Origin of the sequence: Neoroseomonas lacus, from assembly GCF_014644535.1 — a bacterium.
Classification (GTDB): Bacteria; Pseudomonadota; Alphaproteobacteria; order Acetobacterales; family Acetobacteraceae; genus Neoroseomonas; species Neoroseomonas lacus.
This window is the reverse complement of record NZ_BMKW01000004.1, coordinates 1-53849: the sequence shown is the minus strand read 5'-3', so window position 1 is coordinate 53849 and position 53849 is coordinate 1. Positions and strand designations below refer to the sequence as shown.

At 69.9% G+C, this 53849-nt stretch carries 59 protein-coding genes and 2 pseudogenes (1 of these 61 running past the window's edge); 39 read left to right on the top strand and 22 right to left on the bottom strand.

Going from position 1 to position 53849, the window contains the following annotated elements; genetic code table 11:
* From IEY36_RS08940 to IEY36_RS08905, 8 genes are all read right to left on the bottom strand, one after another.
* On the bottom strand, positions 1-495 hold the 5' portion of the coding sequence (locus IEY36_RS08940; protein ID WP_188966710.1) for a peptidoglycan-binding domain-containing protein. The gene continues 72 nt to the left of window position 1, outside the view; the window shows 495 of its 567 coding nt (coding positions 1-495); its start codon is at positions 493-495; its stop codon lies off the left edge, out of view.
* Between the two features lie 67 nt (positions 496-562).
* Positions 563-835 carry a ubiquitin family protein gene (locus IEY36_RS08935; RefSeq protein WP_188966709.1) on the bottom strand — a complete coding sequence of 91 codons (273 nt, stop codon included), beginning with the start codon at positions 833-835 and terminating at the stop codon, positions 563-565.
* Positions 828-1913 carry a WD40/YVTN/BNR-like repeat-containing protein gene (locus IEY36_RS08930; protein WP_188966708.1) on the bottom strand — a complete coding sequence of 362 codons (1086 nt, stop codon included), beginning with the start codon at positions 1911-1913 and terminating at the stop codon, positions 828-830. The genes IEY36_RS08935 and IEY36_RS08930 overlap by 8 nt, the downstream gene beginning before the upstream one ends.
* Positions 1914-1926: 13 nt before the next feature.
* Entirely contained in the window at positions 1927-2370 is a 444-nt protein-coding gene (locus tag IEY36_RS08925) for an SRPBCC family protein (protein ID WP_188966707.1), read from the bottom strand.
* Complete coding sequence (locus IEY36_RS08920; RefSeq protein ID WP_188966706.1) at positions 2367-2699, bottom strand: ArsR/SmtB family transcription factor; 333 nt, start codon at positions 2697-2699, stop codon at positions 2367-2369. Before IEY36_RS08920 ends, IEY36_RS08925 begins: the two co-directional genes overlap by 4 nt.
* Before the next feature lie 335 nt (positions 2700-3034).
* The gene (gene ubiM / locus IEY36_RS08915; protein WP_188966705.1) at positions 3035-4228 is read right to left on the bottom strand and encodes a 5-demethoxyubiquinol-8 5-hydroxylase UbiM; all 1194 of its coding nucleotides are present in this window, start codon (positions 4226-4228) and stop codon (positions 3035-3037) included.
* A 59-nt stretch (positions 4229-4287) separates the two neighbouring features.
* Positions 4288-4983 (bottom strand): TVP38/TMEM64 family protein, encoded by a 696-nt coding sequence (locus IEY36_RS08910; RefSeq protein ID WP_188966704.1) that lies wholly within the window; start codon positions 4981-4983, stop codon positions 4288-4290.
* Complete coding sequence (locus tag IEY36_RS08905; protein WP_188966703.1) at positions 4980-5768, bottom strand: glycosyltransferase; 789 nt, start codon at positions 5766-5768, stop codon at positions 4980-4982. Before IEY36_RS08905 ends, IEY36_RS08910 begins: the two co-directional genes overlap by 4 nt.
* 79 nt (positions 5769-5847) lie before the next feature.
* Between IEY36_RS08905 and IEY36_RS08900 the strand changes: the two genes are divergently transcribed.
* From IEY36_RS08900 to IEY36_RS08880, 5 genes are all read left to right on the top strand, one after another.
* Positions 5848-6924: a COX15/CtaA family protein gene (locus tag IEY36_RS08900; RefSeq protein ID WP_188966702.1), complete on the top strand. Its 1077-nt coding sequence runs from the start codon at positions 5848-5850 to the stop codon at positions 6922-6924.
* Positions 6921-9929, top strand: coding sequence for a sensor histidine kinase (locus tag IEY36_RS08895; RefSeq protein ID WP_188966701.1), 3009 nt, complete (start codon positions 6921-6923; stop codon positions 9927-9929). Before IEY36_RS08900 ends, IEY36_RS08895 begins: the two co-directional genes overlap by 4 nt.
* Positions 9930-9985: 56 nt before the next feature.
* A complete protein-coding gene (gene tldD, locus IEY36_RS08890; protein ID WP_188966700.1) occupies positions 9986-11413 on the top strand; it encodes a metalloprotease TldD in 1428 nt (475 codons plus the stop codon).
* A 71-nt stretch (positions 11414-11484) separates the two neighbouring features.
* Entirely contained in the window at positions 11485-12063 is a 579-nt protein-coding gene (locus tag IEY36_RS08885) for a TetR/AcrR family transcriptional regulator (RefSeq protein WP_188966699.1), read from the top strand.
* Between the two features lie 314 nt (positions 12064-12377).
* Positions 12378-13346: an MBL fold metallo-hydrolase gene (locus IEY36_RS08880; RefSeq protein WP_188966698.1), complete on the top strand. Its 969-nt coding sequence runs from the start codon at positions 12378-12380 to the stop codon at positions 13344-13346.
* Between the two features lie 16 nt (positions 13347-13362).
* Here the strand turns inward: IEY36_RS08880 and IEY36_RS08875 are convergent, their stop codons facing one another.
* Positions 13363-14022, bottom strand: a complete 660-nt coding sequence (locus tag IEY36_RS08875; RefSeq protein WP_188966697.1) for a TetR/AcrR family transcriptional regulator — start codon at positions 14020-14022, stop codon at positions 13363-13365.
* Positions 14023-14097: 75 nt separating this feature from the next.
* Between IEY36_RS08875 and IEY36_RS08870 the strand changes: the two genes are divergently transcribed.
* Both IEY36_RS08870 and IEY36_RS08865 read left to right on the top strand, forming a co-directional pair.
* The gene (locus IEY36_RS08870) at positions 14098-14952 is read left to right on the top strand and encodes a TauD/TfdA dioxygenase family protein (protein WP_188966696.1); all 855 of its coding nucleotides are present in this window, start codon (positions 14098-14100) and stop codon (positions 14950-14952) included.
* Positions 14953-15039: 87 nt separating this feature from the next.
* Positions 15040-15315 carry a hypothetical protein gene (locus tag IEY36_RS08865; protein WP_188966695.1) on the top strand — a complete coding sequence of 92 codons (276 nt, stop codon included), beginning with the start codon at positions 15040-15042 and terminating at the stop codon, positions 15313-15315.
* A gap of 215 nt (positions 15316-15530) precedes the next feature.
* Here IEY36_RS08865 and IEY36_RS08860 read toward each other — a convergent pair whose 3' ends face one another.
* Together IEY36_RS08860 and IEY36_RS08855 are read right to left on the bottom strand one after the other, a co-directional pair.
* Positions 15531-16874 carry a glutamate--cysteine ligase gene (locus IEY36_RS08860; protein ID WP_188966694.1) on the bottom strand — a complete coding sequence of 448 codons (1344 nt, stop codon included), beginning with the start codon at positions 16872-16874 and terminating at the stop codon, positions 15531-15533.
* Positions 16875-16995: 121 nt separating this feature from the next.
* Positions 16996-17721 (bottom strand): 16S rRNA (uracil(1498)-N(3))-methyltransferase, encoded by a 726-nt coding sequence (locus IEY36_RS08855; RefSeq protein ID WP_188966693.1) that lies wholly within the window; start codon positions 17719-17721, stop codon positions 16996-16998.
* 29 nt (positions 17722-17750) lie between these two features.
* Between IEY36_RS08855 and ubiA the strand changes: the two genes are divergently transcribed.
* Genes ubiA through IEY36_RS08840 form a run of 3 tightly spaced genes read left to right on the top strand, consistent with a single transcriptional unit; the run spans position 17751 to position 19761 of the window.
* Positions 17751-18650, top strand: coding sequence for a 4-hydroxybenzoate octaprenyltransferase (ubiA, locus tag IEY36_RS08850; RefSeq protein ID WP_188966692.1), 900 nt, complete (start codon positions 17751-17753; stop codon positions 18648-18650).
* Positions 18647-19288, top strand: coding sequence for a class I SAM-dependent methyltransferase (locus IEY36_RS08845; protein WP_188966691.1), 642 nt, complete (start codon positions 18647-18649; stop codon positions 19286-19288). The genes ubiA and IEY36_RS08845 overlap by 4 nt, the downstream gene beginning before the upstream one ends.
* 47 nt (positions 19289-19335) lie before the next feature.
* Complete coding sequence (locus tag IEY36_RS08840) at positions 19336-19761, top strand: type IV secretion protein Rhs (protein ID WP_188966690.1); 426 nt, start codon at positions 19336-19338, stop codon at positions 19759-19761.
* A 42-nt stretch (positions 19762-19803) separates the two neighbouring features.
* Here the strand turns inward: IEY36_RS08840 and IEY36_RS08835 are convergent, their stop codons facing one another.
* The 3 genes and pseudogenes from IEY36_RS08835 to IEY36_RS08825 all read right to left on the bottom strand — a co-directional run.
* The gene (locus IEY36_RS08835; RefSeq protein WP_229681220.1) at positions 19804-21072 is read right to left on the bottom strand and encodes a c-type cytochrome; all 1269 of its coding nucleotides are present in this window, start codon (positions 21070-21072) and stop codon (positions 19804-19806) included.
* 218 nt (positions 21073-21290) lie between these two features.
* Positions 21291-22040: an SDR family NAD(P)-dependent oxidoreductase gene (locus tag IEY36_RS08830; protein WP_188966688.1), complete on the bottom strand. Its 750-nt coding sequence runs from the start codon at positions 22038-22040 to the stop codon at positions 21291-21293.
* Positions 22041-22309: 269 nt separating this feature from the next.
* Positions 22310-22525, bottom strand: a pseudogene (locus tag IEY36_RS08825) (IS3 family transposase); the annotation flags it as partial.
* A 4-nt stretch (positions 22526-22529) separates the two neighbouring features.
* Here IEY36_RS08825 and IEY36_RS08820 point away from each other — a divergent pair.
* The 7 genes and pseudogenes from IEY36_RS08820 to IEY36_RS08790 form a co-directional block, all read left to right on the top strand.
* Positions 22530-22661 (top strand): annotated as a pseudogene (locus tag IEY36_RS08820) (IS3 family transposase); the annotation flags it as partial.
* A gap of 238 nt (positions 22662-22899) precedes the next feature.
* Positions 22900-23355 (top strand): sulfur oxidation c-type cytochrome SoxX, encoded by a 456-nt coding sequence (soxX, locus tag IEY36_RS08815; RefSeq protein ID WP_229681219.1) that lies wholly within the window; start codon positions 22900-22902, stop codon positions 23353-23355.
* A gap of 17 nt (positions 23356-23372) precedes the next feature.
* Complete coding sequence (gene soxY / locus IEY36_RS08810; protein ID WP_188966687.1) at positions 23373-23834, top strand: thiosulfate oxidation carrier protein SoxY; 462 nt, start codon at positions 23373-23375, stop codon at positions 23832-23834.
* A 19-nt stretch (positions 23835-23853) separates the two neighbouring features.
* Positions 23854-24186 (top strand): thiosulfate oxidation carrier complex protein SoxZ, encoded by a 333-nt coding sequence (gene soxZ / locus IEY36_RS08805; RefSeq protein WP_188966686.1) that lies wholly within the window; start codon positions 23854-23856, stop codon positions 24184-24186.
* 10 nt (positions 24187-24196) lie between these two features.
* Entirely contained in the window at positions 24197-24994 is a 798-nt protein-coding gene (gene soxA, locus IEY36_RS08800) for a sulfur oxidation c-type cytochrome SoxA (protein ID WP_188966685.1), read from the top strand.
* Between the two features lie 28 nt (positions 24995-25022).
* Positions 25023-26684 carry a thiosulfohydrolase SoxB gene (gene soxB, locus IEY36_RS08795; RefSeq protein WP_188966684.1) on the top strand — a complete coding sequence of 554 codons (1662 nt, stop codon included), beginning with the start codon at positions 25023-25025 and terminating at the stop codon, positions 26682-26684.
* Between the two features lie 9 nt (positions 26685-26693).
* Positions 26694-27428, top strand: a complete 735-nt coding sequence (locus IEY36_RS08790) for a cytochrome c biogenesis CcdA family protein (RefSeq protein WP_188966683.1) — start codon at positions 26694-26696, stop codon at positions 27426-27428.
* Between the two features lie 8 nt (positions 27429-27436).
* Here the strand turns inward: IEY36_RS08790 and IEY36_RS08785 are convergent, their stop codons facing one another.
* Positions 27437-27994, bottom strand: coding sequence for a SoxW family protein (locus IEY36_RS08785; protein ID WP_188966682.1), 558 nt, complete (start codon positions 27992-27994; stop codon positions 27437-27439).
* Positions 27995-28056: 62 nt separating this feature from the next.
* Between IEY36_RS08785 and IEY36_RS08780 the strand changes: the two genes are divergently transcribed.
* Together IEY36_RS08780 and IEY36_RS08775 are read left to right on the top strand one after the other, a co-directional pair.
* The gene (locus IEY36_RS08780) at positions 28057-29598 is read left to right on the top strand and encodes a fused MFS/spermidine synthase (protein ID WP_188966681.1); all 1542 of its coding nucleotides are present in this window, start codon (positions 28057-28059) and stop codon (positions 29596-29598) included.
* Positions 29595-30041 (top strand): DsrE family protein, encoded by a 447-nt coding sequence (locus IEY36_RS08775; RefSeq protein ID WP_188966680.1) that lies wholly within the window; start codon positions 29595-29597, stop codon positions 30039-30041. The genes IEY36_RS08780 and IEY36_RS08775 overlap by 4 nt, the downstream gene beginning before the upstream one ends.
* Before the next feature lie 55 nt (positions 30042-30096).
* Here IEY36_RS08775 and IEY36_RS08770 read toward each other — a convergent pair whose 3' ends face one another.
* The 3 genes from IEY36_RS08770 to IEY36_RS08760 are packed head-to-tail and all read right to left on the bottom strand — an operon-like array spanning position 30097 to position 31366.
* On the bottom strand, positions 30097-30594 hold the full coding sequence (locus tag IEY36_RS08770; protein WP_188966679.1) for a GlcG/HbpS family heme-binding protein: 498 nt from the start codon (positions 30592-30594) through the stop codon (positions 30097-30099).
* Positions 30591-30974: a thioredoxin domain-containing protein gene (locus tag IEY36_RS08765; protein ID WP_229681218.1), complete on the bottom strand. Its 384-nt coding sequence runs from the start codon at positions 30972-30974 to the stop codon at positions 30591-30593. Before IEY36_RS08765 ends, IEY36_RS08770 begins: the two co-directional genes overlap by 4 nt.
* A 5-nt stretch (positions 30975-30979) precedes the next feature.
* Positions 30980-31366, bottom strand: a complete 387-nt coding sequence (locus tag IEY36_RS08760; RefSeq protein ID WP_188966678.1) for a c-type cytochrome — start codon at positions 31364-31366, stop codon at positions 30980-30982.
* Positions 31367-31485: 119 nt separating this feature from the next.
* Between IEY36_RS08760 and IEY36_RS08755 the strand changes: the two genes are divergently transcribed.
* The 5 genes from IEY36_RS08755 to IEY36_RS08735 all read left to right on the top strand — a co-directional run bounded on the left by IEY36_RS08755 (position 31486) and on the right by IEY36_RS08735 (position 35391).
* Positions 31486-31779, top strand: coding sequence for a c-type cytochrome (locus IEY36_RS08755; protein ID WP_188966677.1), 294 nt, complete (start codon positions 31486-31488; stop codon positions 31777-31779).
* 13 nt (positions 31780-31792) lie between these two features.
* Positions 31793-33079: an NAD(P)/FAD-dependent oxidoreductase gene (locus IEY36_RS08750; RefSeq protein ID WP_188966676.1), complete on the top strand. Its 1287-nt coding sequence runs from the start codon at positions 31793-31795 to the stop codon at positions 33077-33079.
* A 30-nt stretch (positions 33080-33109) separates the two neighbouring features.
* Entirely contained in the window at positions 33110-34390 is a 1281-nt protein-coding gene (gene soxC / locus IEY36_RS08745; RefSeq protein WP_188966675.1) for a sulfite dehydrogenase, read from the top strand.
* The gene (locus IEY36_RS08740) at positions 34371-35150 is read left to right on the top strand and encodes a c-type cytochrome (protein ID WP_188966674.1); all 780 of its coding nucleotides are present in this window, start codon (positions 34371-34373) and stop codon (positions 35148-35150) included. Before soxC ends, IEY36_RS08740 begins: the two co-directional genes overlap by 20 nt.
* A 79-nt stretch (positions 35151-35229) precedes the next feature.
* Positions 35230-35391, top strand: coding sequence for a hypothetical protein (locus IEY36_RS08735; protein WP_188966673.1), 162 nt, complete (start codon positions 35230-35232; stop codon positions 35389-35391).
* A 538-nt stretch (positions 35392-35929) separates the two neighbouring features.
* Here the strand turns inward: IEY36_RS08735 and IEY36_RS08730 are convergent.
* The 3 genes from IEY36_RS08730 to IEY36_RS08720 are packed head-to-tail and all read right to left on the bottom strand — an operon-like array spanning position 35930 to position 39068.
* Positions 35930-37480 (bottom strand): DHA2 family efflux MFS transporter permease subunit, encoded by a 1551-nt coding sequence (locus tag IEY36_RS08730; RefSeq protein WP_188966672.1) that lies wholly within the window; start codon positions 37478-37480, stop codon positions 35930-35932.
* 13 nt (positions 37481-37493) lie between these two features.
* Entirely contained in the window at positions 37494-38600 is a 1107-nt protein-coding gene (locus IEY36_RS08725; protein WP_188966671.1) for an HlyD family secretion protein, read from the bottom strand.
* A 12-nt stretch (positions 38601-38612) separates the two neighbouring features.
* The gene (locus tag IEY36_RS08720; protein ID WP_188966670.1) at positions 38613-39068 is read right to left on the bottom strand and encodes a MarR family winged helix-turn-helix transcriptional regulator; all 456 of its coding nucleotides are present in this window, start codon (positions 39066-39068) and stop codon (positions 38613-38615) included.
* Between the two features lie 126 nt (positions 39069-39194).
* Between IEY36_RS08720 and IEY36_RS08715 the strand changes: the two genes are divergently transcribed.
* The 15 genes from IEY36_RS08715 to IEY36_RS08645 all read left to right on the top strand — a co-directional run bounded on the left by IEY36_RS08715 (position 39195) and on the right by IEY36_RS08645 (position 52444).
* On the top strand, positions 39195-39521 hold the full coding sequence (locus IEY36_RS08715; RefSeq protein ID WP_188966669.1) for a hypothetical protein: 327 nt from the start codon (positions 39195-39197) through the stop codon (positions 39519-39521).
* A 93-nt stretch (positions 39522-39614) separates the two neighbouring features.
* Positions 39615-40952: a ferredoxin reductase family protein gene (locus tag IEY36_RS08710; RefSeq protein WP_229681217.1), complete on the top strand. Its 1338-nt coding sequence runs from the start codon at positions 39615-39617 to the stop codon at positions 40950-40952.
* An 82-nt stretch (positions 40953-41034) separates the two neighbouring features.
* Positions 41035-42045: a C-terminal binding protein gene (locus IEY36_RS08705; RefSeq protein WP_229681216.1), complete on the top strand. Its 1011-nt coding sequence runs from the start codon at positions 41035-41037 to the stop codon at positions 42043-42045.
* Positions 42046-42393: 348 nt separating this feature from the next.
* Positions 42394-43527 carry an acyl-CoA dehydrogenase family protein gene (locus IEY36_RS08700; protein ID WP_188966668.1) on the top strand — a complete coding sequence of 378 codons (1134 nt, stop codon included), beginning with the start codon at positions 42394-42396 and terminating at the stop codon, positions 43525-43527.
* 98 nt (positions 43528-43625) lie between these two features.
* Complete coding sequence (locus tag IEY36_RS08695; protein ID WP_188966667.1) at positions 43626-44258, top strand: TetR/AcrR family transcriptional regulator; 633 nt, start codon at positions 43626-43628, stop codon at positions 44256-44258.
* Positions 44255-44728 (top strand): VOC family protein, encoded by a 474-nt coding sequence (locus tag IEY36_RS08690; RefSeq protein WP_188966666.1) that lies wholly within the window; start codon positions 44255-44257, stop codon positions 44726-44728. Before IEY36_RS08695 ends, IEY36_RS08690 begins: the two co-directional genes overlap by 4 nt.
* Positions 44729-44751: 23 nt before the next feature.
* Positions 44752-45105, top strand: a complete 354-nt coding sequence (locus tag IEY36_RS08685; protein ID WP_188966665.1) for a DUF1428 domain-containing protein — start codon at positions 44752-44754, stop codon at positions 45103-45105.
* Positions 45106-45131: 26 nt separating this feature from the next.
* Positions 45132-45554 (top strand): VOC family protein, encoded by a 423-nt coding sequence (locus tag IEY36_RS08680; protein ID WP_188966664.1) that lies wholly within the window; start codon positions 45132-45134, stop codon positions 45552-45554.
* Entirely contained in the window at positions 45554-46012 is a 459-nt protein-coding gene (locus IEY36_RS08675) for an SRPBCC family protein (RefSeq protein WP_188966663.1), read from the top strand. The genes IEY36_RS08680 and IEY36_RS08675 overlap by 1 nt, the downstream gene beginning before the upstream one ends.
* Before the next feature lie 604 nt (positions 46013-46616).
* The gene (locus IEY36_RS08670; protein ID WP_188966662.1) at positions 46617-47918 is read left to right on the top strand and encodes a tyrosine-type recombinase/integrase; all 1302 of its coding nucleotides are present in this window, start codon (positions 46617-46619) and stop codon (positions 47916-47918) included.
* Entirely contained in the window at positions 47915-48571 is a 657-nt protein-coding gene (locus tag IEY36_RS08665; protein ID WP_188966661.1) for a hypothetical protein, read from the top strand. Before IEY36_RS08670 ends, IEY36_RS08665 begins: the two co-directional genes overlap by 4 nt.
* Positions 48572-48679: 108 nt before the next feature.
* Positions 48680-49003, top strand: coding sequence for a helix-turn-helix domain-containing protein (locus IEY36_RS08660; protein ID WP_188966660.1), 324 nt, complete (start codon positions 48680-48682; stop codon positions 49001-49003).
* Complete coding sequence (locus IEY36_RS08655; RefSeq protein ID WP_188966659.1) at positions 49000-49761, top strand: hypothetical protein; 762 nt, start codon at positions 49000-49002, stop codon at positions 49759-49761. The genes IEY36_RS08660 and IEY36_RS08655 overlap by 4 nt, the downstream gene beginning before the upstream one ends.
* A 98-nt stretch (positions 49762-49859) precedes the next feature.
* Positions 49860-51656: a hypothetical protein gene (locus tag IEY36_RS08650; protein ID WP_188966658.1), complete on the top strand. Its 1797-nt coding sequence runs from the start codon at positions 49860-49862 to the stop codon at positions 51654-51656.
* Positions 51657-51775: 119 nt separating this feature from the next.
* A complete protein-coding gene (locus IEY36_RS08645; RefSeq protein ID WP_188966657.1) occupies positions 51776-52444 on the top strand; it encodes a recombinase family protein in 669 nt (222 codons plus the stop codon).
* Positions 52445-52566: 122 nt separating this feature from the next.
* Here IEY36_RS08645 and IEY36_RS08640 read toward each other — a convergent pair.
* A protein-coding gene (locus IEY36_RS08640) for an IS3 family transposase (RefSeq protein ID WP_373290315.1) occupies positions 52567-53717 on the bottom strand; the annotation gives its coding sequence in 2 pieces (ribosomal slippage) (positions 52567-53465 and positions 53465-53717; 1152 coding nt in all).
* Positions 53718-53849: the final 132 nt, after the last annotated feature.

Sequence of the window (53849 nt, the reverse complement as noted above, 5' to 3'; positions counted from 1 at the left end):
GTTCGCCTCAAGCCCGCGGCCACGCTGGAAGCGTTCCAGCGCCGCCTGGGTGCCGGCGCCCCACAGCCCATCCGGTGCCGCCCGGTAGAAGCCGAGCGCACGCAGCCGGTTCTGCACGTTGCGCACCGCGACGGGACTGAGCGCGGTCGGCGCCGGCGCGGCGGCGGCCGGTTCCGGCATCGCCGGCGGCGGCAGCAGCCGCGGCAGTCCCACGCCCAGCGCCTGCGCGGTCGCCAGGTTCATCGACCCGGTCACCGCCATGCCCCGCGCCTGCTGGAAACGATCGAGCGCGGTCTGGCTCTCCGGCCCCCAGACGCCATCGGCAGCGCCCATATAGACGCCCGCCTCGCGCAGCCTTTCCTGCACCACCATGGCCGCCGAGGGCGACAGCGGCTGGACGAAGGACAGCGGCGCCGGCGCCTGGGCCCAGGCGGGCGCGGCGGCAATCACCGCGGTTATCAGGGCCAGGCCCAGCAGGCGGGACATTGGGGGCATCGGAATTCCTCCTCGATCGTCACCGCTGTCAACGTTTCGCTCCGGGTAAGGTTGCCCGCCGCCACGCTCAGCCGCCGCTGACGGCGGTCATCACCAGCATCTCGCCGCCGGGCCTGATGGGGGTATCCAGCCCGGCGCGCTCGCCCTCGACGAATATCTTGAGGTGCCGGCGGATCGCCGGCGACGAATCGCACAGCCGGTCGGCCATGCCGGGCCAGCGGCGCTCGAGTTCCGCGATCGCCTCCGCCACGGAGCCGGCGTTCACCGCCACCTGTCGCGGCGCGCCGGGAAACAGGCGCACCAGCGCGTCCGGCAGGAAGACGCAGGCCGGCTCAGCCATCGCGCACCAGCGCCTCGACGCTGAGGATGGTCGGCAGGTGCTCGGCGATGCAGGACCAGGCCTCGCCCTCATCCGCGCTGGCGAACAGCGCACCGCCGCTGGTGCCGAAATAGACGCCGGCCGGCTCCAGCGTGTCCGCCGCCATGGCCTGCCGCAGCACGCCGAAATAGGCACTGGCCTGCGGCAGCCCCTGGCGCAGCGCCTGCCAACTCGCCCCCGCATCGCGCGTGCGCCACACCGCGGCAGCGGCATCCGGCATGAAGCGCCCCGCCTGGTCGCCATTCAGCGGCAACAGGAACAGCGTGTCGGGGTCGCGCGGATGCGCCACGGCCGGAAAACCGAAGCTCGACGGCAGCCCCGCCTCGATGCTGGTCCAGCCCCGCCCGCCATCGTCGCTGCGGTACATGCCGCAATGGTTCTGCTGGTACAGCCGGTCGGGATTGCCCGCCCCCATCGCCAGCGCATGCACGCACTGGCCGTGTTCAGGGTAACGCTCGCCCTCGGGCGCGTAGTCCTGGCGCGTGCCGCGGTTGCGCGGTGCCCAGCTCGCGCCACCATCCTCGGTAGCAAACACGCCGGCCACCGAGATCGCCACCCACAGCCGATCCGGGTCGGTCGGGTGGGGCAGGATCCCATGCAGGATCATCCCGCCGCCGCCCGGCTGCCAGTCGGCGCGGCTGGGGTGTTCGGTCAGGGCGGTCACATGCGTCCAGTTGTCACCCCCGTCGTCGCTGCGGAACAGCCCTGCCGGCTCGACCCCCGCCCACAGCGTGCCGGTCGGTCCCAACGCCAGCGACCAGGCGGATTTGATCGGCGTCTCTCCGGCCGCATAGGCGAGGCCGGCGCTCGAATGCGTCCAGCTCGCCCCGCCATCGGTCGAGCGCCATACTGCCGGGCCGAACCATTCATTGCCGCCGGCCGCCCAGATCGTCCCGGTCTTCGGGTCGGCGATCACTTGGTTGATCGGCCAAGTCTCGCAGAAAGGCCCGCGCAGCGACCAGTCGCGCCGCGCCGCATCGCCCTCGAGGATGAAGGCGCCCTTCTTGGTCCCGACCAGCAGCATCATCCGTGTCGCCATGGTGCTTCCTCCGTCATGCGCCGTGCCCCTCGACCAGGGCTGCCAGCCGTTCGAGCGATTCCGTCCAGCCGCGCCGGTGCCGTCCCGCCGTATCGGCATCGGCGAAGCGGTCATGGGTGAGTGTCAGCTCGGTCCCTTCCGCCACCGCGCGCAGGCGGATGGTGACGCGGGATTCGCGCTCGGGCGCGCTGTGCCAGGCCCAGGTGAAGGCGAGCCCCTCGCCCGGCGTCACCTCGGTGTAGCGGCCGCCGACCTCGTGCCGCGCGCCGTTGTCCTCCCGCAGCACGACGCGGAAGCGGCCGCCGGCCCGGGCATCGACCTCCGCCGCCTCGACGCGCGTGTGGTGCGGGCCGAACCAACCGGCCAGCCCCTCGGCGCTGCTCCAGGCCTCGAAGACGCGCGCCGGCGGCGCACGCAGCCGGCGCACCAGGGTCAGGCTCGGGACGGTCGCGCTCATGGCGCGCGCTCCACCACGGCGGCGAGGCGGTCGAGGCTCTCCTCCCAGAAGCGGGTGTAGCGGCGCAGCCAGCCCATCGCGTCCTCCATCGGCGCCGCGACCAGGCGGCAGGCGACCGTCCGCCCGGTTTTGTGGCGGGCGATCAGCCCCGCCCCCTCCAGCACATCAAGGTGCTTGATCACCGCCGGCAGGGACATCGGCAGTGGCCGGGCCAGGTCGCCGATCGACAGGCTGTCATGCTCGGCCAGGCGCGCCAGCAGGGCGCGCCTAGTCGGGTCGGTCAGGGCGCCGAAGATTCGGTCGAGATCGGGTGGGTTACACTGAACCATTTGGTTAAGTGTTGGCGCATGGCGAGGGCACCGTCAAATCGAAATGTCGCGGGAAGCGGCAATGGCGGAAGCGGAGAGGGGCTTTGCCCCTCTCCGGACCTCACCCCACCAAAGGCCTAAGGGCCTTTGGAAACCTCAACTTGGTGTTGGGCAGGACGGGCATTCCTGAAAGGGCTGCGGCGGGCCCGGCGCCAGGTTTCGCCTCTGGGCACTGTGCGCCATGCACAGTCATCAACTCGGCGCTGCCGCCCAGCCCGACACCCAATTCCGGCGGTCCAGGGTGCCCGGCACCCTGGTGGGGTGAGGTTTGGAGAGGGGCAAAGCCCTTCTCCAACCTACCGCCCCGGCGCCACCTTCAACGCCTCCCGGCCCTTGCCACGCGCATCCATCAGCCCGGCCACGATCGCCCGGCGCACCGGCGCCAGCACCGCCCCCGCGCCGATCAACGCCGTCCGTGCCAACCGTGCCGGTCGCCGGTCATCCGAATACAGCCGCGCCACGGCATTGGTCGCAAGGAACAGCGGCAGCGTCGCCCGCCGATGCGCGGCGGCATACCGCGCCAACCCCGCCGCCGCACCGGGATCCGTCCCGCGACGGATCTCGCCGGCCAGGATTTCCGCCCCCGACAGCCCGAAATTGAAACCATGCGCGGTGACCGGATGCATCCCCACCGCCGCATCCCCCAGCAGCGCGAAACGCCGCCCGGCAAACCGATGCGCATAGGCCGCGACCAGCGGATAGGCGTGTCGTGTCCCGGCCAACTGCATCGGACCCAGCCGTGACTCGAAACGCCGCGTCACCTCCGCGCCGAATTCCTCGTCCGACGATGCCATCGCCGCCTCGGCCTCCGTCGGCGGCAGCGTCAGCACCACCGAGGACATCGCCCCGTTCAACGGCAACATCGCGATGGTCTGGCCATGGCCGAACCACTCGGTCGCGACCCCGCCATGCGGCGCCTCATGCGCCACGCGCGCGACGATCATGGTCCGCCCGAAATCGAGCATCGCCGCGCCGATCCCAGCCCGCCGCCGCGCCTCGGAAAACCGCGAATCCGCCGCGATGACCAGCCGCGCCGTCACCGCCTCCCCGCCATCGAGCGTCACCGTCGCGCCGTCGGCCGCCAAGGACAGCCCGGTCACCGCCCGCCCGGCCAGCAGCCGCGCCTCGGTGCCCGCCGCCGTCTCATACAGCGCGCGGCGGATCGCCTGGTTCGGCACCAGCCGCCCGAGGGGTTCCCCATCCCGCCCCGGCGCGAAGCGCAGCGCCAGCGGCGAGGCGCCATTGACCACCTTCGCCTCGCGCAGCGGCGCCGTCTCGGCCTCGGGGATGCGCGCCCAGGCACCCAGCTCGCGCAGGATGTCCTGCGAGCGATGCGTCAGCGCGATCTCGCGTCCGTCGAAGGCCGGCGCGGCGATCGCCGCTTCCGGCGCGCGTTCCAGCAATGTGATGCGCAGCCCGCTCTCGGCCAGCGCGCAGGCAAGGGCGAGGCCCGCCGGCCCGGCCCCGATGATGGCGACATCCGTATCCATGCCGTTTCGTCTCCCGCTCCGCCCGTGCCGTCCATGATCCTGCGCAAAGATGGCGCGCGTCAGCCGTCTTCTTCCAGCGCGCGCCCCGCCTGATGCTGACGCAGCAGCAGCAGCCCGATCACCGCCGAGACCACGAACAGCCCGACCCCCAGCCCGAGCTGCCAGGCGCCATCCACCCGGATGCCCTTGCCGAGCAGGGCGAACACCACCGTCTGCGGCAGATAGCCGATCGCCGAACCGGCCAGGAACGGCAGCAGGCTGACCCCCGCCATCCCCGCCAGCAGGTTCAGCGCGAGATTGTTGCCCACCGGCAGCAGCCGCAGCGCCAGGGTCGCATTGAACGGGCTGCCCGCCAGCACGTCCCGCAACGGCCGCAGCCGATGCCCGAAGCGCCCGGCCAGCCGCCGCTCCGCCCAGCCGCGCCCGACCGCCCGCGCCCACAGATACGACAATGCGCAGCCCACCACCTGCGCCGCCAGCGACAGCACCGTCCCCTGCACCACCCCCAGCGCATAGCCGCCGAGGAATGCCACCCCCTGGCGCGGCGCCCCGGCCGCTGTCGCCGCGGCGCCGATCGCGACGAACACTAGGTCCCCCAGCAGCCCCTGCCCGAGCACCCAGCGATCCACCCAGCTGGTGCCGGGCGCCAGTCCGACCTCGCGCAACAGCAGCCCGGCCACCAGCAGCCCAGCCGCCAGCAGCGCGAGCTTCACCAACGCCGTGCGGCGCCGGGCGGACGCCGCCGGCTCGCTCATGATGCCTGGTCGCTCTCGATCACCGGACGCCTGCCGCGCCGCTGCAGCCAGGCCATGCCGACCAGGTCGAACAGGCTGACCATCAGCCGGTCGAGCGTCCCGTAATTCGACACGCCGCGCACCCGGGGCCGGTGGTTCACCGGCTCGCTGACCACCGCGCCGCCCTGGCGCAGTGTCAGCGCCGGCAGGAAGCGGTGCATGTGATCGAAATGCGGCAGGTCGAGGAACAGGTCGCGCGGGAACACCTTCAACCCGCAGCCGGTATCGGGCGTCGCATCGCGCAGCAGGCGCGAGCGCACCGCATTGGCGATCCGGCTGGAATAGCGCTTCACCCCGCTGTCGCGCCGGTTCACCCGGTGGCCCGCGACCAGCGTCCGCCGGCCTGCCTCGGCCTCCGCCCCGGCACGCGCGAGCAGGCGGGGGATGTCGGCCGGGTCGTTCTGCCCATCGCCGTCCAGCGTCGCGATCCAGCGCCCGCGCGCCGCCTTCACCCCGGTGACGATGGCGGCCGACTGCCCGCAGGAGGAGCGATGGCGAATGGCCCGGACCGGTGCGCCGGCCTCGCACACCGCGCGCAGCGCCGCCGGCGTGTCGTCGGTCGAACCGTCATCGACATAGACGATCTCGTGCGCCACGGCGGCGAGCGCGGCCTCGATCTCGGCCACCAGGGGCGCGATGTTCGGCGCCTCGTTGCGGACGGGGATGACGACGGACAGGACGGGGGGCGCGCCGGCGTCCCCACCCGCCACGGCGGGTCCGGATGCGGCGCGGGGCTCGGGAACCATGGGCGGGCGGTAGCAGCCTCGCCCCGCCCCGGCAAGCAGCCCATGTTCACGCCGGCCAGACCTCGCCTATATCCGGCCCATGCCCTTCGATTCACCGACGACCAAGCATCACTCCACCGGCGACAGCCGGGCGGTTGCTCGCTGGCTCCTCCTCGTCGCCGCCCTGGTGTGGGTCATGGTCGCCCTCGGCGGTGCCACGCGGCTGACCGGCTCCGGCCTGTCGATCATGGAATGGGCGCCGCTGTCGGGCGCCCTGCCGCCGATTTCCGACGCCGAATGGCACCGGCTTTACGATCTGTACCGGACCATCCCGCAATATCAGCTGGTCAACCAGGGCTTCGGGCTGGAAGGGTTCAAGCAGATTTTCTGGCTGGAATGGATCCACCGCTTCTGGGGCCGGCTGATCGGCTTGGTCTATGTGGCCGGGCTTGCCTGGTTCTGGCTGCGCGGCCGCATCCCGGCGGGGTATCGCGGGCGGCTGCTGCTGCTGCTCGCCCTGGGCGGGCTGCAGGGCGCGGTCGGCTGGTTCATGGTCGCTTCGGGCTTCGAGGCCGATCGCACCGCCGTCTCCCCCTATCGCCTCGTGATTCATTTGAGCCTCGCCTTTCTACTATTCGGTGTGCTGGTGTGGACGGCGATGACGTTGCTGCGCCCGAAGCCGGATCCAACGCCGGTGCCGGCTTCGCTGCGCCATCTGGTGCATGCGGCCGCGGGCCTCGCGGTGCTGGCGATGGTGGCCGGCGGCTTTGTCGCGGGCATCCGCGCCGGGTTGGACTACAATACGTTTCCCTTGATGGAGGGCAGGCTCGTGCCGCGTGGCTATTGGGTGTTGGATCCGGCCTGGAGGAACTTCACCGCCAATATCCCGGCGGTGCAGTTCAACCATCGCCTCCTCGCGACCCTGACGCTGATCCTCGCGACAGCGGGCGCCGTACTGGCGTTCCGCACCCTGCCGCGCGGGCGGGTGCGCGGCGCGGTGATGGGCCTCGCCATCGCGGTGGCGCTGCAATACGCGCTGGGCATCGCCACGCTGCTGATGGTGGTGCCGGCCTGGCTCGGTACGCTGCACCAGGGCGTGGCCATGCTGGTGCTCGCCGGCGCGCTGCTCGCGCTGCATGCTCTGCGCCACCCCGCTGCGACGGCTGGAACCGGGTGACCCCGCAGGACGCCGCACTGCTGGCCGTCGAGGCCCTGCCCCACGCCATCATGGTGGTGGATTCGGGCAACCGTCTCGCCCTCGCCAACAGCGCGCTATGGGCGGAAGCCGGGACGCCGTCGTCCCGCTTCCCGCCCGGCACGCCGCTGCGCGACATGCTGCGGCTGCTCGCCTTCCGCGGCATGCTCGGCCCCGGCGACCCGGCCGCACTCGCCGAGCGGGCCCTCGCCGAGGACCGCAGCGTCTTCAATCTGCGCCATGTGCGCAGTGCCGACGGGGCCCGCCTGTCGGAAGTGGCGAGCCTGCCGCTGCAGGGCGGCGGATTCATCCTGTGTTCGGTCGACATCACGGCGCTCAATCGCGCCGAGGCCGCCGCGCGCGCCCGCGCGGCGCTGCTCGAACATGTGCTGCGCCGGCAGCACGGCGGCATAGCGCTGTTCGACGCCAGCCAACGGCTGGTGCTCCACAATCCCGCCTATCGCCGCCACAACGGCGCGTCCGCCGACATGCTGGCCGGCCGGCCGAGCCTGACGGAGATCATGGAGGCCTTGGACAAGGCCGGGGAATTCCCGACCAGCACCGATCGCGCCTATGCCCGGCGCGTGATCGAGGTCGATCGTCGCAAGCCGCTCAGCGGCCAGCGCGAACGCCTCGATGGCACGGTGGTGCGCTTCCACAGCACGCCCGAAGCCGATGGCGGCTTCCTCATCGAATCCGACGAGATCACCGATCTGCGCCGCGCCGAGGACGAGGCACGGCGGCGCGCCGCCATCCTCGATGGCGTGCTGCAGGCGCTGCCCCATGGCATCTGCGTCTGGGGCCCCGATCGCCGCGTCGCGCTGTTCAATGACGCCTATACGCGGCTGATGGAAGGCGCGCCGTTGCAGGTCGGCGACACACTCCACGACGTCATCGAGCGCCGCGCCAGGGCCGGCGAATACGGCCCCGGCGAGGCCGAGGACCTCTACCGGCAGGAGATGGCGCGCGACCTCTCCCGTCCGCAGGAACGCCGGCGGCTGCGCGCCAACGGCACCGCGCTCGACATCCGTACGGCGCCGTTGCCCGACGGCGGGCATATCTCCGTCGTCACCAACATCACCGCCCTGTGGGAGACCGAGAAGGAGGCACGCCGCCGGGCCGAATTGCTGGAGACGGCGCTCGGCGCTCTCCAGCACGGCATCGTCATCTGCGGGCCCGACCGCCGCATCGTCGCCGCCAACCAGCTCGCCCGCACGCTGGTCGGCCACGATCCGGACGAACCGCTGGTCGGGCGCCGGTTCGAGGAGGTGATCGAGCAGCTGCACGTCCGTGGCCGGCTGGGGCCCGAACCGGCGGCCTCCGACGTGGTGCGCATGGCTCTCGCGATCGACCGCGGCAAGCCGCATGTCTACCAGCGAACTACGTCCGGCGGCCGTGTCCTTGAAGTCGCCTCCGACCCGACGCCCGATGGCGGCTTCGTCATCACCCACACGGATATCACCGACCTGGTCGAGGCCAAGGACGAAGCCCGCCATCGCGCCGAGACGCTGGAACGGGCGATGGCCTCGATGCGCCACGGCCTGGTGATCTATGGCCCGGACCGCCGCGTGGTGGTGGCGAATGCGCTCTCGAACGTGCTGGCCGGCCATGAGGAGGGTTCGGTGAAGCCGGGCGTGCTGCTCGACGACCTAGTGCGGGACCTGCACGCCCGTGGGTCCTTCGGCCCCGAACCGGGCGCGACCGCGCTGCTCGACACCGCGCTGACGCTCGACCGCAGCAAGCCCTATCGCTCCGTCCGCGAAGTGGCGGGCGAGCGGGTGCTCGAGATTTCCTCCGACCCCACGCCCGATGGCGGCTTCATCGTTACCCATTTCGACATCACCGCCCGCGCCAGGGCCGAGCGCGAAGCACGCGCGCACGCCGCCATCCTGCGGGTCATGCTCGACAATACGCGCCACGGCATGGCGCTGTTCGATGCCGCGGGGAAGCTGCTCGCCGCCAATGCCCTGGCCGCCGACATGTGCGGCCTGCCCCCCGAGCTGATGCTGCCAGGCACCACCCTCGTCGAGATGCGGCGCGCGCAGACCGATCGCGGCGAATTCACCATCCCCGGCGAAGGACCACGCGCCGACAGCACGCAGTGGAACCGCCCCCTCATCGCCCCCGACCGCTATATCCGCCGCCGCCCCAATGGCCGGATCATTGAGGTCTCGACCGACGGCACGCCCGATGGTGGCTTCGTGCGCACCTATACCGACGTCACCGAGGACCGCCGCGTCCGCGATGAACTGGAGCGCGCCCGCGCCGCAGCCGAGGCGGCGAGCGAGGCGAAGTCACGCTTCCTCGCCACCATGAGCCATGAGCTGCGCACGCCGCTCTCGGCGGTGATCGGCTATGCCGAGGCGCTGCTCGCCAACCCCGACCCCGAGACCGTCGCGGACTATGCCGGCACGGTGCATGAGGCCGGCCGGCAATTGCTGTCGCTGATCGACGACATCCTGGACGTGGCGCGCGCCGGCAGCGCCGAGCCCGCCATCGCGTTGACCCCGATCGACCCCGCAACGCTGCTGGCCGGCCTTGGCGCGACCATGGGCGCCGAGGCCGAGGCAGCCGGCCTGACCTTCGAGGCGCAACCCTCGGCCAACCTGCCGCGCGCGACCTGCGACGAGCGCCGGCTGCGCCGCATCCTGCAGGTGCTGCTCGGCAATGCGGTGAAATTCACGCCGGCCGGCGGGCGGATACGGCTCGAGGCGACGGATGACGGCGCCGGCGGCCTGGTGTTTCGCGTCATCGACACCGGCATCGGTATGGCCGAGGCCGACATCCCGCGCGCCTTCGAGCCCTTCACCCAGCTCGAATCCTCTTTCGCGCGGCGCTATCCGGGCTCGGGGCTGGGGTTGCATTTGGCGCGGCTGCTCGCCGAGGCGATCGGCGCCTCCCTGTCGATCGACAGCGCGCCGGGGACTGGCACCACCGCGACACTTCGCTTGCCGCGGCGCATCACCATCTCTGCCGAACCGGTGTAAGAGACGGACCGAGCCGGCCCCGCAGGCCCCGACAGCACGGCGACCCAGGAGACGACATGACGGCCCTTGCCACCACCGACGCCCTGTTCTTCGGCCTGCTCGACCGTGCCGCCGCCGAGGCCCGCCTGCGCGAGGCGACCGAAGGCTGCGAGGATGGCGAGCTGTTCCTCGAATACCGTGAAAGCGAAGGCATCTCGATCGACGATGGCCGCATCCGCACGGCCTCCTACGACGCGACCCGCGGCTTCGGCCTGCGCGCCGTCTCTGGCGAGGCGGCCGGCTACGCCCATGCGGGCGAACTCTCCGACGCCGCCCTGGCCCGCGCCGCCGAGACGGTGAAGGCCGTCCGCCAGGGCCGCTCGGGGGTGATGGAGGCCGGGCCGCGGGCGACCAATGCCCGGCTTTATGTCGATGCCAACCCGCTGACGCAGATGGATTTCGCCGCCAAGACCGCGCTGCTGCAGGAAATCGACGCCTTCGCCCGCGCCCGCGACCCGCGGGTGGTCCAGGTCATGGCCTCGATCTTCGGCGAGTGGCAGGCGGTGCAGATCATCCGCCCCGATGGCCAGCGCGTGGCGGATCTGCGGCCGCTGGTGCGGGTGAACATCTCGGTGGTGGTGGAACAGGACGGTCGGCGCGAGACCGGGTCCTTCGGTACGGGCGGGCGGTTCGACTACGCCCGCATCCTGACCGAACAGACTTGGAAGGGCGGTGTCGAGGAGGCGCTGCGCCAGGCGCTGGTCAATCTCGACAGCGTCCCTGCCCCGGCGGGCGAGATGGAGGTGGTGCTCGGCCCTGGCTGGCCGGGGATCCTGCTGCATGAAGCCATCGGCCATGGGCTGGAGGGCGACTTCAACCGGAAGAAGACCTCGGCCTTCGCGGGGCTGCTGGGGCAGCGGATTGCGTCACCGGGCGTGACGGTGGTCGATGACGGCACCATCCCCGACCGGCGCGGCTCGCTGACCGTGGACGATGAGGGCACGCCGACCAACCGCACCGTGCTGATCGAGGACGGCATCCTGACCGGCTTCCTGCAGGACCGGCAGAACGCCCGGCTGATGGGCGTGGCACCCACCGGCAATGGCCGCCGGCAATCCTTTGCGCATATCCCGATGCCACGCATGACCAACACCGTCATGCTGGGTGGCGCGCATGATCCGGGCGAGGTGATCGCGTCCGTCAAGCGCGGCCTCTATGCGGTGAATTTCGGCGGCGGGCAGGTGGACATCACCTCGGGCAAATTCGTGTTCAGCGCCTCGGAGGCCTACCTCATCGAGAACGGGAAGATCGGCGCGCCGGTGAAGGGCGCGACACTGATCGGCAACGGCCCGGACGCGCTGACCAAGGTGACGATGGTCGCCAACGACATGGCGCTGGACCCCGGCATCGGCACCTGCGGCAAGCAGGGCCAGGGCGTGCCGGTAGGCGTCGGCCAGCCGACGCTGAAGATGGCCGGGTTGACGGTGGGCGGCACGGCGGTCTGAAGCAGCCGGGCGGCGCGACAGCGTCGCCCTGCCTCTTGAAAAATACAAGACGACCGGTCATGTTGTGTAACATGGCACGCCACAGCACCCATGACCGCCTTCTCGCCGCCGGCCGGCAGAGCATCCACGCCCATGGCTTCGCCGCCACCGGGGTGCAGGAGATCACCGCGGCGGCGGGCGTGCCCAAGGGGTCCTTCTACAATCACTTCCCCAGCAAGGCGGCCTTTGGTCTCGCCGCGCTCGACAGCTACTGGGCCGATGGCGCGGCGTTGCGGGCGCCCCTGCATGCCACCGGTGGACCGGCGATGGAGCGGCTGCGCGCGCATTTCCGGGCGGTCGCCGCCGCCGGCACGGCGCAGGGCCTCGAATGCGGCTGCCTGATCGGCAATTTCGCCATAGAGGCGCCCGCCGCCGGCCCGCAGATCGCCGCCCGCGTCGCCGAGATCCATCGCGACTGGACCGCTGCCCTGGCTGGCTGCATCGCCGAAGGCGCCGCCGCCGGGCAGATCCGCCGGGATCTCGCACCGGACGACTTGGCGCGGATGCTGCTCGCCGCTTGGCAGGGCTCGGTGCAGCGCGCCAAGGTCGAACCCCATGGCCTCGCCTTCGACGCCTTCTTTCGCGCCCTCGACCGGTTGCTCGCACCGTGACGGGCCTTCATTTGCTTGCGCATAAGACGACTGGTCATCTCTTGAATGTCCAGTCGCAGAGTGCAGCAAGCATTGGAGGGGCCTTGCCCCTCCAAACCACCCCACCAAAGGGCACTGCCCTTTGGAATGCCGTCTTTTGGTGCCGAGCGCCGATCGCAGCCCGGGCGCCAAGACCCGCCGCTGCGCGCACGGCGGAATGCCACTCGAGCCCGGCGCCAAACGAAGGTGTCCAGAGGCCCTTAGGCCTTTGGTGGGGTGGCCCGGAGGGGCGACGCCCCTTCGGTTCCGTCCCTCCCCCAACCGGAGTACCCGCCATGCCCCCCACCCTCCCGCGCCGCCTCTTGTTCGGTGGCCTCGCCGCTGCCCCGCTGGCCGCCACCACCCCTGTCCTGGCCCGCCCCACCCCGACGGCCCTGCCGGCCGTGGCGAGCCTGCGCATCGGCCGTGTCACCGTGCATTTCCTCTCCGACGGCCCCAACGAAACCCCCCTCGACTGGTGGCCAGGCGCGCCCCCGGCCGAGATCGCCCGCCGCGTCGCCGCCATCCAGAATGGCGACACCCGCTCGCTCTGGCTCAACATCACCGCCTGGCTGGTCGATGACGGCGAGCGCTTGGTGCTGATCGACACCGGCGCCGGCAACGACGTCTTCCCGCTGACCGGCCGGCTGCCGGCGACGTTGCGGGCGCTCGGCGTCGCCCCGCGCGACATCGACGTCGTCGCCATCACGCACACGCATTTCGATCATCTCTCGGGCCTGCTGGCCGATGGCCGGCCGGTCTTCCCCGAAGCCGAATTGCTGCTGCCGCGCGCCGATGCCGCACTGTTCACCGACCCCGGCCGCCGCGCCGCCGCGCCGGAATTCCTGCACAGCAGTTTCGACCTCACCATGGCGGCGGTGCGCGCCTATCGCCGCACCAACCGCGTCGATCCGGGCCAGGCGATCACGTCCTACATCACCTCGGTGGATCTGAACGGCCATACGCCGGGCCATACCGGCTTCCGCATCAGCGATGGCGGGCAGACGCTGTTGATCTCGGCCGATGTGCTGTTCTCGCCGGCGATCCATCCGGACCGCGACGACATCGGCATCGCCTTCGAGGTCGATCGCGAGGCCGCGCGCCGCATGCGCCGACGGCTGTTCGACCAGGCGGTGGAGGAACACGCGCTGCTCGCCTCCGCCCACATGCCCTTCCCCGGCCTCGGCCACATCGTGCAGGAGGGCGGCCGGCTGGCCTGGGTGCCGGCCTATTTCCCGCAATTCACCCCACCGCTCGCCGGCTGACGGGCGCGGCGCGGATTCACCCCCGCGCCGCCTCCGCCTCGATCAACCGCGCCATCGCCTCGGCGAGCAGGCGCGGCGTCGCCGCGTCATGGATGCCGAAGGGTCCGGGATCGACCAGCGTCATGTTGTTCAGCGTGCCGAACAGGATCTGGAACGCGAAGCGCACGCCATCCGCCGCCCCTGGCCCCGCCGCCGGGCCGAGCAGGCCGAGGATGATCGGCAGCACCCGCTCCACCTGTTCGCGCCCGAGTTCGCGCATCGGCGACCACGCCCCGACATCAGCCTGCGCCGCCCGCAGCGAGGCCCGGATGAAACCCTCATGCCGGCGCCGCCAGCGCACCGCATTGGCCGCCAGCCGGTCGAGGAACGCGCTCAGCGACAGCCCGGCATACCGCTCCGGCCGCAGGCGCGCCTCCATGTCGCGCAGCGATTCGGCGACGACGAGTTGCTGCACGGCATGCAGGAAGGCCTCCTTGCTCTCGAACCGTGCGTAGAAGGACCCCGTGGTGACGCCGGCGGCGGCACACAGATCGGCGATCGACAGCGCGTCGAAGCTGCGGTCGCGCAGCAGGTCGAGCCCCGCCTCGACCAGCGCCAACACCACCGCGCGGCTGCGTTCCTGCCGCGCCGGGAACACCCCCGGCAGGTCCAGCGCGTCGAGCAGCGCCGCATCCATGCATGATTCTCCCGCTTGACTAGAACTGTAATTCTAGTTTTTCTTATCGCCCAGGACAACAGGCAGGAAACCCCCATGCGCAGCAATTCCGTCAGCGTCGAGCCGGTGAGCGGCCCCGTCGGCGCCGAGATCCACGGCATCGACCTTGCCGCCGACCTGGCCGAGACCGATGTCGCGCTGATCCGCGCCGCGCTGTACGACCGCGGCGTGGTGTTCTTCCGCGACCAGACGATCACCCCCGACCAGCACATCGCCTTCGCCGAGCGCTTCGCGCCGGTCAACGTCAACCGCTTCTTCGCCCATGCCGAGGGTTATCCCTCGATCGCCGAGGTGCGCAAGGAACCGGGGCAGAAGAACAACATCGGCGGCGGCTGGCACACCGACCACAGCTACGACGTCGAACCCGCCATGGGCTCCATCCTGCTGGCGCGCGAAGTGCCGCCGGTCGGCGGGGACACGCTCTTCGCCTCGATGTACGCCGCCTATGACGCGCTGTCGGATGGGCTGAAGGCGACGCTCGAGGGGCTGCGCGCGGTGCATTCCAGCCGCCACGTCTTTGGCCCGCAGGCCAAGCGCTTCGCCGACCCCACCAACGACCTGAAGGACCGCCTGCGCAACGCCGAGCAGGCGGTGCAGGACGCCGTGCATCCGGTGGTGATCCGCCACCCCGGCAGCGGCCGCCGCGCGTTGTACGTCAACCCCGGCTTCACCCTGCGCTTCGAGGGCTGGACCGCGGAGGAAAGCCAGGCGCTGCTCGGCTACCTCTACCAGCATGCGGCGAAGCCGGAATTCCAGTGCCGCTTCCGCTGGCGCGAAGGCTCGGTGGCCTTCTGGGACAACCGCGCCACCTGGCATTACGCGGTGAACGACTATCATGGCGAACGGCGGCTGCTGCACCGGATCACGCTGGAAGGCAGTGCGCTGTCCTGATCGGCGACGCGGCGGAAGGCTGAAGCGGTTCATCGGCGGGCGATGCCGTCCGCGCCAGACTTCCCGGCGCATGCGCAGGAGGTTCCGATGATCCCCTTTCCGCCCGACGCCGCCCTTGATGAGCAGAAGCGCGAGGAGGTTCGTCGTCAGGCGGAAGGCGGCGGGGTCGGGGCGATGACCGATGGGGCGGACCTCGCCCTTGGCGTCGCGGAGGTCGCCACCAGCGGCGCGATCGACATCGTCGCCCAGGCGGCCGGCGTCGTCGTTGATGCGACGGGCGCCGTGCTCGGCGCGACGGCGGAGGTGGCGAAGGTGTCGCTCGACGTGATCGGCGGCATCCTGGGCGGGCTTACCGACCTCTGACGGCCGCTGGAGTGGAGCCCGTCCGCGTCGGCCCACCCAGGTCGCCCTGGACGATTTCTTTCGCGAGCATCGACCCCGGCCAGGTGCGCCCACCAGCCTGACCGGGATCAGCCCCGGTGTCCTTCGCCCGTCGCCGGATGCCCAACAGTGGGAGCGGACAGGCAGGCCGCCGAAGACAACGGTGCGCGACCGGCCCGGCGCGACCGAAGGCGGCGCTACACTGCCGCTTCGGCGAAGATCCGCGAGACATCCCCGCCCCACACCGTCGCATGGCGTTCCAGCCAGCGATCGGCCTGGGTCTGGCCGGTCGCGACGATGGCATCGAGCGGGTCGAGATACATTTCCTCCCCCAACCCGCGCGCCTTCAGCCCGCTACGGGCAATCGCCATCACGTCCCGCGCCACATCCTGCAATGACCGCCCGCCGATCGTCGCGGTCAGCGCCTGCGCCGGCACCGCGTTGCGCAATGCGCGCATTTCCTCGACCGACCAGCCCTTCGTCAGCGCCCGCGCCGCCTTCTGCGCCGCGTCGTCATACAGCAGCCCGACCCAGAAGGCCGGCAGACCATTGAGATAGGCCGGCGCGCCGGCATCGGCCCCGCGCATTTCCAGGAAGCGCTTCAGCCGCACATCGGTGAAGACGGTGGTGACGTGGTCGGCCCAGTCGCCCATCGTCGCGGTGTGGCCCTTGAGCTTCTCGGCGCGGCCGTCGAGGAAGGCGCGGAAGGACATCCCCGCCGCGTCGATCCACTGCCCGTCGCGCATGATGAAATACATCGGCACGTCGAGCACCCAGTCGGCGAAACGCTCGAAGCCGAAGCCGTCCTCGAAGGCAACGGCCGGGATGCCGGTGCGGTCGGGGTCGGTGTCAGTCCAGACCTTGCCGCGCAGCGTGCGGTAGCCATTCGGCTTGCCCTCGGTGAAGGGCGAATTGGCGAACAGCGCGGTGGCCAGCGGCTGCAGCGCGAGCGAGACGCGCAGCTTCTCGACCATGTCGGCCTCGTCGCCGAAATCGAGGTTCACCTGCACCGTGCAGGTGCGCAGCATCATGTCGAGGCCCATGGAGCCGACGCGCGGCATGTAATTGCGCATGATCTCGTAGCGGCCCTTGGGCATCCACGGCATCTGCTCGCGCGTCGCCAGCGGATGGAAGCCGAGCGGCGCGAAGCCGAGGCCGAGCGGGCCGGCCACCTCGCGCACTTCGCGCAAATGGTCGGCCAGTTCCGCCGCTGCTTCGTGCATCGTGGCGAGCGGCGCGCCGGACAATTCGAACTGGCCGCCCGGCTCAAGGCTCACCGAAGCCTCGCCGCGCTTCAGCCCGATTGGGTTGCCGCGGTCGAGGATCGGCTCCCACCCGAACGCCATCAGCCCTTCGAGCATGGCGCGGATGCCGCCCGGCTCGTAGGGCGGCGGGGAGAGGTTGTCGCGGCGGAAGCCGAATTTCTCGTGCTCCGTGCCGATCCGCCAATCGCCGCGCGGCTTGCTGCCGGCGGCGAACCACCCGGCAAGCTGACGCGCCGAACTGATCGGCGTGGGATCCGACTCACCAGGATTCGACATGCAGCCCTTCCGCGGTCGCCGCAGGACGCGGCGCGATCATCAAGACGCCGCAGGATGCGGCGCGTTCGTCAAGACGCCGCGGGATGCGGCGCGTTCAAGCAACGCCGCAGGACGCGACGCTTCAGGTGACAGTCCAATCCCCCGCCAATGCCTGGAGCACGGAGAGGCCTGCCACGACCGCCGTCTCCGCCCGCAGGATGCGGGGGCCAAGGGCGACGGCAGTAACAAAGGCACGACGGGTTGCGTCGTCAAGCTCACCCCCCTCGAAGCCACCTTCGGGACCCACCAGCCAGCCGCAAGGCAGCCGCAAACCGTGGGCGGCGTGGCCGATCGGCAACGCGTCGCGACGTTCCGCCGCCACCAGCAGCGGCGTGCCATCCCAGGAATCCAGCACCGCGTGTAACGGCCGTGCCAGCTGGATGACCGGGATCGACAGCCGTTCGCATTGCTCCGCCGCGCCGCGCGCGATCGCTGAGAGCCGGTCGAGATTGACGCGGTCGACCACGGAACGCCGCGTGGTCACCGGATGGATGGCGCTGACACCGAGCTCGGTCGCCTTCTCCACCACCCAATCGAAGGCGTCGCGCTTGAGCACAGCCACCACCAGGCGAAGGTCAGGTTCCGCCGCCGGCGCGCGTAGCCGCTCGCCGAGCGCGAAGGCGCAGCGATCCTTGCGCAACGTCGCGATGGTCGCGGCGAACTCCCCGTCGCGCACGTTGAACACCGTGACGGCGTCGCCCGGCCCGCGCCGCAGCACGGTGCCGAGGTGATGCGCCTGGGCTGGCGTGCCGTGAATCTCGGCCCCTTCGGACAGGGGCGCATCGAGGTAGCTTCGCGGGGTGGACATGCAGGGTCTCCGCGGCCTCTATACCGCGCGTGAACACCTATACCGATATCCGCGCCGGCGGCTGGGTCGCGCAACTGCCCGAAGGCTGGCGGCCCTATGCGCTGCTGATGCGCCTCGACCGCCCGATCGGGTCGTGGCTGCTGTTCCTGCCCGGGCTGTGGGCCTTCGCCATGGTCGCACCCTCCTGGGGGCGCGGGCTGTGGCTGACGGCGCTGTTCGGGCTCGGCGCGGTGCTGATGCGCGGCGCCGGCTGCGTGGTGAACGATCTGTGGGACCGCGACCTCGACCGCCAGGTGGAACGCACGGCGGGACGGCCGCTCGCCTCCGGCGCGGTGCGGCCGAAACAGGCGCTGGCGTTCCTCGTCGCGCTGCTGGTGGTCTCCTGCGGCATCCTGCTGATGCTGCCGCCGGTCGCCATCCTGCTCGGCGTGCTGTCGCTGCTGCCGATCGCGCTGTACCCGCTGGCCAAGCGCGTCACCGACTTCCCCCAGGCGATGCTCGGCCTGGTGTTCTCCTGGGCGGCGCCTATGGGCTACGCGGCGGCGACGGGCGCGCTCGAGGCCCCGGCCTTCGCGCTGTGGGCGGCGGGGTTCTGCTGGATACTCGGCTACGACACGATCTACGCGCATCAGGACCGCGAGGACGACGCGCTGGTCGGCATCCGCTCCACCGCGCTGCATTTCGGCGAGCGCACGCGGCCCTTCCTGGTCGGCTGCTATGGCGCCACCATTGCGCTGCTGGCGTTGGCCGGCGGGCTGGGCGGGCTGTCGGTGTGGTTCATCCCGGCGCTGCTGCTGCCGGCGGGGCTGCTGGCAAGACAGGTGGTGCGGCTCGACATCCATGACCCGGAACTGTGCCTGCGACTGTTCAAGGCCAATCGCGATGTCGGGCTGGCAGTGGCGCTTGCCTTCCTGATCGGCCGGCTGTGAACCCCGAGGACTTCGTCCGCGGCCACACCACCATCGCCCGCCCCGCCTTGGTGCCGGAAATCGCGCTGCATCTGGCGACCGAGATCACGCCGATCTGGCAGGCGACCGAGACCTGGCTGGCCGAGCGCAACATCGAGCCGCCGTTCTGGGCCTTCGCCTGGCCGGGTGGGCTGGCGACGGCGCGGCTGCTGCTCGATGAACCCGGCCGCGTCGCCGGCAAGCGGGTGCTGGATTTCGCCGCCGGGTGCGGCATCGCCGCGATCGCCGCGGCCATGGCCGGCGCGGCGAGCGTCGAGGCCGCCGAGATCGACCCGCTGGCGCTGGCCGCCGTGCGGGCGAACGCCGCGCTGAACGGCGTGACCATCGCCACCCCGGATGGCGACATCGTCGGCGCGCCCTGCCGCTGGGACGTCATCCTCGCCGGCGATGTCTGCTACGAGGCGCCGATGACCGCCCACATCCTGCCCTGGCTGCGCGCCATGGCGGCGGCCGGAGCCGAGGTGCTGCTGGCCGACCCGGGCCGCGCCTATCTGCCGCGCGAGGGGCTGGAACCCGTCGTCACGCACATCATCGCGACGACGCTGGAACTGGAAGACCGCGCCCAGCGCGAGGTAACCATCAACCGCCTGCTTCCGTGACGGTGCCGTACCGTGCCAAGATGGCGGTCCAAGAAGGGCTCGCCGCCATGCGCCCGACCATGATCCTGCCGCTGCTGTTGCTGTTCGCCGCCTCGCCCGCCCTGGCGCAGCGCCAGAACATCTATGACGCCCAGGGGCGTTACCAGGGCTATACTGAACGCAACGGGGACCGCACCACGCGCTACGACGCCGCGGGGCGCCGCACCGGATATTCCGAACGCCAGGCCGGCGGCACGGTGCGCCACTACGATGCGCAGGGCCGCATCGCCGGCAGTTCCGAACGCGGCGTCGCCGGCACCACCCGCCACTACGACGCGCAAGGCCGCATCACCGGCAGCACCGAGCGCGTGCTGCCCGGCACGACGCGCCAATACGACAGCAGCGGGCGCATCACCGGCACGACGGAGCGCGGGCCTGGCGGCTCGCGCAGCTATGACGGTACGGGGAAATTCACCGGCAGCACCGCGCGCTGAGGCCAGGTTGATCGCGCGCGTCACCGTGTCGGCGCCCGCCCGCTACCGCGTCGCTTGCTCCAGGAACCGCAGCAGCGCCGCCATGTCCGCCGCGTTCTCCAGCCGCTGCACCGGCATCTTGGTCCCCGGGGTCACCACATCCGGCCCGAGCGTGAACAGGTCGGCCACCGTCTCCGGCGTCCAGACGATGTCGCCGCGCGCCAGCCGCGCCGAATAGGCATAGCCCGCCACGCTGCCCATCCGCCGCCCGAACAGCCCATGCAGCGTCGGCCCGGCCATGTTGCCGCTCTCGGCGGTCAGCGCATGGCAGGCGGCACAGGCGCGGAACACCCGCGCGCCATGCGGGTCCAACCCTGCCATCGGCGCAGCCTCCTCCGCCTCCCCCACCGGCCCGATCGCCCGACCCGCTAGCGCATCCCAGCGCCGCACGCGGCGATCCGCCCCGCCGGTCCACAGCGTCCGCCCATCCGCATCGAACGCCGCTGACCAGACCGGCGTGCCCGGCCCGTCCAGCGTGTGCAGCAGCCGCCCCTCCGGCAGCCCGAGCACCGCCACGGACCCGCCCAGCGAAGCCGCCGCCAGCAAGGTGCCGGACCCATTCACCGCCAGCGCCACCACCGGCCGTCCCAGCGACAGCACCTCCCGTACCGCGCCATCGCGGCCGATCACCCGCACCGTCCCATCCACGCCCGCCGCCGCCAGCCGGCCATCGGGCAGCGCGACCAGCGCGTTCTGCGGCAGGCCGAAACTGGCAAACACTTCATCCGGCCCCCAGGCGCGCAGCGTGCCATCGAAGCCCGCACTGACCAGCACCCCATCGGCGCGGAACGTCACGGCATTGACGTTGCCGCGATGCCCCTCCAGCACGCGTGCCGTCCCATCCAGGCCCCAGAGCCGCACCGTCCCATCCCACGACGCCGAGGCGATCAAGCCGTCCCGCGCCGCCAGTCCCGCCACTGGCCCGTCATGTCCCAGCAGGACCCGTTCGGGCGCGCCATCACGCGGGTCGCCCCCCCAGACGGCGATGCGCCCATCCTCGCCCCCAGACGCCACCCGCCCACCCGGCAGCGCCACCAGCGCATTGACCGCTCCGGCATGCCAACGCACCACCGCCCGCGCGCGCTCCGTCGCCAGGTCCCAGAAAATCACCGATTGATCGAAGCCGGCCGAGACCAGCATGCCCGGCGCGATCGCCAGGGCGCGGACGGGGCCGCCATGGGCGATGGCGCGGTCCTGGGCCAGGGCGGGGGCAGCCAGGGTCAGCAGCAGCAGGAAGACTCGGAGGGGCTTTGCCCCTCCAAACCACCCCACCAAAGGCCTAAGGGCCTCTGGACACCTCCTTTTGGTGCCAGGGGCCAGGGCCATATCAGCCCGCCGAAGGCCGCGCGGCCTCATCGGCAAGCCGGGTACCAAGTATTGGTGTCCAGAGGCCCTTAGGCCTTTGGTGGGGTGAGGTTCGGAGAGGGGCGAAGCCCTTCTCCGAGACTGCGGCGTCATCCCCACAGTTGCGGGACAACACCGCGCCGCCATCACACGACAACCCCGCCGCTGACATGCAGCAACTGCCCCGTCACATACCCCGCCGCCGGTGACGCCAGGAACGCGATCCCCGCCGCCACGTCATCCGGCGTGCCCAGCCGCTTCAGTGGAATCCGCGCCGCGATGGCGTCCCACTGCGCCGGCGTCATCGCTGCATGCGCGCCCGGGTCCTTGCGCGTGTACCCTGGCACCACGGCATTCACCGTCACATCCGGCGCCCATTCCAGCGCGAGGGCCTTCACCAGCGCCTCCACCGCCGCCTTCGCCGCCGCCGAGGCCGGGAAACCCGTCACGTCATTGCGGAACAGATGCGCGACGAAGGAGGAGACGGCGACCAGCCGCGGGTCCCTGCCCTGCCGGAGGATCGGCCCCGCCTCCCGCGCCAGCCGCAGGAAGGCGAGGGCGATCGCGTCATGGCTCCTGGTGAACCCCTCATCGGTCAGCGCGGCGATCGGCGTCCGGTCGGCGAAGCCGGCGTTGGAGACCACCACATCCAGCCCGCCGAGCAGCCCCGCCGCTTCCTGCACCGCGTGCTCCGGCGCGCCGGCCTCGGACAGGTCGCAGAAGATCTCGAAGGCCACGCCGCCGCGCGCCCGCACGGCCTCGGCGGTGCGCGCCGAGCCCTCGCGATTGCCCCGGGTATGCACCGCGATCGCCACCCCCGGCCCGGCCAGCGCCCGACAGGCGGCGGCCCCGATCCCACTCGCCGCGCCGGTGACCAGAATGTTGCGCTCCGCCATGCATAGCCCCCAATGCTTCCCTCGGGACTATAGCCGCGACGCGGATCGCCGCGCTCCCCCACCCGTCGCCAACCATCAGAAAAAGGGAGGGAGCTTCGGGGCCTGGCGGCCCCTGTACCGAACATCCATTGGGCCTCGCTGACCAACCTCGAGCCGTACAGCCGGTTCAAATCGGGGGCACGCATCGGCCTATGCCGAACTCTATTGCGCAATAATCACAGCCCACGACTGCACCGCCTCCGGGTCTGCCGGAGGCTGTTTGGTTTGAGTTACGCCACCACTGGCAGATTGCGCCGGGCGGCATCGTACCGTGCTTCCGCCCCCGCGGACGGGATATTGCCGATGGGCGCGAGCAGCCGTCGATGGTTGAACCAGTCCAACCATTCAAGGATGGCGAACTCCACAGCCTTGAGCGACAGCCAGGGCCCGCGCCTGCGAATGACCACGGCCTCGTTGAGGCCGTTGATGCTCTCGGCCAAGGCGTTGGGCTCCCAGGCCGAAGCGCGCATGGCCGTGTTTCATTTCATCGAGGGCTTCTACAATCCAACCAGGCGGCACTCGGCGCCGGTCTACCGCTCGCCCCTCGAATACGAAGCGGGGAACATCGCCTTGAAGGACTGATCACTATACGTGAACCGTCCACAGCACCGGGCCAACTCCAATACTGGACGTTGTGCGACCAGTCGTGCCGGCAACTGCGGACCCCATTCCACCGCCGATCGCGGTGCGTCCGCCGTGCCGCGGTTGGTCGGCGACAACCTCGCCGCACCCACCGCATGATACCGCCAGATGCCCCCTTGCGCGGCCCGCCGCAATCGTGTTCCTATTTCAGTAGATACTAATCAAGGGAGGACACCAAGTGTTCGGTCTCTGGCCAGCCATGGCTGTGAGCGCACTCGTTGCCTCGCTGTGGGTGCCGCAGGCAACCGCGCAGAACGTGGCGCTCGTGCCGTTCACCGTGGTCGACAACGCGATCCCGCAGCCTTTGACGGTGACGCCGGGAAACGCGACCCGGGGGCGCGTCGTGGCGCTCGACCGAGGCAAAGGCAATTGCGTCACCTGCCACGAGCTCCCGCTCGACGCCGACTTCCAGGGCAATCTCGGACCGCCGCTGACCGGTGTCGCGGATCGCTACACGATCGACGAACTCCGCCTGCGCGTGGTGGACGGCAAGCGCATCAATCCCGACAGCAACATGCCGTCCTACTACCGGATCGAGGGCCTGACGGCTGTCCGCCGTGACTGGGCCGGCCGGCCGATACTGACCGCGCAGGAGGTCGAGGACGTGCTCGCCTACCTGATGACCCTGCGATGAGACACATGGAGACACGCATGAACACCGTCGCCACTCCGACGCGCCGCGGCATGCTGGCGCTTGCCGCCGGAGGGGTCGCGATCAGCCTGCTGCCGCTCCCCGCCTCCGCGCAGCTCGCCGCGCCGACCCAGGCCGCCGTCGACCGCATCCGCGGTAACCGCACGCTGGAGGAAGGGCGCGTCACGCTGCGCCTGCCGCCGATCGCGGAAAACGGCAACACCGTGCCGCTGACGGTGTCGGTCGAAAGCCCGATGACCGCGGCGGATCACGTCAAGACCATCCATGTCTTCGCCGACAAGAACCCGACGCCCGACATCGCGGTGTTCCACCTCACGCCCGCGCTTGGCCGCGCCAGCGCCGATACCCGCATCCGTCTCGGCCAAACCCAGGACGTGGTGGCGATCGCGGAAATGAGCGACGGCAAGCTGTTCATGACCCGGGCCGAGGTGAAGGTCACTATCGGCGGCTGCGGCGGCTGAGCGAGAAGGAACCGACATCATGGCCGCACCCATCGGGCAGCCCCGCGTCCGCATCCCCGCCCAGGCCCGCGCCGGGGAGGTGATCGAGATCCGTACCCTGATCTCCCACATCATGGAGACCGGGCAGCGTCGCGACCAGGCCGGCGCCATCATCCCGCGTGACATCATCAAGCGCTTCGAGGCGAAATTCGACGGCCAGCTCGTCTTCGCCATGGACCTCGCTTCCGCGATCTCGGCGAACCCGTACATTGCCTTCCCCTTCAAGGTGGAGAAGGCGGGCACCTTCGAGTTCACCTGGATCAACGACGCCGGCGAAGAACGCAAGGCGACCAACGACATCAAGCTGGCCTGAGGCGCGGGACATGTGGAAGGCGGCAGGTGTGACACTCGGCACCGCGGCGCTCGCCGCGGGCATCGCGTTTGCGCAGGGCAGTGCGCCCGAACCGCAGCGCACGATCACCGACCCGCAATCCGGCCGCCACTTCGCCACGCCCGAGACCCTCGCCATCCAGGACGACGATTTTCAGAATCCGGCCATGCTCTGGGCGGAGGAAGGCGAGCTGGCGTGGAACCGGGCCGAGGGCACCGAAGGCAAGTCCTGCGCGTCCTGCCACAACGACGCCACGCAGACGATGCGCGGCGTGCGGGCGCGCATGCCCGGCTATCACCCGCGGCTGCAGCGCGTCGTCACACTTGAACAGCAGATCAACATCTGCCGCACCGAACACATGGGCGCGCCCGCGCTGCCGATCGACAGCCGCCCGCTGAACGCCATGACCACCTTCGTCGCGCTGCAATCGCGCGGCATGCCGGTGAACGTGGACATCAGCGGCCCCGCCCGGTCCGCCTTCGACGCGGGCGAACGCTTTTACAACACGCGGCGCGGCCAGCTCGACATGCGCTGCGGCTCCTGCCACGAGGACAATTTCGGGCGTTCGCTGCGCGCCGACCTGCTCTCCCAGGGCATGACCAACGGCTTCCCGACCTATCGCCTCAAGGAACAGCGCGTGATCAGCCTGCAGTTCCGCCTGCAAGGCTGCGTCAACGATGTGCGCGGCGAGCCGCCGCCGATGGCCGGCGAGGACTTCACCAACCTCGAATTCTACTTGGCGTGGCGGGCGCAGGGCCTGCCGGTCGAAAGCCCCTCCGTCCGCCGCTGACGCGGCGGATCCAGCGCGGAGAACACGCATGATCACCCGTCGCGACCTCCTCGCCGCCGGCGCGGCGCTCGCCGCGCTGCCCGCGCGTGCCCAGCAGGCCCCTAGCCAAGCCGACCTGCTGCGGTTCGATCCACTGGGCCAGCTGACGCTGATCCACATCACCGACATCCACGCGCAGCTGATGCCGATGCGCTTCCGGGAAGCCTCGACCAATCTCGGCGTGGGCGAGGCGCGCGGCCAGCTGCCACACCTGACCGGGGCGGATTTCCTGCGCGCCTTCGACATGCCGCCCGGTACCGCCATGGCGCATGCGCTGACGGATCTCGACTATGTCGCGCTGGGCCGCCGCTTCGGTCCGATGGGCGGCGCCGACCGCATCGCCACCATCGTCAAGGCGATCCGCGCGGAGCGGCCGGGCCGCACGATCCTGCTCGACGGCGGCGACACCTGGCAGGGCTCCTGGACCAGCCTGCAGACCAAGGGCGCCGACATGGTGGCCTTCCAGAAGGCGCTCGGCGTCGAGGCGATGGTCGGGCATTTCGAGTTCACCTACGGCGCCGACCGGGTGAAGGAACTGGCCGAGTCGCTCGGCTTCCCCTTCCTCGGCGGCAACATCCAGGACACCGAGTGGAACGAGGATGTCTTCCCGGCCGAGGCCATCTTCGAGCGTGGTGGCGTCAAGGTCGCGGTGATCGGCCAAGCCTTCCCCTACACGCCAATCGCCAATCCGCGCTGGATGTTCCCGGAGTGGGAATTCGGCATCAAGGAGGAGAAGCTCGCCAGCCGTGCGCAGGCGGCGCGCGCGGCCGGTGCGCAACTCGTCGTGCTGCTCTCGCACAACGGCTTCGACGTGGACCGCAAGCTGGCGTTGCGCGTGCGCGGCATCGACGTGATCCTGACCGGGCACACCCATGACGCGATGCCGCGCCCGATGCGCGTCGGCGACACGCTGCTGATCGCCACCGGCTCCAACGGCAAGTTCGTCAGCCGCCTCGACCTCGATGTGAAGGATGGCCGGCTGGCGGGCTTCCGCCACGCGCTGATCCCGGTGTTCAGCGACGCCATCGCCCCGGATGCCGAGATGGCTGCGGTGGTGCGCGACCAGCGCGCGCCCTTTGCCGCGGACCTCGCCCGCGTGGTGGGGCGCACCGAGAGCCTGCTCTGGCGCCGTGGCAACACCGCCGGCACCTGGGATGACCTGATCTGCGACGCGCTGCTCGAACAGCGGGATGCCGAGGTCGCACTCTCCCCGGGCTTCCGCTGGGGCACCACGCTGCTGCCCGGCAGCGACATCACCGCCGAGGATGTCTGGTCGCAGACCGCGATCACCTATCCGGCCGCCTACCGCACCGCCATGAAGGGCGAGATGATCAAGACGGTGCTGGAGGACGTCGCCGACAACCTGTTCAACCCCGATCCCTACTACCAGCAGGGCGGCGACATGGTGCGCACGGGCGGGCTGTCCTTCACCCTCGATGTCGCCGCACCGTCGGGCCAGCGTGTGGGGGACCTGACGCTGCTGCGCACCGGCCAGCGGATCGACCCAGCGCGCGACTACACGGTGGCCGGCTGGGCCAGCATCAACCAGGCGACGCAGGGTCCGCCGATCTGGGACGTGGTGTTCGCCCACCTGACCAAGGGCCCGGTGCGGCTGGAGCCGCGCAACGACGTGCGCCTGCGCGGCGCCTGACGGCCCGCCGTGCAGGTAGGCTACGCGGCGGCACTGCTGGCGGGGACACTCTCTTTCCTGTCGCCCTGCGTGCTGCCGCTGATCATCCCCTATCTCGGCTTCCTCGGTGGCGTGACGCTGCGCGCCGCGCCGGGCGGGCCGGTCGCGGAAGCGCCGGATCGCGCGCGGGTGATGGTCGCGGCGCTGTTCTTCGTGCTCGGCTTCGCCACCGTCTTCACCGCGCTGGGTGCGACGGCAAGCCTGGTGTCGCAACTGCTGTCGGACTACCTCGACACGGTCGCCGTCATCGCGGGCCTGGTGCTGATCGCCTTCGGGCTGCACTTCGCCGGCGTGCTGCGCATCGGCTTCCTGAACTACGAGAAGCGCTTCGAGGTCGCGCAGAAGCCCGTCTCCCCGCTCGGCGCCTATGTGGTGGGCCTTGCCTTCGCCTTCGGCTGGACACCCTGCGTCGGGCCGGTGCTGGCCGGCATCCTGACCATCGCCGCGGCGTCCGACAGCGCATGGCAAGGGGCGGCACTGCTGTTCAGCTATGCGCTCGGGATCGGGGCACCGTTCCTGTTGGCGGCCGCCTTCGTGACGCCCTTCCTGCGCTTCGTGCAGCGCTTCCGGAAGCATTTCCATGCCGTGGAGATCGCCGTCGGCGGCCTGCTGGTGGTCACCGGCGTGATGGTGCTGACCGGCACCTTCCAGGAGATCGGCGCCTTCCTGCTCGACCGCTGGCCCGACCTCGGGCGCTTCGGATGAGTGGCGTGTCAGCCCTGCTGGCGCCGCGACCGCCAGGCCGGAAAGCCAGTGCCGTCCGCATAGCCGCGTTCCGCGACATAGGTGAACAGCGCCAGGAATTCGGGCTTCGGCATCAGCCCGTGCATGCGCGCGACTTCGATCTCGCGACCCATGCGTTGCGCGGCGTGCTCGGGAAGGAAGATGATCGTCGGCGTGAAGGTCACCCGCCAGCGCCGCGCCAGGGCGCGTTCCTCCAGCACGGTCCCGTCAAAGTCGGTGACCGGGCGCGCGCCATGCAGGTCAAGCTGCACGATGCGGAAGCGCGGCCGGATGAAGCCTTCGATCTCAGGCTGCACAAGGTGATCGGTGTGCATCTCCCGGCAATAGGGACAGCCGCGCTGGTCGAAGATGATGGCGAGGCGCTGGCCGTCGGCGGCGGCCTCCTCCAGGTCCTCGCGCAGGTTCAGGAAGCCTTCGTGGAACCAATCCTGGGTCCAGCCATTCTCGGTGCGCACCGGCGTCGCGCGACCAGTGCCGGGCACGCAGGCAAGCCCGGCAAGCAGCGCGCGGCGGGCAATCCGAATCATCGGAGCGTCCTTGGAAGTTTCGCGATTGCATTAGTATGTGCGCAGGAAGCAGGCCCCCGTCAATGCGCGTAAGGGCTGTTCTCGACGCCACCACGATCCTGCTGGCCAGCGCCCTCGGCCTGGTCGTCGAGATCGTCGCCGGCCGCTTGCTCGCGCCCTATGTCGGGATGTCCGTCTATACTTGGACATCGGTCATCGCCGTGGTGCTGGGCGGCTTTTCCATAGGGCATTGGTGGGGCGGCCGGCTGGCGGGGCCAGATTGCGACCGGTCGCGCGGCCATGCGCGGCTGACGTGGCTGCTGGCCGGCTGCGCGGCCGCGTCGCTCGCCGCCGTGCCGGCGCTGCGGCTGGCCGCGCCGTTCCTCGACCGGGAGGGTGTCTCCCCCCTGCTCGCCATGGTCGGCTTCGCGCTGGCCGGCTTCCTGGCGCCAAGCCTGCTGGTCGGCGCCGTCTCCCCCATCGTGACCAAGCTCGCGGTGGAGGAAGCGCCGCATGGCCAGGTCGGGCGCGTGCTGGGCCGGCTCTTGGCGGTCTCGGCGCTCGGGGCCATCGGCGGCACGCTCGCGGCCGGCTTCGTCTTCGTTGCCTGGATCGGGTCCTCGGGCACGATGCTCGCCTGCGCCGGGTGTTATGCGGGGCTGGCGGCGCTGCATGCGGCGGCGGCGGCGCAGCGCGGTGTGGCACTCGGGCTGGCCGCCGCGGCCATTGCGGTGCCGGCCGGCGCATCGACCCTGCCGGCCTATGCCCGGGTCTGCGACGTGGAAAGCGCCTATGCCTGCCTGCGCGTCGTGGATGCCGAGCCGATGGTCGGCCGGCCCGCTCGGCTGCTCGTGCTCGACCACCTTGCGCATGGCATCAACCTGCGCGACGAGCCGAGCACCTTCGTCCAGCCATACCTGCATCTGGTGGACGAGTTGATGACCGCGCGCGGCCTGCCTGCCGCGCCGGCCGCCTTCTTCGCCGGTGGCGGCGCCTTCACCCTGCCGCGCGCCTGGGCCGCCGACCATCCCGAGGCGCGGCTGATCGTCGCCGAGATCGACCCCGCCATCGCCGCCCTCGCCCGCCGCGACTTCTGGCTGCGCGACAGCCCTGCGCTGGAGGTCGTGGCGCGCGACGCCCGTGTGGCGCTGCAGGCCATCCCACCCGGCCCGCGCTTCGACCTGGTGTTCGCCGACGCTTTCCAGGACCTGTCGATGCCGGTGCACCTCGTCACCCGCGAATGGCATCAGGCGGTACGCGGGCGGCTCAAGCCCGGCGGCGCCTATCTGGTGAACGTGATGGAGGACCGGCGCGCGCCGCGCTTCCTGCTCGCCCTCCTGCGCACGCTCGCCGAGGACTTCCCCGCCGTCGAGGTATGGGTCGAGGCGAGTGAGCAGCCCGCTGGGCGCCGCATCACCTATCTCGTGCTCGCCTCCGACACGCCGAGCCCTTCCGCGCGCATCGCCGCGCGGCGCGGGCCCGAGCGGTCCTGGGCGCGGCTGCCACCCGGCTACGTCGCCGCGCGCTGGGAAGCAGCGCAGGTGCCGGTGCTCACCGACGAATTCGCGCCGGTGGACCGGCTGATGTCCCACCTCATCCTGTCGCCGGAGGCGAGTGGACGATGAACAGACGCATCTTTCTGACAGCCATCGCTGGTCTTGCGCTCGGCGCGGCGGGCGTTCGCGAGACGCCGTTGGCCGACCCCAAGCCGAGCCTCGAGGCGCCGCGTCGCATCGTCGTCTCGCTGTCGGAGGCCGACCCGGCGCGTGCCAATGCCGTGTTCAGCAACATCATCAACGTCCAGTCCTTCTACGGGCAGGACCTGGTGCGCATCATGGTGGTGGCCTATGGGCCGGGCGTGCGCCACCTGATCGCGGCCGAGACGCAGGTGGCCGAGCGCGTCGCCTCGCTGCGCGCCTACGACATCGAGTTCGTCGCCTGCGGAGCGACGCTGGACACGCTTGGGCTCGGATCCGATGTCGTGCTCGAGGGCGTGCAGGTGGTGCAGAACGGACTGCCGGAGATCGTCGAACTGGTGCTGCAGGGCTGGGTGCATCTGCGGCCCTGACGGGAGCCGCGGCCCGCGTCACCGCCGGCCAGCGACACCCGGTTGTGCGCCGGCGCTACATCAGCAGCCGGTCCTCCACGGCGGCGATGCCGGCGCGCGCACAGACATCGTCCTCCGGGCCGCCCGGCGCGCCGGAGATCCCGATGCCGCCGACGACCGATCCTGCGGATTCCACCGGAACGCCGCCGCCCAGGAAGATGTAGCCCGGAATGTGGCGGATCGCGCTGTTCGCCTGGCCGGCCTGGGTGATGTTTGACAGTTCCTCGGTCGGCGTGCGGAAGGACACCGCCGCGCGCGCCTTGCCCAGCGCCGTGTCGGGCGTGTGCGCGCCCGCCAGCGTATCGCGCAGCACCACCTGCGTCACACCGAAGCGGTCCACCACCGCGACGGCCACCTGGAACCCCCGGTCGCGGCAGGCGGTGAGCGCCGCCTGCGCCATGTCCAGCGCGAGCGACGGCGCCATGACGCGGAAGGTGGTGAAGTCCTCCGCCCGCAGTGGCGGGGCCGCGGTGACTGCGGCGAGACATGTGGCCGCGAGCATGATCCTCTTCATCGGGCATCTCTCCTGTTGCTATCGGGGGGCAGTCTCGCCAGCAGCGCCTCGGCCTGCTGCCAGAAGAAGTAGTCGGCCTGGTAGCCGATGATCCGGCCGACCTCCCGCCCGTTCGCGAACAGCACGAAGGTCGGCGTGAACCGCCAGGCGGTGAGGTGGCGCAGGTCCTCGGGCAGGTCCTGGGCCACGTCGACGCGTCGCAGTGGCGCGCGCCGGCCGAGGTCGGAGCCGTTCCACGCCGGCTCGCCTACCTCGCGCAGCCAGCGCCGGCACCACGGGCAGTCGTGGCGCTCCAGCATCACGAAGCTGGCCACAGCCTCCTCCGCCCGCGCTCGCGGGGCGGCCAGGGCGGCCAACAGCGGCAGGCAGCGCCGGCGCATTGGGCCTATTGCGCGCCGGCGGCCTGGTGCAGATACGCGATCAGGTCGTTGACCTGCTGCTCATTGCGCAGGCCGGGAAACGACATCGAGCCTGCCGGCACGATGGCCTTGGGATTGGCGATGTAGGCGCGCAGCGTCGGCTCGTCCCAGGTCAGCCCCTCGGCCGCCTTGGCGCGCATCGGCGCGGAGTAGCGGAACCCGTCGATGCTGCCCGCGCGCCTGCCGAAGATGCCGTGCAGGTTTGGACCGACGCCATTGCGCCCGCCCTGTTCCACCGTGTGGCAGGCACGGCATTGGTTGAACACGCGCTGCCCCGCGGCGGCGTCCTGAGCGGAGGCCATGCCTGGCAGGGCGAGCAGCAGCGCGCCTACGACAGCGAACCTGACGGACATTCATGACCCTCCCATTCGAACAGGTCGCTTCGCTTGGCTCTGGACGGACAGAACGACCCTGCATTAGTGTTCACTAATCTAATCCGTCAAACAAGACGGAAGCGGAGGAGATCGCGTCCATGATGCTCCGGGTCCTTCTTCCATGCCTGTTGCTGGCGGCCGCACCGGCCCTTGCCCAGGCCCTTGATCCCGTTCTCCTCGCCGGTGCCTGCCAGGGCTGCCACGGCGTCGCCGGGCAGGGTTCGCACGGCATTCCCCAGATCAAGGATGCCCAAAGCCGCGCGGAATTCGTCGCGCTGATGCAGGCCTTCCGCGCCAACCAGCGTGAGGCGACGGTGATGGGCCGCATCACGCGCGGCTACACGGACGAACAGATCACCGTCCTCGCCACACATTTCGCCCGCGCGCAGTAGGGAGGACGCCGACATGACGCTGTCCCGTCGCACGTTCCTTGCCGCTGCATCCGCGGCTCTCGTCGTGCCGCGCATTGCGCTGGCACAGCCAGGCGCCGGCCGCGTCGTCATCATCGGCGGCGGCTTCGGCGGCGCTTCCGCCGCCCGCTTCGCCCGCGATCACTTCCCGGCGCTGGATGTCACGCTGATCGAACGCAGCCGGACCTTCACCACCTGCCCTTACGGCAATTTGGTGCTCGCCGGCCGACGCACAATCGAGAGCATCACGTTCGGCTACGACCGCCTCGCCGCGCGTGGCGTGCGGGTGCTGAACCAGAGCGTCACGGCGGTCGATCCCGCCGCGAAGCGCGTGCGCCTCGCCGACGGGACGGAGGTTCCCTACGACCGGCTCGTGATGTCGCCGGGCATCGACCTGCGCTGGGGCGCGATCGAGGGCTATGACGAGGCGGCGAGCGCACGCATGCCGCATGGATGGAGCCCGTCCCTGCAGCCCATCACGCTGCTCCGTCGCCAGCTCGAGGAGATGCCGGACGGCGGCACCTTCGTCATGGCGATCCCGGATAATCCCTTCCGCTGCCCGCCCGGCCCCTATGAGCGGATCAGCATGGTCGCGGAATACCTCAAGCGCGCCAAGCCGCGCAGCAAGCTGATCGCGCTCGACGCCAAGAACGGCTTCTCGAAGCAGCCGCTGTTCCAGGATGCCTGGGAGGAGCTCTATCCGGGCATCGTCGAGTGGCGCGGCGCATCGAGCGACGGCCGCGTCATGCGCGTCCATCCCGCGACGATGGAGGTGGAGACCGAGTTCGGCGAGAAGCTCAAGGGCGATGTCGTCAACGTCATCCCGCCGCAAATGGCCGCGCGGATCGCGCGCGACGCCGGCCTCGTCAACCAGTCCGGCTGGTGCCCGGTCAAGCCCGCGACCTTCGAGAGCGCGCAGGTCGACGGCATCTGGGTGCTGGGCGATGCGACGATCGCGGCGCCGATGCCGAAATCGGGCTTCGCCGCATCCTCGCACGCCAAGCATGCCATCGCCTGCATCGCGGCCTCACTGGCCGGGCGCGCGCCGCCGCCCGCGACCCTGTTCAACACCTGCTACAGCCACGTCGGGCCGGACTACGGCATCTCGATCGTCGGCGTGTACCGGCCCGGCCCGACCTCGCTGGTCGAGGTCGAAGGCTCGGGTGGGATCAGCCCGCGCAATGCGACCATGACGCCCGAGCGCCGCCAGCAGCACCGGCAGCTCGAGGCACTCTACGCCGATGGCTGGTACGCAAGCATCACCAACGAGATGTTCGGCTAGCCCTCGCGCTGCCGTTCCGAGGGAGGACTCATGACGACGAGAGTGGACACGCAGAGGCCGTCCCGCCGCGGCTTGTTGCGCGTGGCGGCCGGTGCCGGCGCCGCCGCGGGGCTCGCCGGGGGCGTCGCCGAGGCCCAGGGCAATGCCGAGAACCTGCCGCCGAACCTGCCGGAATGGAGCCGCGCGCTCGGCCCGGGCGTCATCGAGGAACCCTATGGCACGCGCAGCCGCCACGAGACGGCGGTGCGCCGTTACGTGCCCTGGCTGACGCCCGACCGGATCTCCTCCGTCTCTTTCACCCCGCTCGCGGAGATGCAGGGCATCATCACGCCGTCGGGACTGCATTTCGAACGGCACCACGGCGGCGTGCCGGACGTCGACCCGGCCGACTACCGGCTGATGATCCACGGCATGGTGGAGCGACCGCTCGTCTTCACGCTCGAGGACCTGAAGCGGCTGCCCACCGTCTCCCGCATCCACTTCGTCGAATGCCCGGCGAATGGCGGCATGGAATGGCGCGGCGCGCAGATGTCCGGCGTGCAGTTCACCCACGGGATGCTGTCCTGCTCGGAATGGACCGGCGTGCCGCTCAAGGTGCTGCTCGCCCAGGCCGGGCTGCGCAGCGGTGCCTCCTGGCTGCTCGCCGAGGCATCCGATGCCGCGCACCTCGCGCGCTCCATCCCGCTCGCCAAGGCGCTCGACGACGCCATCGTCGCCTTCGGCCAGAATGGCGAGGCGGTGCGGCCGCAGCAGGGCTATCCCGTGCGCCTGGTGCTGCCCGGCTATGAGGGCAACATGTGGATCAAATGGCTGCGCCGGATTGAGGTCGGCGACCGCCCCTGGTTCACGCGCTGGGAAACGCGCACCTACACCGACCTGATGCCGGACGGCCTGTCGCGCCAATTCACCTTCGTCAACGAGGTGAACTCGGTCATCACCTATCCCTGCCCGGAGAAGCCTCTCCGGGGGCGTCCGGGCTTCGTGGAGATCTCCGGCCTCGCCTGGTCGGGCGCCGGGCGCGTCATGCGCGTCGATGTCTCGGCCGATGGCGGCGACACCTGGCGCAGCGCGACATTGCAGGACCCCGTGCTGCCCAAGGCGCTGACGCGCTTTCGCATCCCGTGGGAATGGCGCGAGGGCCAGACGGCCTACCTGCAGAGCCGCGCGATGGACGAGACCGGGCGCGTGCAGCCCACCATCGCCGAACTGCGCAACGTCCGCGGCAGCGAGAGCATCTACCACAAGAACAGTATCCAGACGTGGTTGGTCGATCGCGAAGGAACGGTGGTCAATGTCCAGATCGATGCGTAAGGCCCTGACCATCGGCGTGCCGCTGCTCGCCCTCGCCGGCTTCGCAGCGGCGCAGCAGGCGCCGCAGCCCGCACCGGCCGACGTCATGGCGACCTACCGCCCCTTCGCGGCACCGCCTGGCGAGCGCACGCGCGCCGACGTCCCCTGGCCGGCCCCCGCGATCGCGACCGGCGCCCTGCCCGCGCCCATTCCGGGGATCGGTCGCGGCGCGACCTCGGCCGAGATCGCCGGCTGGGACATCGCGGTGCGTGGCGACGGCCACAACCTGCCGCCCGGCGGCGGCACGGCAAAGCAGGGGGAGGAGTTGTTCATCACCCACTGCGCCGCCTGCCACGGCGATTTCGGCGAGGGACTCGACCGCTGGCCAGCCCTGATGGGCGGGCGCGACAGCCTGCGTTCGGACCAGCCACGCCGCACCGTCGGCTCGTTCTGGCAGCATGCGCCGGGGGTGTTCGACTACATCCGCCGCGCCATGCCCTACCCAGCGCCGCAGAGCCTGACGAATGACGAGTATTACGCGCTGACGGCCTATGTCCTGTTCATCAACGAGATCGTGGGCGAGGAGGATGTGATGGACCGTGACAGCCTCGCGCGCGTGCAGATGCCCAACCGCGACGGCTTCGTGCTCGAAGCGCGGCCGGACACGCCGAACGCCGCCTGCATGATGAATTGCCGCCAGGGCCGGCCCGTCGGCGTAACGATGGACAGCCGGCAATTCGCGCAGCCAGGTTCGGACTCCGGCACGTCCGAACCGCAATAGCAGCAGCGCAGGACCGACATGCGGCAGGGCTCATGACGCCCGGGGGCGAGCTGCGGATGGCTGACGGGAGCCAGACAGGTTGGCCGAGCAGGTGCTGTTCCGCTCCGCCGTGCGGGAGAGGATCCTGCTCGGCGCGGGCACCCTCTCCCGCGCGTACCAGTTGCTCGAGCCGGGGTCGGTCGTACTGCTCACGACGCCGCGGCGCCGGCGGGAAAGCGTGATGGCGATGCCCGGCACATGATGATGCAGTTCGAGCCGCCGCCGGCCGGCTGCATCGTCAACGGCCGACACGTCAGCTTCGAGACGGTGCCTCGCAGGCGCGAATGCGTCCCCGCGATCCCGTAGGCGCATCGCGGCAGGCAGGTCGCCGGCGTCCGCTGTCTCAAAGCACTCGACGGCGGACACACAAAGGGCACCGCTGACGTTCGATGCCCAAGGCCGCCCGGGGGTACAGGCAAGCGCTCGTGAAGAACCCAGTGCGCCGCGTTTTCACCTCCAGGGACATGCAGGCTTAGGGTCGCAGCCTTCGGCAAGGCCGAGCCTGTGGCGGTGGAAGCGGCTCGCGCACTGATCGACAAGGTCGTGATCAATCCCGGCCAAGGACCGGAGGATCCGCCGGACATCGAGCTCGTCGGGCATCTCACGACCATGCTCAAGGCCGGCAGGGCGTTTCCAAACGGGCACAACGCCGCCATTGGACGTCTCGTCGAAGCGTTGTCCTCGGGTTCGGATAACGAGGATATAGGGGGAGTTCCCTCCCCCGCTCTTGCTTCGCCCGCTCAATCCATCGCCGCATGCGCCTCGGCCGGCGCGGGGCGGCTCGACGCCGGCCGCCGCATCATCAGCACCAGCAGGGCGGTCGGGATGCACAACAGCATCAATAGATGGAAGTCATTGGCATAGGCCATGATCTGCGCCTGACGCGTGACCTCGGCATTCAACAGCGCCGCGCCGGCCGGTGTGTTCGGGTCCCACAACCGCGACACGCCGGACATCTGCATCATGCGGTTCAGCGGCGTGACCAGCGAGGAAATCTCGGCATGCAGCACCTGCGTGTCGTGTTCCAGCACCGCGACCGTCGCCGAGATGCCGATGGCGCTGCCGATGTTGCGCACCAGGCTGGTCAGCCCCGTGCCGTCGGTGCGCAGTTCCGGCGCCAGCGTCGCGAAGGCGATGAGCTGCAGCGGGATGAAGACGAAGCCGAGCCCGAAACCCTGCATCGCCGTGGTGAACATCAGGTGATGCGTGTCGAGGTCAGGCGTCCAGGCGGTCATGTCCCACAGCGACCAGGCGATCACACCGACGCCGAACATCATGAGCTTGCGTGGATCGACCCGGCTGGCCAGGCGCCCGGCGACCATCATCGCCGCCATGGTGCCCGCCCCGCGCGGCGCCATCACCAGCCCCGCATCGAACACCGGATACCCGCCCAACGTCTGCAGATACGGCGCGAGCAGCGCCGAGGTCGAGAACAGGATCACCCCCACCACGAACATCATGAAGAAGCCCGAGAGGAAGTTGCGGTCCTTGAAGATGCGCGGCGGGATGAAGGGATGCTCGGCGGTCAGCAGATGCACCAGGAACAGCCACAGCCCGAGCAGGGCGACGCCGGCCTCGATGATGATCTCGGTCGAGGTGAACCAATCCTCCCGCTGCCCGCGGTCGAGCATCAGCTGCAAGGCGCCGATGCCGACGCTGAGCGCGGTGAAGCCGAACCAGTCGAAGCTGCGCCCATGCCCCGGCCGGTCGTCCTCCAGGAACACCCACAGCCCGGCGAAGGCGAACAGCCCGACCGGCAGGTTCACATAGAACACCCAGCGCCAGTTGTAGGTCTCGGTGAGGTAGCCGCCGAGCGTCGGCCCCAGGATCGGCCCGAGCATCACGCCCATGCCCCACACCGCCATCGCCGAACCCCGCTGCGCCGGCGGGTAGATGTCGAGCATCGTCGATTGCGACAGCGGCACCAGCGCCGCGCCAAAGGCGCCCTGCAGCAGCCGGAACACCACCATCTGCTCAAGCGACTGCGCCGCCCCGCACAGCACCGAGGCGGCGGTGAAGCCACCCACCGAGATCAGGAAGATCCGCTTGCGCCCGTATCGCGCGGCGAGCGCGCCGACCGGCGAGGTCAGGATCGCCGCGGCGACGATGTACGACGTCAGCACCCACGTCACCTGGTCCGCCGTCGCCGACAACCCGCCCTGCATGTAGGGCAGCGCGACATTGGCGATGGTGCCGTCCAGCGCCTGCATCAACGTCGCCGCCATGGCGCAGACGGTAATCAGGGACCGGTTCGGCACGACCCCGCCGGCGGATGCGGTGCTGGCGGACATTGCCCGCGCTCCCTCAGAACAGGTCCGACAGGGTCCGGCGATGGCCGGTGTCGATGCTGGCCACCACGCTCATCCCCGCCCGCAGCGGCGGCGCGCCTTCCTCGGGCGTGACGTGCACGCGCACCGGCACGCGCTGCACCACCTTCACCCAGTTGCCGCTGGTGTTCTGCGCCGGCAGCACCGAGAACTGCGCGCTCGTCGCCGGGCTGATCGAGGCCACCGTGCCGCGCCACACCCGCCCCGGATAGGCATCCACCGTAAAGGTCACCGGATTGCCGGGCCGGACATAGGTGAGGTCGGTCTCCTTCGGGCTGACCTCGACCCAGACGCGCTCCGAGCCCACCAGGCCGAGCGCCGGCACCGCCGCTTCCATGTACTGGCCCGGCTGCACCGCCTCGACCCGCGTGACGATGCCGTCGAAGGGCGCGCGCACCACGCTGTTGGCGAGCTGCCGGCGCGCCTCGTCGAGCGCCGCCTGGGCCTGCTGCACCTCGGGGTGGTGTTCCGGCGGCAGGGAGGCATCGCCGCCGAGCCGCGCCAGCTGCACCACCGCCTGCTGGCGCAGGCTGGCCAGGCGCTGCTGCGCCTGCAACAGCCGGAAGCGCGCATCGTCGTAGCTGGCGCGCGAGACGGCGCTGGTGCCGACCAGGCTCTGCGCGCGGTCGAACTGCGCGCTGGCGAGATCCACGGCGGCTTCCTCCGCCGCGGTGTCGCGCTGCATGCGCGTGAGGTCCTCGCGCAGCGCCTCGACCGTCAGCACCGCCTGGCGCAGCCGCGCCTGCGCGCCGTCCACGGCGTTCTGGAAGGGTGCGGGGTCGAGACGGTACAGCACGTCGCCCTGACGCACCGCCTGGCCTTCACGCACGGGCACCTCACGCACGATGCCGGCGACGTCGGTCGAGACCATCAGCATCGCGGCATGCACATAGGCGTTGTCGGAGGAGACGTAGCGGCCACCCGACAGCCAGCCCCAGCCGGCGGCACCGATCGCGGCGACGATGCCGAGCGCCATCAGCCCCCGGCGCAGCCGCCGCTTCGCCACCGCCGGGTCGCGCGGCGGCACGGCGGCGGTCGCGCGATCCACCACGCGCGGGGTTTCGGTCAGCGGACCATCAGGCATGACACGCGTTCCTCAGGCGGCCTCGTCGGGCACGCTCTCATCCGTCAGCAGCTGTGATTTCATCCCCAGCAACGCTTCGACGACATGGACCACCGCCTCGTGGTCGAGACCCCGGGTGATCCGGTCATGGAGTTCGGCGCGATAGGCGGCGATGCGTTCCAGGATTGGGGCGGCCGCCGGCGTCAGATGCAGCCGCCAGATGCGCCGGTCGGTCGGGTCGGGCCGACGTTCCACCAGGCCGCGCGCCTGCAGCCGGTCGATCAGCCGGCCGACCGAGATCGGCTCGACCTCCAGCGCGTCGGCGAGTTCCTTCTGGCTCAGCCCGCCCATGCGTTCGAGCCGGGCGAGGATGACCCATTGGGCGCGGGTCATGCCGTCCTCGCGGGCGCGACGATCGGCCTGGATGCGCACCAAGCGGCCGACATCGGAGAGCAGGAAGAGCAGGTCACGGTCGAGGGCGGCTGTCATGACACGCGATATAATAAGCCTGCTTATAATCAGCCGCAACGCCTTCTGGCCGGAATGCAGAAACATGCTTGTGCGAAAATTCGCAATTGCGGATCATTCGCAATTAACATGCGCAAGGAGCGCTCGATGCGCCGAACCCTTCTCCTGCCCGCCGCCGTCCTCCTGCTCGCCCTCACCGGCTGCGAGACCCAGCAGCAGATCCTCGCCGACGAACAATCCGTCGCCACCCAGGCCGCGTTGCAACGCGCCCGCTTCGAGTTGAACTGTCCCGCCGCCACCGCCACCGTGCTGTCGAGCCAGATTCTCCAGCCGATCGCCTGGCGCGGCCTGGAACGTGCGGAATACGTGATCGGCGTCAGCGGCTGCGGGCGGCGCGAGACCTATATCGCCGTCTGCCAGCTCGGATCGACAAGCTGCCTGGCGATCGCCGGGCGGGTCGCCGCCCCGGCCTGACCGGCGCACGCCCGCTGGCTTGCGCGAGGTCAACGCCGCCGCGTCCACCCGCCCCTATCATCGCGTCGAATCGCGACCGGGAGCGGGTGGCAGGTGGTACGGATAGCGCGTGCGTTCTGGGGCCTGCTCGGGCTGCTCCTGCTGTTGTGGATCGCGGCGGACCCTGCCGCCCTGGCACCGGTCGGCCTGTTTCCCTTCCGCGCCGGGATGGTGCAGGTCACCGGCATCCTGGCGATGGGGTGCATGAGCGTGGCGATGATCCTCGCGATCCGCCCGCGCTGGCCCGAGCGGTGGTTCGATGGCCTCGACAAAATGTACCGGCTGCACAAATGGCTCGGCATCGGCGGGCTGGTGCTGTCCGTGGTCCATTGGCTGTGGTCACAGGGGCCGAAATGGGCGGTCGGCTTCGGCTGGCTCGCGCGTCCCGCGCGCGGACCGCGCCCCGCGCCGGGCAGCGACATCGAGCAGACCCTTCTCGGCCTGCGCGGCACGGCGGAGGGTATCGGCGAATGGGCCTTCTATGCCGCCGTCGTGCTGATCGCCGTGGCGCTCATCACGCGCATCCCCTACGGCTTTTTCTTCAAGACGCATCGCTGGCTCGCCGCGGTCTATCTGGTGCTCGTCTTCCATGCCGTCGTGCTCACCAGCTTCGCCTATTGGGCAACGCCCCTCGGCGTCGTCATGGCGGTGCTGATGGCAGGCGGCACGGGCGGGGCGGTGGTCGTGCTGCTGCGCCGGGTCGGCGCGGGCCGGCAGGTGCGCGGCCGGATCGCCTCCCTCACCTACTATCCCGAACTCAGGGTGCTTGAGGGCGAGGTCTCGGTGCCGGAAGGCTGGCCTGGCCACCGGGCAGGCCAGTTCGCCTTCGTCACCTCGGACAGGTCGGAAGGCGCGCACCCCTACACGATCGCTTCCGCCTGGCATCCGGCGGAGCGCTGCCTCACCTTCATCACCAAGGCGCTGGGCGACCACACCAGCACCCTGCCCGACCGGCTGACCGTCGGACAGGCGGTGATGGTCGAAGGCCCCTATGGCTGCTTCACCTTCGACGATGACCGCCCACGCCAGATCTGGATCGGCGCCGGCATCGGCATCACGCCCTTCATCGCCCGCATGAAGCAGATCGCCCTGGAACCGCCGCGCCCGCCGCAGGAAATCCATCTCTTCCACCCGACCGCCGACTACAGCGCCGAGGCGATCGCGAAACTCACCGCCGACGCCGCCCGCGCCGGGGTGCATCTGCATGTGCTGCATGACCAGCGCGACGGTCGGCTCAACGGCGAGCGTATCCGCGCCGAAGTGCCAGGCTGGCAGGAGGCGAGCGTGTGGTTCTGCGGGCCGGCCGGCTTCGGCCATGCGATGCGGCGGGATTTCGCCGCACACCACCTGCCGCCGGCGCGCTTTCATCAGGAGTTGTTCGCGATGCGCTGAGCACCTTCCGGCCGGGTGGGTTGCACCGGCGGCGGGGCACCCGCATCCTGTCCCGATACCGGCAAGAATTGGGGGAAACCGCGTGACGCTGACTGTTGTCGAGCCTGAGGGGCTCTATCCGGACACCGCGCTTGAACAGCGGGTCATGGGCCCGTCGGTGCGCATCCTGCAGGGGCCGTGCAAGACCTCCCTCGCTGAATTGCCCGACGAGATCTGCCAGCAGGCCGAAGGGCTGATGACGCTGCGCATGGCGGTGCCGGCCGACCAGATCGCGCGCTTCCCGAAGCTCAAGGTCATCGTGCGCATGGGCGTCGGCTATGACCGCGTCGATCGCGTCGCGGCCGCCGCCCGCGGCATCAAGGTCTGCAACGTGCCCGACTACGGCACGCAAGAAGTCGCCGAATTCGCCATCCTGATGGCGCTCGCGCTGCGCCGCGGCCTGACGCTGTACCACGACACCCAACGCGGCCCGAACCCGGCGCCGTGGGCGGTGCTGCGCCACCCGGCGGTGCGCCGGCAGGAGGTGCAGACCTTCGGCATCCTCGGCCTCGGGCGCATCGGCACGGCCGCCGCGCTGCGCGCCAAGGCGCTCGGCTACCGCGTGGTGTTCTACGACCCGGCGCTGCCGAACGGGGCGGACCGCGCCATCGGCGTGACGCGCTGCCGCACGATGGACGAGATGCTGGCCCAGGCCGACGTGCTGTCCATCCATTGCCCGCTGACGCGCCACACGCGCGGCCTGGTCGGCGAGCGTGAGTTGCGCCTGCTGCCGAAGAACGCCGTGGTGATCAACACGGCACGCGGGCCGATCCTCGATATCGAGGCACTGGAGAAGGTGCTGCGCGACGGCCATGTCGCCGCCGCCGGCCTCGACGTCATCCCGGTCGAACCGCCGGTCGAGCCCATCCCGTCCCTGCTGCGCGCCTATCGCGACAAGGAGGAATGGCTGACCGGCCGGCTGATCATCTGCCCGCACATCGCCTTCCACAGCCCCGAGGCCTGGGACGACATCCGTCTGAAGGGGGCGGAGACCATGCGCGACGTGCTGGTCGACGGGTTGAACACCAACGTCATCCCGCCCGAGAGCGATTGACGACGCACCAAGCGTCGCTCTTCCGTTGCAGGTTGGAGATTGCCGCGACGGTTGGGACCGGAGAAGGGCTTTGCCCCTCTCCGGACCTCACCCCACCAAAGGCCTAAGGGCCTCTGGACACCTTGAGTTGGTGCTGGGCGCCGCGGTGGTCGCCGAATGGCAATGCCGTATTGGACAAGGTGTCCAACATGATTCTGGCACCGGGCAAAGCGGGCGTCGCGCCGCTGAGCAAGCCCGTTCTGCCCAACGCCCAGTATCGGTTTCCAAAGGCCCTTAGGCCTTTGGTGGGGTGAGCCCGAGAGGGGCAAGGCCCCTCTCGGTCCCGCGCCGCGACAAGGAGATGACGCCATGATCCGCGATGCCACGGCCCAGGCCGCCCGCCTCACCGCCGCCCGCGCCCTGGTGGAGGACATCCTGGTCCCGGCCGAGGCGCAGATGGACGCCGAGGACCGCATGCCCGACGCCGCGCGCGCCGCGCTACGCGCCCACGGGTTGTTCGGCCTCTCCATCCCCGAGGCGCAAGGCGGCCTCGGCCTGACCATGGAGGAAGAGGCCGGGCTGATGCTCGTCCTTGGTCGTACCGCGCCGGCCTATCGCGCCGTCTATGCGCTCAACAGTGGGGGCGCGGCGCAGATCCTGCTGCGGGCGGGGACCGAGGCGCAGAGGGCGCGCTGGCTGCCGGGCCTGGCGCGCGGCGACCTGATCGCCTGTTTCTGCCTGTCGGAAGCCGAGGCCGGCTCGGATGCTGCCGCGCTGCAAACCACCGCGCGTCGCGATGGCGACGGCTGGCGCCTCACCGGCCGCAAGCGCTGGGTCACCAATGCGCCGGAAGCCGGCATGCTGATGGTGATGGCGCGCACGGGCGGCGCCGGCGCGCGCGGCATCTCCGCCTTCGCCATCGACCCCAACACGCCTGGCGTATCGGTGCAGCCGACGCAACAGAAGATGGGCATGCGCGGCGCGCAGGTCGCCGACATCGTCTTCGAGGACGTCGCCGTGCCCGCGGACGCGCTGGTCGGCGCCGAGGGCGACGGGCTGAAGCTCGCGCTGGCCGGGCTCGACAAGGTGCGGCTGCATCTCGCCGCGCTCTCGGCCGGGCTGATGGAACGGCTGATCGACGAAGGCCGCCGCCACGCGCTGGCGCGCCGCCAATTCGGCAAGCCGCTCGCCGAACAACCCGTCATCGCCGCCCTGCTCGCCGATTGCGTGGCCGAGGCGCTGGCGGCGCGCTGCATGGCACTGGAACTCGCCCGTGCGCGAGACGACGGCACGTTGCGCCCGGCCGATGCCGCCGCCGCCAAGCTGTTCGCCACCGAGGCGCTGGGCCGCGTCGCCGACCGCGTGCTGCAGGTCCATGGCGGCGAGGGCTACATGGTCGGCAGCGCCGTCGAGCGCCTGTACCGCGACGTGCGGCTGCTGCGCATCCTCGACGGCACCTCGGACATCCAACGCATGGTGGTGGCGCGCGGCCTGCTGGGCTGACCGCCGCGAAACCCTGAATCGCGGACGTCTCGCACAAGAGCGCGAGGTGGCCACTGGCGGGCTTGGCCAGCATACCGACTGGTTGGTATGTACCTCGCATGGACGCAACGCCACCCCGACGCCCCGATGCCCGGACCCGCCTTCTCGACGCGGCGATGACCCTGCTGCGCACGCAGGGCTATGCCGCCACCACGGTGGACGACATCTGCGCGGCGGCCGGCGTGACCAAGGGCGCCTTCTTCCATCACTTCCGCAGCAAGGAAGACCTCGGCGTCGCCGCCGCGGTGCATTTCAGTACCTGGCTCGAAGCGCTCTTCGCGCGCTCCGGCTGGCGCGACCATGCCGACCCGCTCGACCGCGTCCTCGCCTATGTCGATTTCCGCATCGCCATCTTCCGCGGGGCGATCCCGCACTTCACCTGCCTGCTCGGCATGATGGTGCAGGAGACCTTCGCCACCCATCCGGCCATCCGCGCGGCTTGCCAGGACGGCATCACGATCCATGCCGCACCACTGTGCGACGAAATCGCAGCGACGATGCAGGCGCGCGGCATCACGGGCTTCACGGCGGAGAGCCTGGCCCTGCATGCCATGGCGGTCATCCAGGGCGCCTTCGTCCTCGCCAAGGCGGATGGCGGGCCGGACCTCGCGGTCGACAGCCTGCGGCACCTGCGCCGCTACGTCGAACTGCTCCTCACCGCCCCCCAGGAACACCAAGGAAACGCCGCATGACGCAGATAGCGACAAGCCTCTGGTTCGCCACCCAAGCCGAGGAAGCCGCGCGCTTCTACTGCGCCACCATCCCCGGCGCCGCGCTGGGCGAGATCATCCGCATCCCGCCCGGCGGCCCCGGCCCGGCCGGCGGCGTGCTGCTGGTGGAATTCGCGCTGAACGGCACGCCGATGCTGGCGATGAACGGCAATCCGGGCGAGGCCTTCACCAACGCGGTCTCGCTCTCCGCCCTCTGCGACAACCAGGCCGAGCTGGACCAGGTGTGGGACGCGCTGCTGGTCGGTGGCCAGGCGCAGGCCTGTGGCTGGCTGAAGGACCGCTACGGCGTCGCCTGGCAGCTGGTGCCCGAGGCGCTGCCGCGCCTGATGAAAGCCGGCAACGAAGCGCAACGCGGCCGCGTCATCGCCGCGCTGATGCAGATGGTGAAGATCGACGCCGCCGCGCTCGAAGCGGCGTTCAACGCATCCTGAACCGCACACAAAGGAGAACGCCCATGACCTATGTCGATGGCTTCGTGCTCGCCGTACCGAACGCGAAGAAGGAGGCCTATCGCCTCCATGCCGAGAAGACGGCGCCGATGCTCAAGGAACACGGCGCCCTGTCGATGACCGAATGCTGGGGCGACGACGTGCCCGAGGGCAAGCTCACCTCCTTCCCCATGGCGGTGAAATGCGAAGCGGATGAGACGGTCGTCTTCTCCTGGATGACCTGGCCATCGAAGGAAGTCCGTGACGAGGGCTGGAAGAAGATCATGGCCGACCCGCGCATGAAGATGGAGCCGGGCGACGTCCCCTTCGACGGCAAGCGAATGATCTATGGCGGCTTCACGACCCTGCTGCAGGCCTGAACAACGCGACCGACGGAGCAACCACCATGCCGATCACCCCCTACCTGTTCTTCGAAGGCAGCGCCGAGGAAGCCATCGGCTTCTACAAGACCGCCCTCGGCGCCGAGACGGTGATGCTGATGCGCAACAGCGACTCACCCGAGCCGCCGCCGCCCGGCATGATGCCGCCCGGCAGCGAGAAGAAGATCATGCATGCCGAGATCCGCATCGGCGACGCCACCCTGATGCTCTCGGACGGCCATTGCGCCGGTGCCGCAAAATTCGCCGGCTTCGGCGTCTCCCTGCCGGCGCGCGACGCGGCGCAGGCCGCCATGTACTTCGCCGGCCTGTCCGATGGTGGCGAGGTCCGCATGCCGCTCGGCAAGACCTTCTTCAGTCCCGCCTTCGGCATGGTCCAGGACCGCTTCGGCCTGCTGTGGATGGTCGCCGTGCCGATGGAAGGCGCGTGATGGACCCCGCGCTCGACCTGGTCATCGAACGCGAGCTCGACGTAGCACCAGGCATGCTCTGGGCCTGCTGGACGCAGCCGAAGCTCATGGAGCAGTGGTTCTGTCCGGTGCCCTGGCGAATCAGCGATGTCGATCTCGACCTGCGCCCCGGTGGTCATTTCCGCGGCGTCATGCGCGGCCCGAACGGCGAGGCGATGCCGAATGTCGGCTGCTACCTTGAGGTCGTGCCGGAACGCCGGCTGGTCTGGACCGACGCGCTGACCGGCGGCTATCGGCCGGCCGCCGCCAGCTTCATGACCGGCATCATCACCTTCGAGCCGATCGCCGGCGGCACGCGTTATCGCGGCCTTGCCATGCACGCGACGGAGGAAGCCCGCGCCAGGCACGAGGCGATGGGCTTCCACGACGGCTGGGGCAAGGCGACGGACCAGCTGCTCGCGCTGGCGCGGACGCTGTGACGAGGGCCGGCACGACGTGGCCGAGCACCGGAACCGGAGAGGGCTTTGCCCCCTCCGGACCTCCCCCACCAAAGGCTTAAGGCCTTTGGAAACCTCACACGTGGCGCTGGGCAGGGCGGAGATTTCGCGCGTGCGTGAGGTTCACCTCGCCCGGTGCCATAAAGCCTCCCGGACACGCTGCCCCGCGCGACTTCTTCATGTCGGCAACGCCGTCGGGCCCAGCGCCGATTCAAGGTGTCCAGAGGCCCTTAGGCCTTTGGTGGGGTGGTTTGGAGGCCCATACCCACTTATACCGAACTCGCCTGGATCCATAGCGAGCGGGGACCCGGTCCCGCCCTCAGCTCTGCTGCCGTAGGTTCAAATCGGGGACACGCAAGCATCTTGATTTGCTGCTGACGGGCTGATCTGGGCTGGACGTCGTACCGTTGGTTCGAATCCCACCCTCTCCGCCAGTGCCCTCTTTTCATACACCGCAGACATCCCGCCAAAGCCCAGGAATTCCGGGGCTTTTTCGTTTCTGCGCCCATGCGCAGACATCCCTGGACGTGCCCATAACCGGCGCATAGACTGTGCCCCTGTTGGACGCGAACCGGGGGCTTTCGCCATGGCGCCGAAGGCGTGGACGACGAAGGAAGTCGAGGCGGCGTTGCGCGGCCAGTGCGAGGGGCGCCATCGTGTCGCCCCCGGCCTCTACCTGCGTATCGAGGCGCCGAAGCCCGGCGAGGGCGGGCGGGCCTCGTGGTCCTTCCGTTATCAGATCAACGGGCGCTCCAGGATAATGGGCCTCGGTGCCGTCGGCGACGTGACGCTGGCCGCGGCGCGCCGGAAGGCCGAAGAGGCACTGCTGCTGGTCCGCGGCGGTGCCGACCCTCTCACCCTGCGCGAGCAGCGCGCCCGTGAGGCCGCTGCGGCGGCTCTGGCCGCGCGCATGCCGTCCTTCCGCGAAGCCGCCCAGCAGCACATCGAGAGCCAGCAGGCTGGATGGCGGAACGAGAAGCACGCGGCTCAGTGGGCGGCGACGCTGGAAACATACGCCTATCCCCATTTCGGCGACGTACCGGTCGACCGGATCGACACCGATCACGTCCGTGCGGCGCTTAACCCGATCTGGACGACGAAGCCCGAGACGGCCTCGCGCGTGCGCGGTCGCATCGAGGCCGTGCTGGATTCGGCGAAGGTGCGCGGCTGGCGGTCGGGCGAAAATCCGGCCCGGTGGAAGGGCCACCTGGCCCTGCTGCTGCCGAAGAAGGCCAAGGTGCAGGCGGTTGAGCATCACGCCGCGCTCGACTGGCGCGACCTGCCGGCGTTCTGGGGCGCGCTGGCAGCACGCGGCGGTGCCGCGGCGCTGGCGCTGCGCTTCGCCATCCTGACGGCGGCCCGATCCGGCGAGGTGCTCGGTGCGACCTGGGCCGAGATCGACACGGTGCAGCGCCTCTGGACGATCCCGGCGGCGCGTATGAAGGCGGGCCGCGAGCATCGCGTTCCGCTCAGCGATGCTGCGTTGGCGGTGCTGGCGGAGGCCCGCGCCGCCGGCGATGGCGAAGGGGATGCGCGCGTCTTCGCCGGGCGGGGAAGCGGCGGTGGCCTGTCGTCGATGGCGATAACCATGATGTTGCGGAAGATGAAGCGTCCCGGCACGAAGAAGCCCTGGACCGACGCCGCCGGCGAGACGGTGACGGCGCACGGCTTCCGCAGCACCTTCCGCGATTGGGCGGGCGAGGCGACGCACCATCCGCGCGAGGTGATCGAGCAGGCGCTGGCGCATGGCCTCAAGGACAAGGCCGAGGCTGCGTATGCGCGCGGCGATCTGCTGACAAAGCGCGCCACCCTCATGGCCGAATGGGCCACCTACTGCACGCGTCCCGCCGGCGCCGTGTTGCCGATGCACAAGGCCGCTGCGCAATGACATTGAGCACGGAGGACGAAGCGGCCCACGACGCAGAATTGGCGCTCGCGCCCGTGGTTGCAGTGATGAAGGAGACGACGCGTAGGCGAATCGCTGCCCTGCCGCCGGCAGACCGCACTCCGCTGCTCGCACAGGCATATGCGCTGTTCGTTCTGAGCGACTTGGCGAAGGCGCATCAGGAAACCGGCAGCCCTGTCGCGGACTGGCTCGACGGCGAACACATCACAGAGGCTTTCGCTGGAATCGAATTGCTCGCGAAGCATGGTCGCCTCGCACCGGCCGAATTTCTGATGCCCGATGAACTGCGCGGTGACTTCCGCAGCGTGGTCGATGAAATCCGTAAGATTGCGGTGATGGGTCGCTTTGCGATGGAGCAGGGGCGCAAGGCAGGCTCGGATGCGAACGCGAAGAAGGCGCACGCGAAGCATAGCGCGCGCGACGCGATCATGCGCGAGGCGTGTTCGGCCCTTCCTGCCGGTGCTTCGGACAAGGACCGGATGGCCGCCGCGTGGCAAGCCCTAAAGGCGCGATGGCCCGAATGGTGGCCGGCATTCTCCAGCAGGGAGGACGAGCCGTCCGATGTCGATCTGGAATGCGCGTTGCCCAAACTGACGCAGTTTCGGGCCATCGTGCGAATGAAGCCACCTGGATAGGCGGCAGAAAATTATTGCGATGTCCTGACGACTCCGCAAACGGCGTTGTGGCGTCCGACCCGGCCGTGGGCTTTCTGGTGAGCCTCCATCAACCCGGAGGCACCCGATATGCCTGCATCACCCAAAGCACCCGACCCCTCGACGCTGCCGCGCGTAGCGCTCTACGCCGACTTCATCGACGGGTCACCCGAGACGCTTGCTGTCTCCATCTCCGAAGCGTGCAGGATCGTCGGCATCGGCCGCTCGACCCTTTACGAAGCCTTGGCGCGCGGCGAAATCGAAGCGGCGCAGGCGGGCCGGCGCACGATCGTCATCGTCGAATCCCTGCGCCGCTACGTTGCGGCCCTGCCGCGCTACCGGGCCGGCTGCGGTATGGCCGATGCCGTGACCGCGAAGGCCGGCCGCCGTGCTGGCCGGAAGACGGCGGCATGAGCGCCGATCCGAGCCAAGGTTCGCGCCGGGAGCGCCGCGCTCGAGCTGCTGAGGAACGCCGCCGGCAGCGTTCGGCTCAACGGCGGATGCAGCCGGCCATTGCCCATTACGAACGGCACGGCTGCGCCTTCTGCGGCGCCAAGGACTTCAGCGCGCCGTACCTGCTGGCCCTCGACCCTGCCGGGCAGTCTTGTGGCATCTGCGGCCAGTGTTGTCTTGCCGTGCCGCAGCCGCTCCTGTGGAAGGTCATCGGCATCTGCGCGGACATGCACAAAGCGCCCGGCGGCGGCTTCGACCTGCCGCGCGGCGCTTGGCTCGACGACGACCTGTTGTGGTTTCGTGACAACCCCGGCCGCAGCCTGCGCCTCCGCCGCGCATGGCCCGGCGAGTTGCAGCAGATGGCAGCCGATGGCGCGGCCGGCATTGTTCCAAGCTCAGCCGGCGCCCGTAATCTCCTGGCGCAGGACATCGAGGGTGCCGAACGCGGCGCGTGCGTCGCCGCCGTTATCGTCCGGCAGATCAGGCCGGGATTGCGGCTCCGCCTGCCCATCGGTCTGCTCTTGGGGACGCTGGACCATGGCGAATTTTCCGAGGAAGCCATCCGCTGCTTTATCACGGATGAGCAGGCCGCGCGTATCGACGCCGCCGTCGCCGATCCTGGCGCATTCGAAGGCGAAGTGGCGCGGCAGGCGGCGTGCCGCATCGACGAACCGCTCATCGCAATGGCCCGCGCGTACGGCCGGGCTCCCGTCAGATGACGATGACGGGCGGGGCTCAAATGCCCCGCCCGCCGGCCCGATTGATTGCTGCTCGAACAATCCGGGCTCCACGCGGCCCAACACGCAGGGAGGCCCTAATGGACAGCACGTTTCCGGGCGCCATCGCCCTTGACGTGGCGCCGGTCTGGTGCGGCGTCTTTGGGTCGCGTGACCATGCGGTGCAGATCGTCGGCACGCGCCTCGTGCACCGCGCACAGGCCGAAGCCGACGCGCACAGGGTGGGCGGCATCGGCTATCGCGGCACCGGGCTCGCACTTGGAGACGATGCCGGACACGGCTGGCGCCTCGCGGCCATCGTGCGGTCACCCGACGTATTTCCTGGCCCGCATACGCGCCGCTGGCCCGATGACGCGCCGTTGCTGCTCGTGGCCTACTTCGACACCGAGCAAGCCGCCGTGGCGGACCTAACGACGTGCTGCGACAGGCGGCTGATAGCGACGGGCTTTCTGCCCCTGCGCGATCCACCGGGCGGGCTGGTCACGCAGGCGATGGATGCGGCGGGCATCGCGGCGCTGCTTGGCATTGGGCAGACGGTCACGCCGCAACCGGCAGCGGAGCTAGCGCAGGCCAAACAGGAAGGCGCCCAGGCCGTCAACACACCAGCCGAGCCGAACGGTGAGGCAGCAGCCGCAGAAGCCCCTCAGGGGCTGCGTGGACAGCTGCGGCCTTTCCACACCGTCGGCGATGGCGACCTGACGGTGATACGAAGCTGCGACCCCAGCTTCGTCGGCAAGACCTATCGGCTCGACAACGCGGGTCAGATCGCGAAGACCGTCGCCGCCCATGTCACGACTGGTATTGGATACCCCTGCGCCGTGCCCGACGAGCAGACTATGGCGGCGCTGCTTGCCGTGGTCACGGAAGCGAACGCCCTTGCGGTCTGCACCGGTGCCTTCCATGGCGCGGATGGACGGCCATTCAAAGTGGTAACGGAACGCGATCTGGCCGCGATGCTCGGCATGGCAGTCGGGCAGCAAGCGCCGGGTGGCGTGCAGACGGCCGACGGCACGCGCGTTGCGGCGCGCTTGAAGCGCGGCATCGAGCCCACTTGTTGGTTGCTGCTCGATGCCGACGATCCGGAAGGCATGCCCGATGAATGGCGCGGACTCGACATCAGCGCCCGGCTCGCTCTGATGGAACGGCTCGTACCGGGCATTTCGACATGTGAGCGCATCGAGCTGCGCGGGTCATCCAGCCGCGTCGTGCAGGTGGGTGGTCAGCCGGGGCACCGCACCCACGCATGGATTCGAGTATCGGATCCAGGCTTGGTCGAGACGCTCCGTGGCGCCGTGCAGGTCCGCATGGTGACGGAGGGCCTGTTCTTCAATTCGCCGCGCCGCTCGCGCGAAACGGGCGAGATCATTGGCCATGCGCCGCGCACGCTGATTGATCTGGCACCTTGGTTGCACGGTCGGCTGGTGTTCTGCGCCCGGCCCGATGTGCGGATTGAAGGTTACATGGTCGCGGATGCCGGCATCGTCATCGTCAACGCCGGCGCAGGTCCGCTCGACATTTCGGGTGTGAGCCTGGCAGCGGCGCAATTTCTCACCGAACGCGGCTATGGCCGCGTGCCGGCCGCGAGCGACACCCCTGGCGGTGATCTGCGCGCGATGCATCTGGAAGCGCTTAAGGCCCTCTGCGACGGCAATCCCGCCGCCGTCGCTGGCGCCGCGGTTATTGCCGCCAGCGCCGCTATTGAGGCGCGGCAAGCTGCTACAGCGGCTGAAGCCGCCGCTGACACCGTGCGCGACGCCCGCCTCTTTGCAGAGGCGGACGCCGAGGGGCGCGCGACCCGTGTGATCGATGTGGAGGCCGATCGAGCCTCCGACGAGGTACCTCATGGCGAAGCGACGACCTCTGCCGGCCGCGGCTGAGTCCGCAAACGCGTGTCGCCGCCGGGCGGCATGGCGAGTGTCGGCTTGCTCAGAGTGTCGGCTTGCGTTCGGAAGTCGACAATTCTATCTCCATTCGGCGGGCGCGGAGGCCCGACGGGATGGCGATCTACGGCTATGCACGGGTCAGCACTGAAGAGCAGACGGCCGAGGGACACAGCCTCGACGCGCAGGCGCGCATGATCACCGGCAAGGCGATGACCCTCGGCGACGACGCGGTGCGCGTGTTTGTCGATGCCGGCGTTTCCGGCGGCACGCCCGTCGCTCAGCGCCCGGAGGGGGCCGCACTGCTCGCAGCGCTGCGGAAGGGCGACGTGGTGATAGCCGCTGCGCTCGACCGCATGTTCCGCGATACGCGCGACGCGCTGAACACCATTCACGACTTCAAGCAGCGCGGCATCAGCCTGCGTTTCCTGAACCTCTTCGAAGGCGGCGACGTGGTGTTCAACGGACACGCCAAGATGCTGTTGACGATCCTCGCGGCGTTCGCAGAGGAGGAGCGCGCAGCCGTCGGGCGTCGCACGAAGTCGGTGCGCCAGTACCTCGACGCGCAGGGCTCATACGCCGGCGGCAAGGTGCCCTATGGCTATCGCGTCGGGCCTGACGGCATGCTGGTGTCCATCGCGGCACAACAGCAGGTGATCGTCGCGGCGCGGACGATGCGGGCCGAGGGCGCCAGCCTACGCGACATACGGGCGAAGATCGAAGCACAGCACGGCGCGCGGCTCGCACTTGACACCATCGCTCGCGTCACGAAGGGCGTAAACTGACCGTCTCTCCGATTTTTCATACCGACTGGAAGTTGGGTACAACCGCCTCGTAGAGTGCCGTCTTGGCTTTTGTGGTGAGATGCAGCTCAAGTGTAAGTGACGTGCCCCCCGAATGTATCCAGTCAGACGGAGAGTCCTCTGCGTTGATGGCTGATGGTTGAGGTGATGGCAACGGGGTTGGGGGCATGCCCCCAACCCCGTTGGCCGGCAATCTCGGCGGGGGTGAGCCCGCCAAGTTTCGAATGAGGCCGGACGGTGTTGTAGTCGTGCCGCCAGGCGGCCAACACCGCTCGAGCCTGGGCCATCGAGGTGAATAGCGTCTCGTTGAGACATTCATCCCGCAGGCGGCCGTTGAAGCTCTCGACGAACGCGTTCTGGGTCGGCTTGCCCGGGGCGATGTAGTGCCATTCCACCTGCCGTTCCTGCGACCAGCGCAGGATCGACGTCGATGTCAGCTCCGTACCGTTATCACTGACCACCGCCAGGGGCTTGCCGCGGATCGCCGCGATCGCGTCGAGTTCGCGCGCCACCCTGGCACCCGACAGCGACGTATCGGCCACCAGTGCCAGGCATTCGCGCGTGAAGTCGTCCACCACACACAGGATGCGGAACCGTCGGCCACAGCCAAACGCGTCGGAGACGAAGTCCAGTGACCAGCGCTGGTTCGGACCCTGCGGCAACATCATCGGCGCCCTGGTCCCCAGCGCCCGTTTCCGGCCGCCGCGGCGGCGCACCTTCAGCCCCTCCTCGCGGTAGATCCTCAGCAGCTTCTTGTGGTTCGGCGACAGGCCCTCCCGCGCCAGCAGATAACCCAGACGCCGATAGCCGAACCGCCGCCGCTCGGCAGCCAACTCTCGCAGCCGCTGCCGCAGGCCGGCATCGTCCGGCCGGCTCGGCTGATACCGCGCCACGCGCCGCGCAATGCCGATCAGATCACACGCCCGACGCTCGCTCAGCCCGTGGCAGTCCCGGGCATGAGCGACCGCACATCGCTTCGCGCCGGGCGTCACCATTTTTTTGTCGAGATGTCCTTCAGCACCGCGATGTCGAGCATCGCTTCCGCCAGCAGCTTCTTGAGCCTGGCGTTCTCCTCCTCCAGCGTCCGAAGCCGCTTGGCCTCGGTCACCTCAAGGCCACCAAACTTGGCCTTCCATTTGTAGAAGGTCGCCCCGCTGACCCCGTGCCGACGGCAAACTTCCGCCGTCGCCGCCCCAGCTTCCTGTTCCTTCAAGATCCCGATGATCTGCTCATCGCTGAACCTGCTGCGCTTCATTCGTCCGTCCCCTTGCGAAACGGACTCTACCGAAACATGGCTCCATTTTAGAGCCCATCCGGAAAGAAGTTGAGTCGATTGAATCGGCTGTGATTCGCTGTGTCCGTGGACGATTCGCGGGGGCAGACGGAT

What these genes read in the sequence shown, in the direction of transcription:
- IEY36_RS08770 (WP_188966679.1), bottom strand. Translation starts at nt 30,594, where the DNA reads ATGAAGAGGATCATGCTCGCGGCCACATGTCTCGCCGCAGTCACCGCG.
- IEY36_RS08865 (WP_188966695.1), top strand. Translation starts at nt 15,040, where the DNA reads ATGATCCCCTTTCCGCCCGACGCCGCCCTTGATGAGCAGAAGCGCGAG.
- IEY36_RS08920 (WP_188966706.1), bottom strand. Translation starts at nt 2,699, where the DNA reads ATGGTTCAGTGTAACCCACCCGATCTCGACCGAATCTTCGGCGCCCTG.
- IEY36_RS08875 (WP_188966697.1), bottom strand. Translation starts at nt 14,022, where the DNA reads ATGGATGCGGCGCTGCTCGACGCGCTGGACCTGCCGGGGGTGTTCCCG.
- IEY36_RS08665 (WP_188966661.1), top strand. Translation starts at nt 47,915, where the DNA reads ATGACATTGAGCACGGAGGACGAAGCGGCCCACGACGCAGAATTGGCG.
- IEY36_RS08695 (WP_188966667.1), top strand. Translation starts at nt 43,626, where the DNA reads ATGGACGCAACGCCACCCCGACGCCCCGATGCCCGGACCCGCCTTCTC.
- IEY36_RS08755 (WP_188966677.1), top strand. Translation starts at nt 31,486, where the DNA reads ATGATGCTCCGGGTCCTTCTTCCATGCCTGTTGCTGGCGGCCGCACCG.
- IEY36_RS08730 (WP_188966672.1), bottom strand. Translation starts at nt 37,480, where the DNA reads ATGTCCGCCAGCACCGCATCCGCCGGCGGGGTCGTGCCGAACCGGTCC.
- IEY36_RS08660 (WP_188966660.1), top strand. Translation starts at nt 48,680, where the DNA reads ATGCCTGCATCACCCAAAGCACCCGACCCCTCGACGCTGCCGCGCGTA.
- IEY36_RS08880 (WP_188966698.1), top strand. Translation starts at nt 12,378, where the DNA reads ATGCCCCCCACCCTCCCGCGCCGCCTCTTGTTCGGTGGCCTCGCCGCT.
- soxB (WP_188966684.1), top strand. Translation starts at nt 25,023, where the DNA reads ATGATCACCCGTCGCGACCTCCTCGCCGCCGGCGCGGCGCTCGCCGCG.
- IEY36_RS08725 (WP_188966671.1), bottom strand. Translation starts at nt 38,600, where the DNA reads ATGCCTGATGGTCCGCTGACCGAAACCCCGCGCGTGGTGGATCGCGCG.
- IEY36_RS08925 (WP_188966707.1), bottom strand. Translation starts at nt 2,370, where the DNA reads ATGAGCGCGACCGTCCCGAGCCTGACCCTGGTGCGCCGGCTGCGTGCG.
- IEY36_RS08645 (WP_188966657.1), top strand. Translation starts at nt 51,776, where the DNA reads ATGGCGATCTACGGCTATGCACGGGTCAGCACTGAAGAGCAGACGGCC.
- IEY36_RS08855 (WP_188966693.1), bottom strand. Translation starts at nt 17,721, where the DNA reads ATGTCCACCCCGCGAAGCTACCTCGATGCGCCCCTGTCCGAAGGGGCC.
- tldD (WP_188966700.1), top strand. Translation starts at nt 9,986, where the DNA reads ATGACGGCCCTTGCCACCACCGACGCCCTGTTCTTCGGCCTGCTCGAC.
- IEY36_RS08715 (WP_188966669.1), top strand. Translation starts at nt 39,195, where the DNA reads ATGCGCCGAACCCTTCTCCTGCCCGCCGCCGTCCTCCTGCTCGCCCTC.
- IEY36_RS08860 (WP_188966694.1), bottom strand. Translation starts at nt 16,874, where the DNA reads ATGTCGAATCCTGGTGAGTCGGATCCCACGCCGATCAGTTCGGCGCGT.
- IEY36_RS08740 (WP_188966674.1), top strand. Translation starts at nt 34,371, where the DNA reads ATGTCCAGATCGATGCGTAAGGCCCTGACCATCGGCGTGCCGCTGCTC.
- IEY36_RS08765 (WP_229681218.1), bottom strand. Translation starts at nt 30,974, where the DNA reads ATGCGCCGGCGCTGCCTGCCGCTGTTGGCCGCCCTGGCCGCCCCGCGA.
- IEY36_RS08760 (WP_188966678.1), bottom strand. Translation starts at nt 31,366, where the DNA reads ATGTCCGTCAGGTTCGCTGTCGTAGGCGCGCTGCTGCTCGCCCTGCCA.
- IEY36_RS08690 (WP_188966666.1), top strand. Translation starts at nt 44,255, where the DNA reads ATGACGCAGATAGCGACAAGCCTCTGGTTCGCCACCCAAGCCGAGGAA.
- IEY36_RS08830 (WP_188966688.1), bottom strand. Translation starts at nt 22,040, where the DNA reads ATGGCGGAGCGCAACATTCTGGTCACCGGCGCGGCGAGTGGGATCGGG.
- IEY36_RS08840 (WP_188966690.1), top strand. Translation starts at nt 19,336, where the DNA reads ATGCGCCCGACCATGATCCTGCCGCTGCTGTTGCTGTTCGCCGCCTCG.
- IEY36_RS08785 (WP_188966682.1), bottom strand. Translation starts at nt 27,994, where the DNA reads ATGATTCGGATTGCCCGCCGCGCGCTGCTTGCCGGGCTTGCCTGCGTG.
- IEY36_RS08775 (WP_188966680.1), top strand. Translation starts at nt 29,595, where the DNA reads ATGAACAGACGCATCTTTCTGACAGCCATCGCTGGTCTTGCGCTCGGC.
- IEY36_RS08680 (WP_188966664.1), top strand. Translation starts at nt 45,132, where the DNA reads ATGCCGATCACCCCCTACCTGTTCTTCGAAGGCAGCGCCGAGGAAGCC.
- IEY36_RS08900 (WP_188966702.1), top strand. Translation starts at nt 5,848, where the DNA reads ATGCCCTTCGATTCACCGACGACCAAGCATCACTCCACCGGCGACAGC.
- IEY36_RS08905 (WP_188966703.1), bottom strand. Translation starts at nt 5,768, where the DNA reads ATGGTTCCCGAGCCCCGCGCCGCATCCGGACCCGCCGTGGCGGGTGGG.
- soxY (WP_188966687.1), top strand. Translation starts at nt 23,373, where the DNA reads ATGAACACCGTCGCCACTCCGACGCGCCGCGGCATGCTGGCGCTTGCC.
- IEY36_RS08870 (WP_188966696.1), top strand. Translation starts at nt 14,098, where the DNA reads ATGCGCAGCAATTCCGTCAGCGTCGAGCCGGTGAGCGGCCCCGTCGGC.
- soxZ (WP_188966686.1), top strand. Translation starts at nt 23,854, where the DNA reads ATGGCCGCACCCATCGGGCAGCCCCGCGTCCGCATCCCCGCCCAGGCC.
- soxC (WP_188966675.1), top strand. Translation starts at nt 33,110, where the DNA reads ATGACGACGAGAGTGGACACGCAGAGGCCGTCCCGCCGCGGCTTGTTG.
- IEY36_RS08930 (WP_188966708.1), bottom strand. Translation starts at nt 1,913, where the DNA reads ATGGCGACACGGATGATGCTGCTGGTCGGGACCAAGAAGGGCGCCTTC.
- IEY36_RS08885 (WP_188966699.1), top strand. Translation starts at nt 11,485, where the DNA reads ATGGCACGCCACAGCACCCATGACCGCCTTCTCGCCGCCGGCCGGCAG.
- IEY36_RS08720 (WP_188966670.1), bottom strand. Translation starts at nt 39,068, where the DNA reads ATGACAGCCGCCCTCGACCGTGACCTGCTCTTCCTGCTCTCCGATGTC.
- IEY36_RS08685 (WP_188966665.1), top strand. Translation starts at nt 44,752, where the DNA reads ATGACCTATGTCGATGGCTTCGTGCTCGCCGTACCGAACGCGAAGAAG.
- IEY36_RS08655 (WP_188966659.1), top strand. Translation starts at nt 49,000, where the DNA reads ATGAGCGCCGATCCGAGCCAAGGTTCGCGCCGGGAGCGCCGCGCTCGA.
- IEY36_RS08650 (WP_188966658.1), top strand. Translation starts at nt 49,860, where the DNA reads ATGGACAGCACGTTTCCGGGCGCCATCGCCCTTGACGTGGCGCCGGTC.
- IEY36_RS08675 (WP_188966663.1), top strand. Translation starts at nt 45,554, where the DNA reads ATGGACCCCGCGCTCGACCTGGTCATCGAACGCGAGCTCGACGTAGCA.
- soxA (WP_188966685.1), top strand. Translation starts at nt 24,197, where the DNA reads ATGTGGAAGGCGGCAGGTGTGACACTCGGCACCGCGGCGCTCGCCGCG.
- IEY36_RS08780 (WP_188966681.1), top strand. Translation starts at nt 28,057, where the DNA reads ATGCGCGTAAGGGCTGTTCTCGACGCCACCACGATCCTGCTGGCCAGC.
- IEY36_RS08700 (WP_188966668.1), top strand. Translation starts at nt 42,394, where the DNA reads ATGATCCGCGATGCCACGGCCCAGGCCGCCCGCCTCACCGCCGCCCGC.
- ubiM (WP_188966705.1), bottom strand. Translation starts at nt 4,228, where the DNA reads ATGGATACGGATGTCGCCATCATCGGGGCCGGGCCGGCGGGCCTCGCC.
- IEY36_RS08910 (WP_188966704.1), bottom strand. Translation starts at nt 4,983, where the DNA reads ATGAGCGAGCCGGCGGCGTCCGCCCGGCGCCGCACGGCGTTGGTGAAG.
- IEY36_RS08750 (WP_188966676.1), top strand. Translation starts at nt 31,793, where the DNA reads ATGACGCTGTCCCGTCGCACGTTCCTTGCCGCTGCATCCGCGGCTCTC.
- IEY36_RS08935 (WP_188966709.1), bottom strand. Translation starts at nt 835, where the DNA reads ATGGCTGAGCCGGCCTGCGTCTTCCTGCCGGACGCGCTGGTGCGCCTG.
- IEY36_RS08670 (WP_188966662.1), top strand. Translation starts at nt 46,617, where the DNA reads ATGGCGCCGAAGGCGTGGACGACGAAGGAAGTCGAGGCGGCGTTGCGC.